General features: G+C 64.5%; 46 protein-coding genes and 1 pseudogene. 31 read left to right on the forward strand and 16 right to left on the reverse strand.

Features of this window, described 5'->3' with window-relative positions:
• Positions 1–84: 84 nt before the first annotated feature.
• Positions 85–1026 carry a signal recognition particle-docking protein FtsY gene (gene ftsY / locus AAE027_RS36245; protein ID WP_370990627.1) on the reverse strand — a complete coding sequence of 314 codons (942 nt, stop codon included), beginning with the start codon at positions 1024–1026 and terminating at the stop codon, positions 85–87.
• A gap of 47 nt (positions 1027–1073) precedes the next feature.
• Between ftsY and AAE027_RS36250 the strand changes: the two genes are divergently transcribed.
• A complete protein-coding gene (locus AAE027_RS36250) occupies positions 1074–1775 on the forward strand; it encodes an RluA family pseudouridine synthase (RefSeq protein WP_370990656.1) in 702 nt (233 codons plus the stop codon).
• 217 nt (positions 1776–1992) lie between these two features.
• On the forward strand, positions 1993–3102 hold the full coding sequence (locus AAE027_RS36255) for a DUF2336 domain-containing protein (RefSeq protein ID WP_370990628.1): 1110 nt from the start codon (positions 1993–1995) through the stop codon (positions 3100–3102).
• Between the two features lie 164 nt (positions 3103–3266).
• On the opposite strand, the gene mtaB is transcribed toward AAE027_RS36255, so the two are convergent.
• Both mtaB and dapF read right to left on the reverse strand, forming a co-directional pair.
• On the reverse strand, positions 3267–4520 hold the full coding sequence (gene mtaB, locus AAE027_RS36260; protein ID WP_370990629.1) for a tRNA (N(6)-L-threonylcarbamoyladenosine(37)-C(2))-methylthiotransferase MtaB: 1254 nt from the start codon (positions 4518–4520) through the stop codon (positions 3267–3269).
• Positions 4520–5395: a diaminopimelate epimerase gene (gene dapF / locus AAE027_RS36265; protein WP_091893052.1), complete on the reverse strand. Its 876-nt coding sequence runs from the start codon at positions 5393–5395 to the stop codon at positions 4520–4522. The genes mtaB and dapF overlap by 1 nt, the downstream gene beginning before the upstream one ends.
• A 214-nt stretch (positions 5396–5609) precedes the next feature.
• On the opposite strand from dapF, the gene AAE027_RS36270 reads away from it, so the two are divergent.
• The gene (locus AAE027_RS36270; protein WP_370990630.1) at positions 5610–6371 is read left to right on the forward strand and encodes a GyrI-like domain-containing protein; all 762 of its coding nucleotides are present in this window, start codon (positions 5610–5612) and stop codon (positions 6369–6371) included.
• Between the two features lie 5 nt (positions 6372–6376).
• Positions 6377–7090, forward strand: coding sequence for an SIMPL domain-containing protein (locus AAE027_RS36275; protein WP_370990657.1), 714 nt, complete (start codon positions 6377–6379; stop codon positions 7088–7090).
• A gap of 198 nt (positions 7091–7288) precedes the next feature.
• On the opposite strand, the gene AAE027_RS36280 is transcribed toward AAE027_RS36275, so the two are convergent.
• On the reverse strand, positions 7289–8353 hold the full coding sequence (locus AAE027_RS36280) for an MBL fold metallo-hydrolase (protein ID WP_370990631.1): 1065 nt from the start codon (positions 8351–8353) through the stop codon (positions 7289–7291).
• Positions 8354–8789: 436 nt separating this feature from the next.
• On the opposite strand from AAE027_RS36280, the gene ffh reads away from it, so the two are divergent.
• The 7 genes from ffh (at position 8790) to AAE027_RS36315 (ending at position 14840) form a co-directional block, all read left to right on the forward strand.
• Complete coding sequence (gene ffh, locus AAE027_RS36285) at positions 8790–10337, forward strand: signal recognition particle protein (protein WP_128942198.1); 1548 nt, start codon at positions 8790–8792, stop codon at positions 10335–10337.
• Between the two features lie 85 nt (positions 10338–10422).
• Positions 10423–10755: a 30S ribosomal protein S16 gene (rpsP, locus tag AAE027_RS36290; RefSeq protein ID WP_035702960.1), complete on the forward strand. Its 333-nt coding sequence runs from the start codon at positions 10423–10425 to the stop codon at positions 10753–10755.
• A gap of 9 nt (positions 10756–10764) precedes the next feature.
• Positions 10765–11340, forward strand: a complete 576-nt coding sequence (gene rimM, locus AAE027_RS36295) for a ribosome maturation factor RimM (protein ID WP_370990632.1) — start codon at positions 10765–10767, stop codon at positions 11338–11340.
• 107 nt (positions 11341–11447) lie between these two features.
• Entirely contained in the window at positions 11448–12197 is a 750-nt protein-coding gene (gene trmD, locus AAE027_RS36300; protein ID WP_370990658.1) for a tRNA (guanosine(37)-N1)-methyltransferase TrmD, read from the forward strand.
• A gap of 109 nt (positions 12198–12306) precedes the next feature.
• Positions 12307–12687 carry a 50S ribosomal protein L19 gene (rplS, locus tag AAE027_RS36305; protein WP_091893038.1) on the forward strand — a complete coding sequence of 127 codons (381 nt, stop codon included), beginning with the start codon at positions 12307–12309 and terminating at the stop codon, positions 12685–12687.
• Positions 12688–13128: 441 nt separating this feature from the next.
• The gene (gene leuC, locus AAE027_RS36310; RefSeq protein ID WP_370990633.1) at positions 13129–14535 is read left to right on the forward strand and encodes a 3-isopropylmalate dehydratase large subunit; all 1407 of its coding nucleotides are present in this window, start codon (positions 13129–13131) and stop codon (positions 14533–14535) included.
• Between the two features lie 95 nt (positions 14536–14630).
• The gene (locus AAE027_RS36315; RefSeq protein ID WP_091893034.1) at positions 14631–14840 is read left to right on the forward strand and encodes a hypothetical protein; all 210 of its coding nucleotides are present in this window, start codon (positions 14631–14633) and stop codon (positions 14838–14840) included.
• A 38-nt stretch (positions 14841–14878) separates the two neighbouring features.
• Here AAE027_RS36315 and AAE027_RS36320 read toward each other — a convergent pair whose 3' ends face one another.
• Positions 14879–15400 (reverse strand): hypothetical protein, encoded by a 522-nt coding sequence (locus AAE027_RS36320; protein WP_370990634.1) that lies wholly within the window; start codon positions 15398–15400, stop codon positions 14879–14881.
• A 179-nt stretch (positions 15401–15579) separates the two neighbouring features.
• On the opposite strand from AAE027_RS36320, the gene AAE027_RS36325 reads away from it, so the two are divergent.
• On the forward strand, positions 15580–15879 hold the full coding sequence (locus AAE027_RS36325) for a DUF1330 domain-containing protein (RefSeq protein WP_091893030.1): 300 nt from the start codon (positions 15580–15582) through the stop codon (positions 15877–15879).
• A 10-nt stretch (positions 15880–15889) separates the two neighbouring features.
• Here AAE027_RS36325 and AAE027_RS36330 read toward each other — a convergent pair whose 3' ends face one another.
• Together AAE027_RS36330 and AAE027_RS36335 are read right to left on the reverse strand one after the other, a co-directional pair.
• Positions 15890–16150, reverse strand: coding sequence for a hypothetical protein (locus AAE027_RS36330; RefSeq protein ID WP_370990635.1), 261 nt, complete (start codon positions 16148–16150; stop codon positions 15890–15892).
• A gap of 41 nt (positions 16151–16191) precedes the next feature.
• Positions 16192–16485: a hypothetical protein gene (locus AAE027_RS36335; RefSeq protein WP_370990659.1), complete on the reverse strand. Its 294-nt coding sequence runs from the start codon at positions 16483–16485 to the stop codon at positions 16192–16194.
• 198 nt (positions 16486–16683) lie between these two features.
• Between AAE027_RS36335 and AAE027_RS36340 the strand changes: the two genes are divergently transcribed.
• The 4 genes from AAE027_RS36340 (at position 16684) to AAE027_RS36355 (ending at position 19547) form a co-directional block, all read left to right on the forward strand.
• A complete protein-coding gene (locus tag AAE027_RS36340; protein WP_370990636.1) occupies positions 16684–17082 on the forward strand; it encodes a metallopeptidase family protein in 399 nt (132 codons plus the stop codon).
• Between the two features lie 313 nt (positions 17083–17395).
• On the forward strand, positions 17396–18001 hold the full coding sequence (leuD, locus tag AAE027_RS36345; protein ID WP_370990637.1) for a 3-isopropylmalate dehydratase small subunit: 606 nt from the start codon (positions 17396–17398) through the stop codon (positions 17999–18001).
• 79 nt (positions 18002–18080) lie between these two features.
• Positions 18081–18866, forward strand: a complete 786-nt coding sequence (locus AAE027_RS36350; protein ID WP_370990638.1) for a glycosyltransferase family 32 protein — start codon at positions 18081–18083, stop codon at positions 18864–18866.
• A gap of 261 nt (positions 18867–19127) precedes the next feature.
• Positions 19128–19547 carry a DUF6455 family protein gene (locus tag AAE027_RS36355; RefSeq protein ID WP_370990639.1) on the forward strand — a complete coding sequence of 140 codons (420 nt, stop codon included), beginning with the start codon at positions 19128–19130 and terminating at the stop codon, positions 19545–19547.
• A 191-nt stretch (positions 19548–19738) separates the two neighbouring features.
• Here the strand turns inward: AAE027_RS36355 and AAE027_RS36360 are convergent, their stop codons facing one another.
• Both AAE027_RS36360 and AAE027_RS36365 read right to left on the reverse strand, forming a co-directional pair.
• Positions 19739–22531 carry a UPF0182 family membrane protein gene (locus AAE027_RS36360; protein ID WP_370990640.1) on the reverse strand — a complete coding sequence of 931 codons (2793 nt, stop codon included), beginning with the start codon at positions 22529–22531 and terminating at the stop codon, positions 19739–19741.
• 398 nt (positions 22532–22929) lie between these two features.
• On the reverse strand, positions 22930–23811 hold the full coding sequence (locus tag AAE027_RS36365; protein ID WP_370990641.1) for an HpcH/HpaI aldolase/citrate lyase family protein: 882 nt from the start codon (positions 23809–23811) through the stop codon (positions 22930–22932).
• A 103-nt stretch (positions 23812–23914) separates the two neighbouring features.
• Here AAE027_RS36365 and AAE027_RS36370 point away from each other — a divergent pair, with 103 nt between their 5' ends.
• Positions 23915–24559 (forward strand): carbonic anhydrase, encoded by a 645-nt coding sequence (locus AAE027_RS36370; protein WP_370990660.1) that lies wholly within the window; start codon positions 23915–23917, stop codon positions 24557–24559.
• A gap of 118 nt (positions 24560–24677) precedes the next feature.
• On the opposite strand, the gene AAE027_RS36375 is transcribed toward AAE027_RS36370, so the two are convergent.
• A complete protein-coding gene (locus AAE027_RS36375) occupies positions 24678–25712 on the reverse strand; it encodes an aspartate-semialdehyde dehydrogenase (RefSeq protein WP_091882972.1) in 1035 nt (344 codons plus the stop codon).
• 116 nt (positions 25713–25828) lie between these two features.
• Here AAE027_RS36375 and AAE027_RS36380 point away from each other — a divergent pair, with 116 nt between their 5' ends.
• Together AAE027_RS36380 and AAE027_RS36385 are read left to right on the forward strand one after the other, a co-directional pair.
• Positions 25829–26617 (forward strand): hypothetical protein, encoded by a 789-nt coding sequence (locus AAE027_RS36380; RefSeq protein WP_370990642.1) that lies wholly within the window; start codon positions 25829–25831, stop codon positions 26615–26617.
• Positions 26618–26773: 156 nt separating this feature from the next.
• Positions 26774–27157 carry a hypothetical protein gene (locus AAE027_RS36385; RefSeq protein WP_370990643.1) on the forward strand — a complete coding sequence of 128 codons (384 nt, stop codon included), beginning with the start codon at positions 26774–26776 and terminating at the stop codon, positions 27155–27157.
• A gap of 173 nt (positions 27158–27330) precedes the next feature.
• Here AAE027_RS36385 and leuB read toward each other — a convergent pair whose 3' ends face one another.
• Positions 27331–28443, reverse strand: coding sequence for a 3-isopropylmalate dehydrogenase (leuB, locus tag AAE027_RS36390; RefSeq protein WP_370990644.1), 1113 nt, complete (start codon positions 28441–28443; stop codon positions 27331–27333).
• A 131-nt stretch (positions 28444–28574) separates the two neighbouring features.
• On the opposite strand from leuB, the gene AAE027_RS36395 reads away from it, so the two are divergent.
• Entirely contained in the window at positions 28575–29774 is a 1200-nt protein-coding gene (locus AAE027_RS36395; RefSeq protein ID WP_370990645.1) for a YbfB/YjiJ family MFS transporter, read from the forward strand.
• 98 nt (positions 29775–29872) lie between these two features.
• Here the strand turns inward: AAE027_RS36395 and AAE027_RS36400 are convergent, their stop codons facing one another.
• The 4 genes from AAE027_RS36400 to AAE027_RS36415 form a co-directional block, all read right to left on the reverse strand.
• Positions 29873–30655 (reverse strand): molybdopterin-binding protein, encoded by a 783-nt coding sequence (locus AAE027_RS36400; RefSeq protein WP_370990646.1) that lies wholly within the window; start codon positions 30653–30655, stop codon positions 29873–29875.
• 10 nt (positions 30656–30665) lie between these two features.
• On the reverse strand, positions 30666–31295 hold the full coding sequence (locus tag AAE027_RS36405) for a cytochrome b/b6 domain-containing protein (RefSeq protein ID WP_370990647.1): 630 nt from the start codon (positions 31293–31295) through the stop codon (positions 30666–30668).
• Positions 31296–31478: 183 nt separating this feature from the next.
• Positions 31479–32033 (reverse strand): fasciclin domain-containing protein, encoded by a 555-nt coding sequence (locus AAE027_RS36410; protein ID WP_091882949.1) that lies wholly within the window; start codon positions 32031–32033, stop codon positions 31479–31481.
• Between the two features lie 444 nt (positions 32034–32477).
• Positions 32478–33239 (reverse strand): SDR family oxidoreductase, encoded by a 762-nt coding sequence (locus AAE027_RS36415; protein WP_370990648.1) that lies wholly within the window; start codon positions 33237–33239, stop codon positions 32478–32480.
• Between the two features lie 86 nt (positions 33240–33325).
• On the opposite strand from AAE027_RS36415, the gene AAE027_RS36420 reads away from it, so the two are divergent.
• Positions 33326–34855, forward strand: coding sequence for a malonate--CoA ligase (locus AAE027_RS36420; protein ID WP_370990649.1), 1530 nt, complete (start codon positions 33326–33328; stop codon positions 34853–34855).
• A 339-nt stretch (positions 34856–35194) separates the two neighbouring features.
• On the opposite strand, the gene AAE027_RS36425 is transcribed toward AAE027_RS36420, so the two are convergent.
• Complete coding sequence (locus AAE027_RS36425; RefSeq protein ID WP_370990650.1) at positions 35195–36055, reverse strand: sulfite exporter TauE/SafE family protein; 861 nt, start codon at positions 36053–36055, stop codon at positions 35195–35197.
• A gap of 508 nt (positions 36056–36563) precedes the next feature.
• Here AAE027_RS36425 and sdhC point away from each other — a divergent pair.
• The 10 genes and pseudogenes from sdhC to AAE027_RS36475 all read left to right on the forward strand — a co-directional run.
• Positions 36564–36962 carry a succinate dehydrogenase, cytochrome b556 subunit gene (sdhC, locus tag AAE027_RS36430; protein ID WP_128930604.1) on the forward strand — a complete coding sequence of 133 codons (399 nt, stop codon included), beginning with the start codon at positions 36564–36566 and terminating at the stop codon, positions 36960–36962.
• Complete coding sequence (gene sdhD, locus AAE027_RS36435; RefSeq protein WP_128930603.1) at positions 36959–37363, forward strand: succinate dehydrogenase, hydrophobic membrane anchor protein; 405 nt, start codon at positions 36959–36961, stop codon at positions 37361–37363. Before sdhC ends, sdhD begins: the two co-directional genes overlap by 4 nt.
• A gap of 3 nt (positions 37364–37366) precedes the next feature.
• Complete coding sequence (gene sdhA / locus AAE027_RS36440) at positions 37367–39202, forward strand: succinate dehydrogenase flavoprotein subunit (RefSeq protein WP_091882929.1); 1836 nt, start codon at positions 37367–37369, stop codon at positions 39200–39202.
• A 23-nt stretch (positions 39203–39225) separates the two neighbouring features.
• Positions 39226–40008: a succinate dehydrogenase iron-sulfur subunit gene (locus tag AAE027_RS36445; protein ID WP_091882926.1), complete on the forward strand. Its 783-nt coding sequence runs from the start codon at positions 39226–39228 to the stop codon at positions 40006–40008.
• A 181-nt stretch (positions 40009–40189) separates the two neighbouring features.
• Positions 40190–42328 (forward strand): hybrid sensor histidine kinase/response regulator, encoded by a 2139-nt coding sequence (locus tag AAE027_RS36450; protein WP_370990651.1) that lies wholly within the window; start codon positions 40190–40192, stop codon positions 42326–42328.
• Positions 42329–42379: 51 nt separating this feature from the next.
• On the forward strand, positions 42380–44341 hold the full coding sequence (locus AAE027_RS36455; protein ID WP_370990652.1) for an ABC transporter ATP-binding protein/permease: 1962 nt from the start codon (positions 42380–42382) through the stop codon (positions 44339–44341).
• 157 nt (positions 44342–44498) lie between these two features.
• Positions 44499–45320: an FkbM family methyltransferase gene (locus AAE027_RS36460; RefSeq protein WP_370990653.1), complete on the forward strand. Its 822-nt coding sequence runs from the start codon at positions 44499–44501 to the stop codon at positions 45318–45320.
• A 24-nt stretch (positions 45321–45344) separates the two neighbouring features.
• Complete coding sequence (locus tag AAE027_RS36465; protein ID WP_370990654.1) at positions 45345–45731, forward strand: VOC family protein; 387 nt, start codon at positions 45345–45347, stop codon at positions 45729–45731.
• 85 nt (positions 45732–45816) lie between these two features.
• Positions 45817–46059, forward strand: coding sequence for a hypothetical protein (locus AAE027_RS36470; protein WP_370990655.1), 243 nt, complete (start codon positions 45817–45819; stop codon positions 46057–46059).
• A gap of 187 nt (positions 46060–46246) precedes the next feature.
• Positions 46247–46473, forward strand: a pseudogene (locus AAE027_RS36475) (OmpA family protein); the annotation flags it as partial.

Here is a 46473-nt window from a genome sequence, read left to right on the forward strand (position 1 = left end):
CGCCTCGCTGCACCCTAAAAAGCTCGCCGCCCTTTTTGAGTCAGGCTCTGAGGAGCCGCGCAAGCGGCGTCTCGAAGGATGACGCTATTCGATTCCGGCGATCGCGCGGGCGAAATCGCGCGCGGTGAAGGGCGCCAGATCGTCGACGCCTTCGCCGACGCCGATGAAATGCACCGGCAGTTTGAATTTTTCCGCCAGCGCCACCAGGATGCCGCCGCGCGCGGTGCCGTCGAGCTTGGTCATCACGAGGCCGGTGACCCCGGCGGTGCGATGAAAGGCCTCGACCTGCGACAGCGCGTTCTGGCCGACGGTGGCATCCAGCACCAGCAGCACCGCATGCGGCGCGGTGGCATCCACCTTGCGAATGACGCGCACGACCTTCTCGAGCTCGTTCATCAGCTCGGCCTTGTTCTGAAGCCGGCCGGCGGTGTCGATCAGGAGCACGTCGATGCTCTGCTCCTTCGCTGCCGTCAGTGCGTTGAAGGCGAGGCTGGCCGAATCCGAGCCTTGCGCGCCGGCGATGACGGGCGTCTTGGTGCGCTCGCCCCAGACCTTGAGCTGCTCGATGGCTGCTGCGCGAAACGTATCGCCGGCCGCGAGCATCACCTTGCGGCCTTCGGACGCGAACTTTTGCGACAGTTTGCCGATGGTGGTGGTCTTGCCGGAGCCGTTGACGCCGACCACGAGGACGACGAACGGCGTCTTGCCGGCGTCGATCTCGAGCGGCTTCGCCACCGGCGCCAAGACCTTCTCGACTTCGGTCGCGACCACGTCCTTGACCTCATCCGCCGAGATCGCCTTGTCGTAGCGCCCCGCGCCGACGGCATCGGCGATCCGTACCGCGACTTGCGTGCCGAGATCGGCGCGCAGCAGCACGTCCTCGATGTCGTCGAGCATGGCGCGGTCGAGCTTGCGCTTGGTGACGAGGTCGGCGACCGCGGTCCCGAGCGAGGACGACGTGCGCTTCAGCCCGTTGGACAGGCGGCGCCACCAGCTCAGCTTGGGGGTCTCGGAGGTATCGTTCATGGCGGGGGTGTGTTAGCCGTTCCGGCGATTAAACGAAAGTCTTGCAATTGCTCGATGTTCCCGAATTGACCGCCGATGAAATCTTAGGCCGCGTGCTCCATCGCGACGGCCTGATGCTGGTCATCGACAAGCCGGCCGGCCTGCCGGTGCATCGCGGCCCCAAGGGCGGGGCGAACCTCGAAGCCTCCTTCGACGCGCTCCGCTTCGGCCTGCCGCGGCCGCCGGTGTTGGCCCACCGGCTCGACAAGGATACCTCCGGTTGCCTCGTGCTTGGCCGCCACCGCAAGGCGACAGCCTCGCTTGGCCTCCTGTTCAAGCACGGCAAGATCGGCAAGACCTACTGGACCGTGGTCGAGGGCGGCCCTGCTGAAGACGAAGGCAGCATCGACATGCCCCTTGGGCGCCTCAATGCCGAGCGCGGCTGGTGGCAGAAGCCGGATCCGGAAGGGCAGAAGGCGATCACCAACTGGAAAGTGATGGGCCGGGGCGCGGGCCTCGCCTGGCTCGCCATGGAACCGGTGACCGGACGGACCCATCAATTGCGGGTGCATTCGGCCGCGACCGGCTGGCCGATCGTCGGCGATAACATTTACGGCAACGGCCCGCGCTTCGGCGAGCCGCGCCTGCACCTGCATTCCCGCGAGATCGTAGTGCCGATCTCCCGGAACAAAGAGCCGATCCGCGTCGTGGCGCCGGCTCCGCCCCACATGCACGAGCGCCTCCGCGCCTGCGGATGGAACGGGGACTGAACCTCTCCCGCTTGCGGGAGAGGTCGGCGCGTAGCGCCGGGTGAGGGTTCTCTCCTCTTGGGGAGTCCCTCTGGAGGGAGCGCACTGACGCTGCGGCGGCATCTCGCTAAAACTAGTCGGCCTCAGGCCATGGTTTACGAAACGTTCAGCGCTCGGCTCTAATGATAGCTGTTGCTTAGAACAAGCTTCCGTAACCGCTCAGGACGAGCAGCGCGTGATGTCCAAGGCCGAGCTATCGATCGTCGACGAGGTCGAATCCGCGATACGGATGGGCTCGCCGGAAAAAGGGCTGGAGACGGCCCGTCGCGTCACCGACCTGTTCCTGGCTTCCGCCGGCAGTTTTGACGACGAGCAGATCGCGCTGTTCGACGATGTGCTCGAGCGCCTGATCGGCACCATCGAGCTGCGCGCCATCGCCGACATCGGCGCCCGCGTTGCGCTCGCCGAGATCAGCGCGCAGCTCGCGCCGATCGCGCAGGCGCCGCCATCCGTGATCCGCCGCCTCGCCAACAATGACGAGATCCGTATCGCCGGACCCGTGCTCCAGGAATCCGCGCGTCTCGACGATGGCGAGCTGATGAAGATCGCCTCCAGCAAGGGCGAGCCGCATCTGCTCGCGGTCGCCGGCCGCTGGTGGCTGAAGGAGATCGTCACCGATGCACTGCTGGCGCGGCGCTATCCCAGCGTCAGCCGGCGGCTCGCGGCCAATCCCGGCGCGCGTGTCTCCGGCAGCGGATTTGCCATCATCGTCGGACAGGCCGAAAGCGATCCGGAGCTTGCAATCAGCATCGGCGTCCGCGTCGATTTGCCGTCGGAGCTGCGCCGGCAATTGCTGCGCTCGGCGAGCGATGCCGTGCGCACCCGCCTGTTGTCACGCGCGCCACCGCATCTGTTCGAGGAAATCCAGAGCGCGATTGCCGCCGTCACCGTCGGCGTCGAGCGCGAGATGTCTGGCGTTCGCGATTTCGAAGGCGCCAAGCGGGCCATCGCAAATCTGAAAGCGCACGGCCGGCTCAACGAAGCGACGCTGCTCGGCTTCGCCACACAGCGGCGCTACGAGGAGACCGTGGCGGCGCTTGCAGCGCTGTCCGAATCAACCGTCGAGGTGATTCGCCCGCTGATGCAGAGCCTGCGCGACGACGGGCTGCTGGTGCCGTGCAAGGCCGCGCAACTCGGCTGGGACACCACCGCCGCCGTGCTCGAAAGCCGTTACGCGACGGGCGCGATGAAGCCGGCAGATCTCGCGCAGGCGCAGGGCCATTTTGCGAGAATGACGCCGGAGAACGCGCGGCGCACGCTTCGGTTCTGGCAGGTGCGGGCGTTGTAGACTCTTCCCCTCTCCCCTTGCGGGAGAGGGTGCCTCGCGAAGCGAGGCGGGTGAGGGGTCTCTCTCCGCGCATGACTCTCTCAATGCGAGTGCGCTGAAGCAACCCCTCATCCGGCGCTTCGCGCCACCTTCTCCCGCAAGGGGAGAAGGAAGAAAGCAGCGGACTATATGGTCAGCCGCTCGCCATCGCTGCCGGCGATCCTGAGTGGCACGATGCTGCCCACACGTTCGCGTGCAATCGCCACCGGCAGATAATGCTCCGTGCGTCCCTGCCCTTCGCTCTCGATCAGCACCTCGCGCGTTGCGCCGATCTCGGCTTGCAGGCGCTGCCGCAACGCCGCCTCGCCAGCTGCACGCAGCCGCCGCGCGCGCTCCTTGATCGCGCCGCCCGCAACCTGCGGCATCCGCGCGGCCGGCGTGCCGGGGCGTGGCGAGTAGGGGAAGACGTGCAGGAAGGTGAGGCCGCATTCCTCGACGAGATCAAGCGAGCGCGAGAACATCTCCTCGGTCTCGGTCGGGAAGCCCGCGATGATGTCGGCGCCGAAAATGACGTCCGGGCGCAGGCGGCGCACCTGGTCGCAGAACGCGATCGCATCCCGTCGCGAATGCCGCCGCTTCATCCGCTTCAAAATCATGTCGTCACCGGATTGCAGCGATAGGTGCAGATGCGGCATCAGCCGCGCATCGTCGGCGATGGCATCCAACAGATCGTCATCTGCCTCGATCGAATCGATCGAGGAGATGCGCAGGCGCTTCAATTCCGGCACGTGCCGCAGGATCTGCTTGGTCAGCATGCCGAGCTTGGGCGCGCCCGGCAGGTCAGCGCCGTAACTGGTGAGGTCGACGCCGGTGAGCACGATCTCGGCGTGACCGCGCAGGGCCAGCGCCCGCACCTGTTCGACCACCGCGCCCATCGGCACCGAGCGTGAGTTGCCGCGGCCGAACGGTATGATGCAGAAGGTGCAGCGATGGTCGCAGCCGTTCTGCACCTGCACGAAGACGCGCGGCAGGCCGGTTGCAAAGCCGTCAACGAGATGCGGCGCCATCGCCCTCACGGCCATGATGTCGCTGACGGCGACCTTCTCGCTGGCGTCGAGATCGAACGCCACGCGCGCATCGCGCCATGCGGACGAGCGCATCTTGTCGTCGTTGCCGACGACGCGATCGACTTCGGCCATAGCGGCGAACATCGCGGCTTGCGTCTGCGCCGCGCAACCGGTGACGACGATGCGGGCACCGGGCCGCTCGCGCTTCAATTTGCGGATCGACTGGCGCGCCTGCGCCACCGCCTCATTGGTGACGGCGCAGCTATTGATGACGATGGTGTCGGAAAGGCCGGCGCTCTCCGCCTCGCGGTGGATCACCTCAGCCTCGAAGGCGTTGAGGCGGCAGCCGAAAGTGACGACGTCGACGGCCATCAGCCGACCGGCGCGAACAGCGCCGGATCGAAATTGCCTTCATATTCGAAGGTCGCGGTGCCCGTCATCAACACATGGTCGTCGCGCTCGCGCCATTCGATGCCGAGCTTGCCGCCGGGCAGCGTGATCTCGACGTTGCGATTGGCGCGCTTCAGCCGCGCCGCAGCGACGGCCGTGGCGCAGGCCGCCGAACCGCACGCCTTGGTCAGGCCGGCGCCACGCTCCCAGGTGCGGATCGTGACGTGGTCGCGATCGACGATATGGGCGAGCGTGATGTTGGCGCGCTCGGGGAAGATCGGATGGTTTTCGAGCAGCGGACCGAAACGCTCGAGATCATAGGCGTTGACGTCTTCGACCCAGAAGACCGCGTGCGGATTGCCCATGCTCACCACGGACGGCGAGTGCAGGATCGGATTGTCGATCGGCCCGATCTGCAACTCGATGTAGCGGGTGTCGCGAAACTCTTCCGCCAGCGGAATGTCCTGCCAGCCGAACTTCGGCACACCCATGTCGACGGTGTAGAGGTCGGGCGCGGGGCCCTGCCAGCAATTGAGCAAGCCCGCTGCCGTCTCGAACGTCGCGGTGGTCTGTCCGCTCTTCTCGAAGATGCGGCGCACCACGCAGCGCATGCCGTTGCCACAGGCGCCGGCCTCGGAGCCGTCATTGTTGTAGATGCGGATGAAGGCTTCGGTGCCGGCCAGCCGCGGCTTCTGCAGCACCATGAGCTGGTCGTAAGCCACGCCGCCGTTGGCGGACGCCACCGCCCGCGCGTCGTCCGGCGTCACCCGGCTTGCGGAATCGCGCATGTCGACAACGACGATCTCGTTGCCGATGCCGTTCATCTTGGCAAATGCGTGGTTGGCCAGCGCGCTCATGAAAATTCCCGAATTTCGCCCGTCTTATATGGCGATCCTTGCCGGCTTGGCCAGCGGTTTGCTGCGAAGCGCCCTGGAGGCCGCCCATGACGCATCTGTCATGGGACGAATTTGGCGCTCGCGTGTTAGAACTGCGCCGTTCGCGCGACCGGGAGGCGCGGCCGGGTGCAGGACGGATTTAGGCCTTGGGACACAAGGTCTTGGGGAGAACAAAATGATCAGGTTTCGTCGTCTCGCTTTGGCCGCGCTGATCCCGGCGGCGGCCTTGTCGTTTGGCCTGTCCGGAGTTCTGGCGCAAACACCGAGCCCGGCGCCGGCCGCGTCGGCAAGTCCCTCGCCGGCGCCATCGGCTTCGCCATCTCCTGCCGCGAGTGCTTCGCCTGCGCCGGTGGCAACGCCCGCGCCGGCGGTCAGCGCCTCACCCGCTGCGACGCCCTCGCCCGCAGCCAGCGCCTCACCCAGCCCGGCGGCGCCCCCGCCCGCGGCAGCCGCCACCCCCGCCCCAGTGCAGACCGCCGATCCCTTTGGCCTCGAGACCATGCTCGAGCCCAAAAAGGTCGTGATGGTCAAGGGCACTGCCAATTGGGACTCGGCCTTCGACACGCTGATCGACGCCTTCAAGGCGCTGAACGCCCTGCTGGACAAGCAGGGCATCAAGCCATCAGGCAATTCGATGATCGTCTACACCTCCACCGACGACACCGGCTTCACCTTCCTCGCGCAGATCCCGGTCGAGCAGGATCCGAAGAACCTGCCGAAGGACATGAGCATCGGCAAATCGCCGGAGGGCAAGGCGTTGAAATTCGTCCATCGCGGCTCCTACGACAACATGGACAACACCTATGAGGCGATCACCAACCACCTCGACGACAAGAGGCTGGAAGCCAAGGACACCTTCATCGAGGAGTACCTCACCGATCCGCTGAAGACGGCCGAGGACAAGCTCGTGATCAATGTTTTCGTGCCGCTGAAGTGAGAATGATGAAAAAGCCTGCCGTCCTTTTGACGCCCCTTGTCGCCGTCTTCACCACCACGCTGCTTTTGGCCCCCGCACGCGCCGACGATTTTCCGTCCGTCATTTCGGTGAGCGGCGAAGCCAGGATTTCCGCGGCGCCCGATCTCGCGCAGATCGATGCCGGCGTCGCCAACGACGCCAAGTCAGCGAAGGAGGCTTCCGACGCCAACAACGCGGCGATGGGCAAGGTGCTGCTGGCGCTGAAGGGCGCCGGCATCGCCGAGAAGGATTACCAGACCTCGCGCCTGTCGCTGCAGCCGCAATACGGCCAGAACAAATCCACCGGCGCTTCACCCGTGGTCGGCTTCCGCGCCTCCAACCGCGTCACCGTGAAAATTCGCGATGTGACCAAAGTCGCCGGCATTATCGATACGCTGGTCAGCGCCGGCGCCAACGACATCGGAAATATCTCGTTCGAGGTGACGCAAGCCTCAAAACTGCTCGATGATGCGCGCGAGCAGGCGGTCGCCGATGCCCGCCGCAAGGCGGAGATCTACGCCAAGGCTGCCGGCGTGACGCTGGGCGCGCCGCTCAGCGTCACCGAGGGCGGCGGCCCGGTGCCGCTGTTCAAGGGCCGCATGGCGGCGGCTCCGATGGCTGCACCCGCAGCCGTCGCGCCCGGCGAGGAGACGCTGTCGGTGACGGTGAATGTGAGCTGGGCGATCAAGCCGGGGCAGTAAGCGCCGCAAGAGGCAGGCTGCCAACACAATCTCAGCCGTCGTCCTGGCGAAAGCCAGGACCCATTACCCCAGTGCGTAGTTGCAGCGCGAGCTGGCAACAACGTGTCTTCGTCAAACCACTCTCTGTGGTAATGGGTCCTGGATCAGCGCTCGCTCCGCTCGCTTGTCCAGGACGACGATTTTTATGCTTGGAGAGAGTTAAATCTCCACCACCTGCCCCGGCATCATCGCCACGAACCGCTGTTGCGGGATCTTCGCGGCATCGAGCGCTTCGACCAGCGCCTTTGCCGGCGCATCGATCGCCTCATCCGTCAGCTGGAACGTGCCGTGATGATGCCCGAGCGCTTCCTGCGCGCCGCAATCCGCGAGCGCCTTCACGGCATCTTCCGGATTCATGTGCTGGTCACGCATGAACCAGCGCGGCTCGTAGGCGCCGATGGGAAGGATCGCGAGCCGCAACGGCCCATGCTTCTCCGCGACGCGTCGAAAATGCCTGCCATCGCCATAGCCGGAATCGCAGACGACGTAGATCTTGCCGGCCGGCGTCTCCAGCACGAAGCTCGCCCATAGGGCCTTGTTGCGATCGAACACGCCGCGCGCGGTCCAGTGCCGGGTCGGGACCAGATGCACGGCGATGCCGCCACCGAGCTCGACGCGGTCGTGCCAGTCGAACCCTTCCACCTTGATCGCAGGATCGGAGCTGCGCATCGTGACGTCGTTGCCGAGCGGGGTAACGACGCGCGGGGCAAAATTCTTGGCGAGCCGCGACAGCGTCGCGATGTCCAGATGATCGTAGTGCCCGTGCGAGACCAGCACGACATCGATCTTCGGCAAATGATCGAAAGAAATGCCGGGATCGTTGTGCCGCTTCGGCCCGGCCCAGGCGACGGGCGAGGCCCGCACCGACCAGACGGGATCGACCAGGATGTTGAGGCCGCCGGTCTGGATCAGCCAGCTGGCATGGCCGACGAAAGAGAGCCGCACCTTGTCGCCGTCGACACGCGCCGGCGGGGTGTCGGCGTGCGGACTGGGGACCCAATCCGGCCATTTCGCGCGCTGCCGCTTGCCGCCGAATTGCCAGCGCAGCACCTCTCGAAGTGATTTCGGCGGTGCGCCGTCGGGATCGAAAAAGTGCAGACCGTTGAAATGGTCGGAGGCGGGACCATCGTAGGTTTTCATGCGGGACATCCAAAGGGACGGAACACCGACCAGCGCGCCGGCACCGGCAAGCAGTCCGAACACGCGGCGGCGGGTGATCGGCACGGCGGGCTTTTAGGGATGGTAGCGGAGAGAGGTCATCACCTTCTATATGGGCGAAGCCCTGGGAAAAGGAACCGGCAGCCGAAAGGGCTCTATTTTCAGGACCTTGCCCTCGCAGGAGTGCCCCGGCACCCTAACTTTCCTTGACTTTTGGGCGTGAGCGGCGTTTAACCCCGCCACTTTCTCGGAAAGGCTTTCTTTTCGACCCGCCGACTGGCCCTGGAGGCCGGAGGTCAACGCCCGACAGCGCTGTGCGCCCTCGGGCGCAAAGGTGTTTGGACTTTCTTCTCCCTCGCCCCGCTCTTGCGGGGAGAGGGTCGGGGTGAGGGGCTCCCTGCGCGTGTGATGCGCGTAGATGGTCCCGTACCCCCTCACCCGCCGCGCAAGTGCGCGGCGACCTCTCCCCGCAGGCGGGGAGAGGTAAAAAAGGACAAAGGCATTGTTCGACAATCTGTCGGAACGGCTTGGCGGAATTCTCGATCGTCTGACGGGGCGCGGTGCGCTGACCGAAAAGGACGTCGATGCCGCGATGCGCGAGGTGCGCCGCGCGCTGCTGGAGGCCGACGTCGCGTTGGAGGTGGTGCGCAGCTTCACCGAGCGCGTGCGCGAGCAGGCGATCGGCGCCACCGTCGTCAAGTCGGTCACCCCCGGCCAGATGGTGGTCAAGATCGTCCATGACGAGCTGATCAACACGCTCGGCGCCGAAGGCCAGACCATCGACGTCAATTCCGTGCCGCCGGTGCCGATCATGATGGTCGGCCTGCAAGGCTCGGGTAAGACCACCACCACCGCAAAGCTCGCCCGCCGCCTGGTCCAGCGTGACAAGCGCAAGGTGCTGATGGCCTCGCTCGACGTCTACCGCCCGGCGGCGATGGAGCAGCTGGCCGTGCTCGGCCGCGATCTCGACATTCCGACCCTGCCGATCGTGACGGGCCAGCAGCCGCCGCAGATCGCGAAGCGCGCGCTGGAAGCCGGCAAGCTCGGCGGCTACGACATCGTGCTGCTCGATACCGCCGGCCGCACCACGCTCGACGAAGAGATGATGGCGGAGGCAGCCGCGATCAAAGCCGCGGCCAACCCGCATGAAGTGCTGCTGGTCGCCGACAGCCTCACCGGCCAGGACGCCGTGAATCTCGCGCGCTCGTTCGATCAGCGCGTCGGCCTCACCGGCATCGTGCTGACCCGCGTCGACGGCGACGGCCGCGGCGGCGCCGCGCTGTCGATGCGCGCGGTCACCGGCAAGCCGATCAAGCTGATCGGCACCGGTGAAAAGACCGACGCGCTGGAGGACTTCCATCCCGATCGTATCGCCGGCCGTATCCTCGGCATGGGCGACGTGGTCTCGCTGGTCGAACGCGCCGCCGCCAACATCGACGCCGAGAAGGCCGCGCGCACCGCCGAACGCATGCGCAAGGGTCAGTTCGACCTCAACGACATGCGCGAGCAGCTGTTGCAGATGTCGAACATGGGCGGCATCAGCGGGCTGATGGGCATGATGCCCGGCATCTCCAAGATGAAGAACCAGATCGCGGCCGCTGGGATCGACGACAAGATCCTGAAGCGCCAGGTCGCGATCATCGATTCCATGACGCGCGACGAGCGTCGTCATCCCGACTTGCTGAAAGCAAGCCGCAAGAAGCGCATCGCCGCGGGTTCTGGCCAGAGCGTCGAGCACGTCAACAAGCTCCTGAAGATGCACCGGAACATGGCCGACGTCATGAAGGCCATGGGCTCGGGCAAGCGCGGTCCGCTCGCCGGCATCGCGCAGGCGATGGGTTTTGGCGGCGGCATGAAGATGCCGTCTCCCGAAGAGATGAAGGCTCTTCAGGAAAAGATGCAGAGCGGCGGCGGACAGGGTCTGCCCAATCTGCCGAAGGATCTCCCTGCGGGCTTGCGCCAGGGCCTACCGAACCTTCCTGGTCTGACCGGACTGAGCGGCAAGCCGACACTGCCGGGCCTCGGCGGTTTCCCGGGCAAAAAGAAATGAGGAATTCGTCGCGGGGGACCGCATCGGTCCCACGCAACGCGGAATACCAATCAACCGAACAAACCGTACTTTGAAGGAGAACTGAATGTCCGTCGTTATCCGCCTCGCCCGCGCAGGCACCAAGAAGCGCCCCGTCTACCACGTCGTCGTCGCCGACTCGCGCTTTCCACGCGATGGCCGCTTCATCGAGCGTCTCGGCTATTTCAACCCGCTGCTGCCGAAGGACAACGAGGCGCGCCTCAAGCTCGACATGGAGAAGGTGAAGGCCTGGGTCGCCAAGGGCGCGCAGCCGTCGGACCGCGTGGCGCGTTTCCTCGACGCCGCCGGCGTCAAGAAGCGCGAAGCGCGCAACAACCCGCAGAAGGCCGTGCCGCGCAAGGAGCGCAAGGCGCAGGCCGAAGCCGCCGCGAAGGCGTAAGGCCAGACCATGTCGGCGCTGGTCTGCGTCGCGCGGATCGGCGCCGCGCATGGGGTGCGCGGTGCGGTCAAATTGTGGACCTTCACCGAAGATCCCTTTGCCATCAGACGCTACGGTCCGCTGCTGTCCAAGGACGGCAAACGCCAGTTCGAGGTAGCATCAGCGCGCGAGGCCAAAGATCATCTGGTCGCAACGTTCAAGGGCGTCACGACCCGCGATGAGGCCGAGCGCCTCAACGGCATCGAACTCTACGTTCCGCGCGACAAGCTGCCGGCGACCGACGAGGGCGAATATTACCACACCGACCTGATCGGGCTCGCCGCCGTCACCACGGACGGCGAGCCGCTCGGCCGCGTCGTCGCGATCCAGAATTTCGGCGCCGGCGACATCATCGAGATCGCCCCGCCCAAAGGCCCGACGCTGCTGCTGCCGTTCTCCAACGCGGTGGTGCCGGAGGTCGATATCGCCGGCGGCCGTGTCGTGATCGCGCTGCCGCAGGAGATCGAGGGCGAGGACGAAGGCGACCTCCCTTCTCCGGGTCGTCCCGGCCTAGTGCGCAAAGCGCACGGGGGCCGGGACCCATAACCACAAATCATGGTTTTGGGTAAGCTGATCGCTCCAGCCCTCGCAAAACTGAGTACGGTGGCTATGGGTCCCGGCCTTCGCCGGGACGACGAGACTTTTTGGATACGATGACAAATCCCTGGCGCGCGACGGTCCTGACGTTGTTTCCGGACATGTTTCCGGGGCCGCTCGGCGTGAGCCTGGCTGGCCGGGCGCTGGCTGGCGGGCTGTGGCAGCTCGAGGCGCGGGACATCCGGGCCTCCGCCACCGACCGGCATCGGAGCGTGGACGACACCCCGGCCGGCGGCGGGCCGGGCATGGTGCTGCGGGCGGACGTCCTGGCCGCGGCCATCGATGCCGCCAAAATCGATCCGGAGCGGCCGCGCTTGCTGATGAGCCCGCGCGGTCGGCCATTGACCCAGGCCCGGATTGTGGAGCTGGCCAGGGGCCCCGGCCCCCTGATCGTCTGCGGGCGGTTCGAGGGGGTGGACCAGCGGGTGATCGACGGGCGCGGCCTGGAGGAGGTCTCGATCGGCGATTACGTGCTGTCCGGGGGCGAAATCGCAGCCATGGCCCTGATCGACTCCTGCGTCCGGCTGCTGCCGGGGGTGATGGGCAAGGAGGCCTCTGGAACCGAGGAAAGTTTTTCGGACGGCCTGCTCGAATACCCCCAATACACCCGCCCGCAGCTGTTCGAGGGGGCTCCGATCCCTGATATCCTGACCTCCGGCGACCACGCCAAGGTCGCCAGCTGGCGGCGCGCGCAATCCGAGGCCCTGACGGCGGCCCGGCGGCCCGATTTGTGGGCCCAGATCCCGAGCAAGGCCCCGAATCGGGCCGGCCGCCAAAAAACGCCAAAAAACAAGACAGACGGGTGACAAACGCTCCGGCTTGCCTTATAGGAGCGGCCACATCCGCAATGGCTGGATAGACGAATTTCGCGCAGCCCCCGTTTCGAAGGCTGGGCGCGCCGATGGAGATTTACCCATGAACCTGATCAAGCAGCTCGAGCAGGAGCAATTCGACAAGCTGTCCGCCAGCAAGGACATCCCGGAATTCGCCCCCGGCGACACCGTGATCGTCAACGTGAAGGTCGTCGAAGGCGACCGCACCCGCGTGCAGGCCTATGAGGGCGTCTGCATCGGCCGTTCCGGCGGTGGCCTCAACGAGAGCTTCACCGTGCGCAAGATCTCCTATGGCGAGGGCGTCGAGCGCGTGTTCCCGCTGCTCTCCCCGATGATCGACTCGATCAAGGTGGTGCGCCGCGGCAAGGTGCGTCGCGCCAAGCTCTATTACCTCCGCAACCTTCGCGGCAAGTCGGCCCGCATCGTCGAGAAGCAGGACCGCCAGGCTGCCGTCGGCGAGTAAGCATCGCCACCAGGCAAGTTCTAGAAAGCGCGGGGCTCGGCTCCGCGCTTTTTTGTTTTGCCCCACCGTCGTTGCGAGCCACCGGGTCCGCGCAAAGCGCGGCCCGATGACAGGCTCCGCGAAGCAATCCAGAATCTTTCCGCGGAGAGACTCTGGATTGCTTCGTCGCAAGAGCTCCTCGCAATGACGAATTCGAAACTCTCGCGCTTTTACCGCTGCATGCTATATAGCTTCTAGAATGTTTCCAGATCTGACCAGCCTCGCCCCCGTCAAGCGCATCGTCATCGACGATCGCTCGCGGCTGCCTGGCCGGTTCTTCGGACGCTTCACGACCTCGGCAACGTCAGAGCTTACGCGCGCAGCCTAAAAGCTGCGCTGACGATTTGTTGCCCGCGCGCCAGGCGCGCACATCCGCTTACACATTCTTCGGAGCTTAAGCTCATGTCCAAGCCGACCACGTTGTATGACAAGATCTGGAACGACCATCTGGTGCACGAAGCCGAGGACGGCACCTGCCTGCTCTACATCGATCGCCACCTGGTGCACGAGGTGACCTCGCCGCAGGCTTTCGAAGGCCTGCGCGCGACGGGTCGCAAGGTGCACGCGCCCGAGAAGACGCTCGCCGTCGTCGACCACAACGTGCCGACCACCGACCGCACCAAGCCGAATCCTGATCCTGAAAGCATCGAGCAGATCAAGGCGCTGGCCGAGAACGCCAAGGAATTCGGCATCGAATATTATAACGAGTTCGACAAGCGCCAGGGCATCGTCCACGTCATCGGCCCCGAGCAGGGTTTTACGCTGCCCGGCACCACCATCGTCTGCGGTGACAGCCACACCTCGACGCATGGCGCGTTCGGCGCGCTCGCGCACGGCATCGGCACCAGCGAGGTCGAGCACGTGCTGGCGACGCAGACGCTGATCCAGAAGAAGGCCAAGAACATGCGCGTCACCGTCGATGGCAAACTGCCTGACGGCGTGACGGGCAAGGACATCATCCTGGCCATCATCGGCGAGATCGGCACCGCGGGCGGCACCGGCTACGTGCTGGAATATGCGGGCGACGCGATCCGTGCGCTCAGTATGGAAGGCCGCATGACGGTCTGCAACATGTCGATCGAAGGCGGCGCGCGGGCCGGTCTCGTCGCACCCGACCAGAAGGCCTACGACTTCCTGCGCGAGCGCCCGAAGGCGCCAAAGGGCGCGGCCTGGGACGAGGCGATGCGCTACTGGGAGAAACTGCGCTCCGACGAGGGCGCGCATTTCGACCACGAGCTGCGCCTCGACGCCGCAAAGCTGCCGCCGATCGTGACCTGGGGCACCAGCCCCGAGGACGTCATCTCCGTGACCGGCATCGTGCCCGACCCCGACAAGATCGCGGACGAAGCCAAGCGCATCTCCAAGCATCGCGCCCTGAAGTATATGGGCCTGACGGCGGGCACGAAGATCACCGACATCAAGCTCGATCGCGTCTTCATCGGCTCCTGCACCAACGGCCGCATCGAGGATTTGCGCGCGGCAGCGAAGATTGCTGAAGGCAAGACCGTTTCAGCGAACGTCAATGCCATGGTGGTGCCGGGCTCCGGCATCGTGAAGGAGCAGGCCGAAGCTGAGGGTCTCGACAAGATCTTCATCAAGGCCGGCTTCGAATGGCGCGAGCCGGGCTGCTCGATGTGCCTTGCCATGAACCCGGACAAGCTGAAGCCGGAAGAGCGCTGCGCCTCGACCTCGAACCGCAATTTCGAGGGCCGCCAGGGTTTCAAGGGCCGCACGCATCTGGTGTCGCCAGCAATGGCGGCGGCGGCCGCGATCGCCGGTCACTTCGTCGACGTCAGGGACTGGCGGTAAGCTGCTCCCTGCAATTGTAGCGATTACGGCAAGCCGCCGTTAATCCGCGTCGCCCACATTCTCGTCCTCGCGACGGTTTCGCGAGGACGCAAGCCATGGCCAACAAGCCGGAATATGTCGATCTGATCAGCGAGGCCACGCGCCAGCATCGGCGGCGCGTGACGCCGCTGCGCGTCGTCACCAAGCCCGAGGTTGAGGAAGCCTCAAAGCTCAGCCGCTGGCCGCCGGCGATGTTCAGGCAATGGAAGCTCGAGAATTTGATGCGGTGGAAATCCGCGTCGTGGAAGCTGAAGGATTGGCTTTAAAGGGCGCCGCTGAGGCGCCCTTTGCATTTCGACCGTGCTCACCAATAGCGGTACGGATAGTGCCAGCGGGGCCAGCGGCAGACGCGGCGCGGACCGTAATAGGTCCAGATGATCCGGCAGCGGCGCGGATAGTGATAGTAGGGATAATAGCCGCCGTAATAATAGCGCCGGTGGAAGTGACGATAGCCGTAATGGGGGCGATAGATCCCGTAGCGATGATAGCCGCCATAGTGACGAAATCCGCCGTAACGATAGCCACCGCCGTGAAAGGCCGGCGCGGCGCGGAAGCCGCCGCCATGGAAGCCACCAAAATGTCCGCCGCCACCGCGGAAACCTCCGCCGTGAAAACCGCCACCATGTCCGCCGTGCCCGCCGCCGCCATGGCGAACCTGCGTGACGAGATCGCTGGCCGCAGCCTTCGTCGCGGGCGACGTCGCCGGATTGATCAAGGTGAGTGCTTCAGCACGGCGCGCCGTGCCGGCCGACAGCATCAGCGTCGTGGCGGCCGCGATCCCGAGCAAGCGCATCGGGCTTGCCTTGAGACCCAATATCCTCAGCATGGAATCCTCCCTGAATCTGGACAGCGCAGTTGCGACGCGACGTCTCGGCCGCGCTAAACGCTGTTCAATTGCGGTCGCTCCCTGGATTAAACTGAGGAGACCGATGTGAACGCCTCATGAATGAACGACGCTGGGCTCCGCGATGCGACGCAGTGCCGCGAGGTCAGGAGTTTTTGGAAATGACTGTCTATGCGATTGCGCAATTGAAGATGACGGACCGCGCGGCCTATGACCGCTATCAGGCGCGGTTCTTCGACGTGTTCAAGAAGTATGGCGGAAAGCTGCTCGCCGCCGACGAACATCCGCGCGTGCTCGAAGGCGCATGGCCGCATGACAAGCTTGTCATGATGTCGTTCCCCGATGAGGCTGCATTCCTCGCCTTCTCGAACGCGCCGGACTACGAGGACATCTCGCGCGATCGCAAAGCGGGTGCGCAGGCGACCGTGCTGCTGGTCAGGGGATTTGCGCCCGCCGGCTAATCCGCCGGCGTCACCAAAAGGGTCCGTAGCCGAACACGAACGGTGCAGGCACGCCGTAGGGATAGGGACGGTAATAGATCGGCCGCGCGTAATAGCGTGGATCATGGCGCGCAGCAGGCCCCACCATGCCACGGGCGCGCGCGTGTCGTCGCACATCGAAAACTGCGATCCCCGCCGACGCCTCCGGCACCGTCACCCTTGGCGCCGCGGAAGCGCGAGGCACGCCGGCGGCAAGCGCAACGGCAACAACGAATATGATCCATCTCGCCATGACGATCCTACAAGGCACCGCGTTGTTCGCCGGCGCGGGCCTCAGCCGCGGCGCCAGTAGCAGCTCACACGCGGCACGATCACCGTACCGCTCGGCCGGTACTCCTGCACATAGGTGGCGTTGCACACGCGGACTGCGTCGGGACCGGGATTGTAGCGCGGATAGACGCCGTCCGGGCTGTAATAGGGGGTGACGCGCAAGCGCGCCGGGGGCCGCTTGCGTGGCGGGGGAACGTCGTCCGGCGAGACCGCCTGGGCGAGGCGGATCTCGGGGCCAGCGGTCTGGACTTGAGTTTGGGCTTGGGCGCCAACACAAAACTGCAAAAACAACCCCATGCACAGTAGCGTCAGCGCTGTTTTCGCTCGCATTTTTCCGCCCACCCGAAACATTCCCATTCGAGGCCCCACGCTCCCCGTTTTGGCGGCGCTCGTCAACCTCACCGCGCTTATAAAGCGGGATGCATCGCCGCGGAACCCACGCTAGTTTACGCGAACCGGTACCCACGTCGCTCGAAAACGCTTTAGAAGAGGCCCATGTGGACGGAATTGAAAGCGCCCTCGCTGGCCGAGATGGAAGCGACGGCGCATGACATCTTCGAACGCCTGCCGGCGGAGTTTCGCAGGCTCTGCGAGGGCATCATCATTCGCGTCGACGACTTCCCGACCGAGGAGGTCCTCGACGAGATGGAGTGCGAGAGCGAGTTCGACCTGCTCGGCCTGTTCCAGGGCATCGGCCTGCCGCAGCAGAGCCTTGGCGACGTGGCGCGGCTGCCCAACATGGTCTGGCTCTACCGCCGGCCGATCCTGGACTATTGGGCCGAGCACGACGAGACCCTCGGCCACATCGTCCGCCATGTCCTGATCCACGAGATCGGCCACCATTTCGGTCTGTCGGACGACGATATGGCCGCGATTGAGGCTCGAGCGGATTGACAGCGACGCCGCGAAGACGGTGCGCTCCCTCCCCCGCATGCGGGGGAGGGTTGGGGAGAGGGTGCTTCCGCAATGGGGCACTCCCCGCATGGAGAAAACCCTCACCCGGCGCGCGCGGGACGATGCTTCGCATCGCCCGGGGCGCGCCGACCTCTCCCGCAAGCGGGAGAGGTGAAGTCCCGACGCCGCACCAGTCCAGCCTCAACCCCCGCAAGCCGGAGAGGTAAGGCAGCCCTGCCGAATTCGGCCTAGGATTCCCGCCCCGATCGCGATAAACACCTGTTCCCCTAGACCCATCCGGGAAAGCGCAACCATGGACAAGTTCACCACGCTGGAAGGCGTCGCGGCGCCGCTGAAGATCATCAATGTCGACACCGACATGATCATTCCGAAGCAGTACCTGAAGACCATCAAGCGCACCGGCCTTGGCAAGGGGCTCTTCTCCGAGCAGCGCTACAAGGACGACGGCAGCGAGAATCCGGATTTCGTCCTCAACCAGCCGGCCTATCGCAACGCGAAGGTGCTGGTCGCCGGCGACAATTTCGGCTGCGGCTCGAGCCGCGAGCACGCGCCCTGGGCGCTGCTCGACTTCGGCATCCGCTGCGTGATCTCGACCTCGTTCGGCGACATCTTCTACAACAACTGCTTCAAGAACGGCATTCTGCCGATCCGCGTCAGCCAGGAAGACCTCAACAAGCTGTTCGACGACGCCGAGCGCGGCGCCAATGCGACGCTGACGATCGACCTGCCCAACCAGGAGATCCGCGGCCCCGACGGCGGCAAGGTCAAGTTCGAGATCGACCCGTTCCGCAAGCACTGCCTGATCAACGGCCTCGACGACATCGGCCTCACCATGGAGAAGAAGGCCTCGATCGACACCTATGAGGACAAGCTCAAGCGCGAACGCGCCTGGGCCTGAGATCGCGTTTCTGGTTCGAGCCCCGGTGCTGACGGCGCCGGGGCTTTTTCTTTGCTCTGACTATCCTTATAGCTCGCGCATGCTGCCCGACATCGTCACCTTCTGGCATGGCCCGATGGACGCCCTGCGCCAGACCTGTCTGCGCTCGCAGTTGGCTGCCGGCCACAAGGTCACGGTCTACAGCTTCGACACCATTCCCGGCCTGCCCGCGGGCATCGCGAACGCGGATGCCGAGGCGATCTTGCCGCACGCGTTCTCCGAAAGGCTGCGGCCGCCGCAGCCGGACGGCAGCTGGCGCGACTGGACCACGCTGCAGTTCAGCGATTTCTTCCGGATGAAGCTGATGGCGAAAGGCCTCGGCCTCTGGCTCGACGCCGACGTGCTGCTGCTGAGGCCGGTCGAGATCGATCCGGCAAAGCCCTATTTCGCCTGGGAGCGGCCGCGCCAGCTTGGCAATTCCGTGATCTACCTTCCGCCGGAGCACGGCATCGTCGCCGCCTTCGAGGAGCTGATGGAGCAGGAGGAGCTGACGCCGAACTGGCTGTCCGTGCGCCATCGCATCACCTTCATGATGCGCCGTCTGCGCGGCGGCTCGAACCGCCTCTCCGACATCCGCGTTGCGATCTACGGGCCGGCGGCGCTCACCGCGCTCGCGCGCCGCACTGGCGAACTCGCTTGCGCGTTGCCGAAGCAGTCGTTCTACGCCGTGCATGCCGAGCCAAAACTGTTCTTCGATCCCTCGAGCTATCTCGGCCTCGTCACCAACCCCGAGATCATCGGCCTGCACATCTCGCCCAAGGGTCGCGGTGGCGAAAAGCCGATTCCGGGCAGCCTGTATGCGTGGGCGACGGAGAGGTTTGGGTAGTTGCCGCGGAGGCAGTGCTCTCCCTCTCCCGCTTGCGGGAGAGGGTTGGGGAGAGGGTGTCTCCACAATAAGAATCCCCAAGAGGATAAAGCCCTCACCCGGCGCGCCGGACGATGCTTTCGCATCGCCCGGGACGCGCCGACCTCTCCCGCAAGCGGGAGAGGTTAAGCACCCCGAGCATCCAGTTTGATCCAGCGCAACTTGCCCCTGCACCATTGTGCCTAGTCTCGCTCCAACTCCACGACCCCAACGGAGCTTTCCATGAGCACCGCAAGCAGGCCCTACCCCATCGTCCAGGATCTCATCGAATCCTTTGCCGGCTGGCTGAAGCATCGCCGCGAGATGAACGAGATGCGGCAGCTCGATCGCGCCGATTTCGACCGGATCGCCAGCGATCTCAGGATCGCGCCTGACGATCTGGAGGAGCTCGTTCGCCACGGCAAGCACGCCGCCGACGAATTGCCGAAGATGCTGGAGCAGCTCGGCATCAACGCCGAAGGGCTCGGCCGCGCACAGCCGCTGCTGCTGCGCGACATGGAGCGGGTCTGCTCGCTCTGCAACCAGAAGGGTCAGTGCGACCGCGATCTCGCTGAAGGTACTGCCGCGGAGAATTATCACGGCTACTGCGCCAACGCCGCGACGCTGGAGTCGCTCGACCGCGCCGACGTCACGCCACACTGACGCCAGCGCGGGAGATCTCACTGGGGTGTGTACTTACGAGATCGAGGGCGTGGAGGTCTGCTGCAGCCTATAGCAGACCTCGTTCAGAGGTCCGAGCTGGGGCTCAAGGCCGACATCGCTATCCTATTCGATGGCCTCGTCGGGGCAGGCAGTTGCACCGGCAAGTCAGAAAATAGCGTTTCTCGCGAACCTCAGCGGCTACCCGATTGCCGGCGGATATCTTCCAAAATACCGCGCATCGCATCGATCTCTTTGCCGAAGCCTGCCCAATCACCGGATTTCAACCGCTCCATGGCCTGGTCGTAGTGCGTGAGCGCCTCCTGCGCGCGCGCTGCCGCGGAGGCTTCGGCGGGTGTTTCCGCGGTCACAGCCGACGTTGCCGGGGAAGGGCCGCTGTCCACGAAGAGTGCCGACAGGGCCTCGGCAAGCGTTTCCTTCATGACGACATGCTCACCATAGGCGGCAATCACTCGCTTGAGCTCCGGCAAATGTCCTTGCTCGGCCCGCAAATACAGCGGCGAGACGTAGAGAATCGAATTCTCGATCGGGATCACGAGCAGATTTCCCCGGATCACCCGCGACCCCATCTGGTTCCACAGCGATATCTGCTGGGAGATCTCCGTGTTCTGATGAATTCGCGCCTCGATCTGGAACGGCCCGTAGACCAGCTTCTCTTTGGGAAATTCGTACACGATCAGCTTGCCATAGCCGGGCTCGTCGCAGCGCGCGGCAAGCCAAGCGATCATGTTGTCGCGACGGCTCGGCACCATCGGGATCATGATGAAGAACTCGGCTTGCGCCTCTCCGGGCAGCCGCATGATGATGTAATAGGGGGCCATGGTGGTGATGCCGTCCATTGAAGAGACGCCATCACCGGCCGGTTGACGCGGAAATTGCCAGAGGTCCTCCCGGTTATAGAAAACATCGGCAGCTTCCATGTGGTAGGTCTGGAAAAGTCGCGCCTGGATCAGGAAGAGGTCTTCGGGATAACGAATGTGCTTCTGAAGATCGGACGGCATGGCCGCGAACGGCTTGAACAGGTCCGGGAAGATTCGCTGATAGGTCGCGGCGACCGGGTCGGCTGGGTCCATCAGGTAAAAATCGACGGTGCCGTTATAAGCGTCGATCACGACCTTCACTGAATTGCGGATATAATTGAGGTTGTAGCCGGGCGCAGGCTGTGCGTAGGGAAAATAATCGCTGGTCGTGTAGGCGTCCTGCATCCAGAACATCCTGCCCTCGCTGACGACCAGATAGGGATCGCGATCGAGAGAGAGGAACGGGGCGATCGTGCCCACCCGCTTCTGGATGTTGCGCCGGATCATGATCCGGCTGTCATCGCCGATGTAGTCTGACAGCAGCAGGTTCACATCGTTGAAATGGTGGGCGAAGATCAGTCTCCGCACCATGCCCGACAGCGGCACGCCGCCGGAGCCGTCATAGGACGCGTAGGCATTGTCCTTTCCCCTGGGATAATCGAATTCCGGCACGGTTCCCTTGACGATGACGTAGTCCTCGGTCTGCAGTCCGTAATAGATGCGCGGCTCGCGAATCGCGGGACCTCCATGTGCGACCGGAGGAATGTCGTCCAAATAGAGAAGCGGAAGTCCTTCGCCGCTCTTCTGGGTGACCGGACTCATCACCGCACCATTGCCGTGGGTGAACAGGATGTGGCGGTTGACCCAGGTCTGCGCGTTGGGTGGCAGCAGCGCGGAATTCAACTCGCGGCCTGAGATCATCACGCTTTGGTAGGTATCGCCGAACCAGTAACGATCGACATCGAGGTCGCGCAGTTTGTAATAGGTGCGAATCTCCTGCAGTTGAGCGTAAGTGTCGGCCAATGGTTGCCAATCCCACAGCCTTATATTTTCAATGGTAGCCTTGTTGGCCTCGAGCGCCCTCAAGGTCAGGTTCTGTTCTGCAGGGAACGGCTTCGGCACGATCCGATTGAGATTGTAGGCCTCTCGCGTCAGGGCAATGTTGCGTTCCATGTAAGGCCGCTCCCATGCCAGCTCGTTCGGCCCGACGTAGAAGCGCTGAAACACTGCGGGGATGATGCCCGATAGCAGGAAAGCGCCGCCGAACAGCAGCACAATCGCGGCGGTGGGGAGGCGGTAGGTACGCACCCACAGGTTCGCGCATGCCGCCACAGCGGCGACGATCGAAAGTGCGATCAGCAGCCACAGGACCGGCAGTTCCACATTGACGTCGGTGAAGCCTGCGCCGACCACCACGCCGTTGTCGCCGTACAGCAGGAGATAGCGGTCGAGACTGTAGGACCACGCCTTCACGCCAAAGAAGAGGCCGAGAAGCGCCGAACCGTGCGAGATCGCCGCTGGTGATACTCGCTGCGCCCGGTCCTCGATGTCGCCGTGCACCCAGTAGATAAGCCCGGCGAGCAGCGCGCTCATGACGAGTGTCAGCAACGCCCAATTCTTAATGGCCACAAAGACGGGCAGGGAAAACAGGTAGAATCCGATATCCTTATCGTACAAGGGATCATTGGTGCCGTAGGGCACTTGATAGATGAAGCGCAGAAAAGTGCTCCAGTTGCCGGCTTCTCCCCAGCCGACAAGCAGAGCGACGAGGCCGCTACTAGCGGCGATCATGCTGCGCCACCGCAGCCGCTCGCGCAGGAATTCAAGCGGATCGGGCAGCGCCGCAGCGGCCACAAGCCTCGGGTCGAAGGCCGCGGGCAACCGGGTTCGGCGCCCGGCAAGGCCAAGTGCAAGGCGCGCGTTCGCCCACAAGATGGCGGCGGTCGCCGCGAAAACGACGAGGAAGACGGCGGCTTTCGCGCCGATTGTGGTCCAGAAGACCTGTTCGTAGCCGATCGACGAGAACCACATCCAGTCGACCAGAAAGTCGCCGACGAGAGCGAGCAGGATCAGGCCGATTGCGGCGATGATGGCCGCGATGATGAATCCCACCACGGCGCTTCGCCCTGGTGCCTTCCGTTCGGGTCCGGAAATCCCGATCGTCATAGTAACATTATAGCAGAACGACAGACGTGGCGCGCCTGTCACGTGGCGCCCGCACCTGCTTTTTGCTCCGCAGTCCTAAAGCGGAATGGCTTTAGATTGAATCGATTGCCGCGGGTGGTTCACCTCTCCCGCTTGCGGGAGAGGTCGGCGCGAAGCGCCGGGTGAGGGCTTTCTCCTCTTGGGGATTGTCCCATCGCGGAGACACCCTCTCCCCAACCCTCTCCCGCAAGCGAGAGAGGGAGTGCACCTCGCTCGTTGCAGCGATCAAGCCTCATCCCATCAAGCTTTTACACGCGGATACCCGCAACAGGCTGCGCGCCGACCTCGGGAGGACGCGCGAGGTCTTGCAGAGCTGCGTGTTGTCCCCTGAAGCAACGCCGCTTTTTTGAGCGTGCGCCCTAGCCTTTCCCCATCACCGCGATCGCGTCTGCGATCTCGATCGTGCGCCGGGCCATGTCGGCGTGCAGGCGTTCGACCATGGCGCCGTCGAGCCGGATCGCGCCACGGGAGACGTTTTCCGGCAATTCGAACGCTGCGATGATTTTTCGCGCGCGCGCGACTTCCTCTTCGGGTGGGGTGAAGATCGCGTTGCAGGCATCGATCTGCGAGGGATGGATCAGCGTCTTGCCGTCGAAGCCGAGATCGCGCCCTTGCGCGCATTCGGTGGCAAAGCCGTCGGAATTGGCGATGTCGCTATAGGGCCCGTCGAGGATTTCGAGGCCGTGGGCGCGCGTTGCCAGGATGCAATGGGTGATCATCGGGATCATCGCGGCGCGGCCCGGCAGCATCTTGATGCGGGTCTCGCGCGAAATATCGTTCGGGCCGAACACGAAGCCTGAAAGGCGGCTCGATGGATCGCGGCCGGCGGCGGCCAGCTCCTCGGCATGGAGCACGGCGCGCGCGGTCTCGATCATGGCCCAGACTTTCACGGTCGGCGCGGCGCCAAGCTCGGCCAGCTTCCGGTCGATCGCGCCGAGATCTTCGATGCTTGAAACTTTTGGAACCAGGATGCCGTCCGGCGAGGCCTTGGCGGCCATCGCGACGTCGTCGGCCCACCAGGACGTGTCGAGGCCGTTGGTCCGGATCAGGATCTCGCGTTTGCCAAAACCCTTGGCCGCGATCGCGGCGGCAATGCCGTCGCGCGCCACCGCTTTGGCATCAGGAGCGACGGAGTCCTCGAGATCGAGGATCAGGCCGTCGGCGGCGAGATTGCGCGCCTTTTCCAGCGCGCGGGGATTGGAGCCGGGCATGAACAGGTGGCTGCGGCGCGGGCGGGTCATGCAAGCGTTCCTTCCTCGTCAGTCTTCTGACCGAAGCCGATAGCATTTGGCCTGCCTATTCGAAAGGCTTGTTCGCCCCTGCGGTCTATGATTAGGCATGGGTATGGTGACATTCCCGAAGCATTTGCTGGAAGGCTACGAGGCGTTCGCCACCCAGCGGCTGCCGGCCGAGCAGACCCGCTACCGCGAGCTGTCGGTGAAGGGGCAGTCGCCGGAAGTGATGGTAATCGGTTGCTGCGACAGCCGCGTCTCGCCCGAGGTGATCTTCGACGTCGGCCCCGGTGAATTGTTCGTCGTTCGTAACATCGCCAATCTGGTGCCGACCTACCAGCCCGACGAGAACGCACATGGCGTCTCGGCGGCGCTGGAATATGCGGTGACGGTGCTGAAGGTGAAGCACATCGTGGTGCTCGGCCATGCGCAATGCGGCGGCATCCGCGCCTTCGTCGACAAGATCGAGCCGCTGACGCCGGGCGACTTCATCGGCAAATGGATGCAGATGTTCATCAAGCCGGGCGAGGTGGTCGAGCAGCGCAACCACGAGACCATGGCGCAGTTCGTCGAGCGCATCGAGAAGGCCGCGGTGTTCCGCAGCCTGGAGAACCTGATGACGTTCCCGTTCGTGCACAAGGCGGTGGAGAGCGGCCAGATGCAGACCCACGGCGCCTATTTCGGCGTCGCCGAGGGATCGCTGTTCGTGCTGGACAAGATCGCGAAGGAATTCAAGAACGCGCGAAGCGTGGCGTAAGCCACCGCTCTCGTAGGGTGGGCAAAGCGAAGCGTGCCCACCACCTGTCGGAATCGGAAAGAATGGTGGGCACGGCGCGCGAAGAGCGCGCCTTTGCCCACCCTACGGCAGCTCGACGTTACGCCGCCTTCTTCTTCGCGCTGATCAGCTTGCGGTTGATCAGGACCTCCGCGATCTGGATCGCGTTCAGCGCGGCGCCCTTGCGCAAATTGTCGGACACGCACCACAACACGAGGCCGTTCTCGACGGTCGCGTCCTCGCGGATGCGGCTGATATAGGTGGCGTCCTCGCCGGCGGCTTCGTAAGGCGTGGCGTAGCCGCCGGGCTCCTGCTTGTCGATAACGAGGCAGCCGGGCGCCTTGCGCAGGATTTCGCGAGCTTCGTCCGCACTGATCGGGTTCTCGAACTCGATGTTGACGGCCTCGGAATGGCCGACGAAGACAGGCACGCGCACGCAGGTGGCGGAGAGCTTGATCTTGGGATCAAGGATCTTCTTGGTCTCCGCCATCATCTTCCACTCTTCCTTGGTGTAGCCGTCCTCCATGAAGACGTCGATGTGGGGGATGACGTTGAAGGCGATGCGCTTGGGGAATTTCTTCGCGACCAGCTCGTCATTGGTGTAGACGGCCTTGGTCTGCGAGAACAATTCGTCCATCGCGTCCTTGCCTGCACCCGACACCGATTGATAGGTCGAGACCACGACGCGCTTGATGGTCGCCTTGTCGTGCAGCGGCTTGAGCGCGACCACGAGCTGCGCGGTCGAGCAGTTCGGGTTGGCGATGATGTTCTTCTTCTTGAAGCCTTCTGTCGCGCCCGCGTTCACTTCCGGCACGATCAGCGGCACGTCCGGATCCATGCGCCACGCCGAGGAATTGTCGATCACGACCGCGCCGGCGGCGCCGATCTGCGGCGACCATTCCTTCGACACCGAGCCGCCCGCCGACATCAGGCAGATGTCGACGTCGGAGAAGTCGTAATGCTCGAGCGCTTTGACCTTCAGGGTGCGGTCGCCATAGGAGACCTCGACGCCGACGCTGCGGCGTGACGCCAGGGCCACGACCTCGTCCGCGGGGAATTTGCGCTCATCCAGGATGTTGAGCATTTCCCGTCCGACATTGCCGGTCGCGCCGACGACTGCGACTTTGTAACCCATCGTTCACTCTCCGATGAAAAAGCCCGTTCCCGAAGCTGACGCTTAAACAGGAAGAGCAGCGCTTCTATGCGAGAACCGGCCTCAAGACAACGTTGGACCATGCCTGAAGGCCATGGATGCAGTCGCCTGAGGCCAGCACGGCCGTTAGCCCTACCCAGATCCATCTGGCGCTTGCAGCCTTTGCCGACGAGGTCATCGGCACGCTGGCGCACCTGATCGCCTATGTGGGGGCGCTCGCCCTGTTTGCCATCCTCGCGCTCGCGGCGCTCGGCCAACTGCCTGACTTGCGCGACGATGAACCGGCGGACAAGCCGGGCTGGAGCGCGGCCGACCGCTCGCACCCGGCCTTCGCCGTCAGCCGGCTCGATTCATCAGAGAAAACAGCCTCTTACACCATCATGAGGCATCCCGAAGGGGGCCGCAGGGACGTGCTGAGCTGGGCGAGCGAGGCCGGCCAGCCGGTGGCCGAGCTCGAAATCTACCGGGAAGGCGGCGAGTTCGACGTGGCCCGTCCGGCGACTGCGGATCTGGCCATCCAGATGGGATTGAGCGCGGCGACCACGCTCGAGCAGGCCGGCCTGATCGACACCAAATTCGGCCCGGTCGCCCTGTTTCGGCCGGTCGGCGCGGCGCAGGGGACGCGGGCTTGCCTCGGCTATCTCAAACGCAGTGAGGAGCCGGCACTGCAGATCTCCGGCTTCTCCTGCCAGGGCGACACCCTGCCCGCCCGGCGCGCGGCGATCGCCTGCACGCTGAACCGGCTGACGCTGCTGACCTCGGGCAACGAGCCCAGACTGGCGGAATTGTTCGCCCATGCCGAGCTGAAGCGCCGCGCCTGCGATTCCCAGGGATCGTCGGACTGGCTACTGGGCGCCGCGAACGCGCAATTGCGCGGGGCGCTTTGAGCCGCATCAAGCTCAAGTGGCTGGTATTGATGCAACTTTTGCCGGCGCGCTCGATTATTCCGAGCTGGTGTGACCCAATTGACCTAGTTGCATCCGCCCCGGCCGGGCTAGTATGGGGTGAAATCGACTGGCGGCCTGCCGCCTGAAGGGGACGTGATGAGCTTGAAATTCTCTGCCGCGAACACATTGGCGACCTGGCTTGCGGCGGGCGCCGTCATTGCCATGTCCCTCGCGTCGCCAGCTTCGGCCGACACCAAGACCAAGCGCTATGACGAGCGCGGCCGGCCCTATTACGGACCGAGCGGCCCCAACGCGGTCTATCAGCAGGGCCGCACCCGCATCTATGTGAGCAAGCGCTCCTGGCTCGACGGCGGCACCGAGGTCAATCCGGGCGACCGCAAGTTCAGCGACTACGCCTTTCCGCCGGCGGTGGGCTATCCGTCCTTCGCCCGCGAGAATCTGAACCGCCCGATCGACCGCCAGCCGCTGTCGCCGCCGGCCGATGTCGGCGGCTACCCGCAGAATTTCCCGCTGTACTGAGGCGGGCGCAGGCATCGAATCAAAATGGCCGGGCTCACGCCCGGCCATTTTTGTTGAAGGTGCCGTAGGGTGGGCAAAGGCGCCTTGCGCCGTGCCCACCATCCGTCGGCAATCGCGATAGAAGTGGTGGGCACGCTTGCGCTTTGCCCACCCTACGATTGCGGCGCTTGCGGCTACCCGTGCAGCTTCTGCAATTCCTTCAGAATCGCTTCGCCCATCTGCGCGGTCGAGGCGGCGGTGGTGCCTTCCGACTTGATGTCGGCGGTGCGCAGGCCGCTGGCGAGCACGGCGGCGATGGCGGCATCGACCTTGTCGGCGAGATCGCCCATGTCGAAGGAGTAGCGCAGCGCCATGCCGAAGGACGAGATCATCGCGATCGGATTGGCAAGGCCCTTGCCGGCGATATCAGGGGCCGAACCGTGCACCGGCTCGTACAGCGCCTTGCGCTTCTTGCTCTTGACGTCGACCTCGCCGAGCGAGGCCGAGGGCAGCATGCCGAGCGACCCCGTCAGCATCGCCGCGATGTCGGACAGCATGTCGCCGAACAGATTGTCGGTGACGATGACGTCGAACTGCTTCGGCCACTTCACCAGCATCATGCCGCCGGAATCGGCGAGCTGATGCTCGAGCGTGACGTCGGGGTATTCGCGCTTGTGGACCTGCGTGACGACCTCGTTCCAAAGCACGCCCGACTTCATGACGTTGCGCTTCTCCATCGACGTCACCTTGTTCTTGCGCTTCTTGGCAAGCTCGAAGGCGACGCGGGCGATGCGCTCGATCTCATAGGTGTCGTAGATCTGGGTATCGATGGCGCGCTTCTGGCCGTTGCCGAGATCGGTGATGGTCTTGGGCTCGCCGAAATAGACGCCGCCGGTGAGCTCGCGCACGATGACGATGTCGAGGCCTTCGACCGCTTCGCGCTTCAGGCTCGAAGCATCCGCCAGTGCCGGGTAGCACACGGCAGGACGCAAGTTCGCGAACAGAGCGAGATCCTTGCGCAGGCGAAGCAGGCCGGCTTCGGGGCGCACCTCGTAGGGCACGGCATCCCACTTGGGGCCACCGACCGCGCCGAAGATCACGGCGTCGGCGTCCTTGGCTTTGGCCATGTCGCCCTCGGAGATCGACACTTTGTGCGCGTCATAGGCCGCGCCGCCGACGAGGCCGGTGTCGGTCTCGAACTTGGCGATCCCGGCCGAATTGAGCCAATCGATCAGCCGCTTCACCTCGCCCATCACCTCGGGGCCGATACCGTCGCCGGGAAGCAGCAGCAGTTTGTGGGTCGCCATGGTCGTTCCTCTCAGGTCGAATTCGGCCGGAGTGCTAGAGCGGCGTTGCGCGCTTGGCAAGACACCATTGCCGGGGAGCCGGCTGTGCAAAGCGGATGGAGCCTGCCACACTCCCACAGCCGGAGTACCCCTTGCACGCCCCTGACCGTCCCCCGAACCCGCATCCCGCGCGGCTGATCCTGACCTTGTCGCTGGCGGCGACGGTCGGGCTCGGCATCGGCCGCTTTGCCTATGCGCTGGTGCTGCCGGATATGCGGGAGACCCTCGGCTGGTCCTACTCGGCGGCCGGTTTCATGAACACCATCAACGCCGTCGGCTACCTCGTGGGCGCGCTGATGGCGTCCCGCCTGATCCAGCGTATCGGCTGGGCGGCGGCGATCCGCCTGGGAACTCTGGCCTGCGTCGCCGCGCTCGCCACCTGCGCGCTGACAGGCAATTTCATCGCGCTGAGCCTGGCCCGCCTCGTGCTGGGCTTGGGGGCTGCAGCCGGCTTCGTCGCCGGCGGCGCGCTGGCTGCGACCATCGCGCAGTTGCGTCCCGAGCGGGCCAATTTCCTGCTGAGCCTGTTCTATGCCGGGCCCGGCATCGGCATTCTCGCCTCGGGGCTGATCGCCCCGTTCACGCTGCAATATTTCGGACCGGGCTCGTGGTGGATCGTATGGTGGGCGCTGACGCTGCTGTCCGTCGCGATGACGATTCCGCTGTTCCTAATCCGCATCGAGAGCAGCGTCCGCTTCTCGGAAGGCAGCCACACGTCGTTCGCGATTCTGCCCGTGCTGATCTATCTCGCCGGCTACTTCCTGTTCGGCGCCGGCTACATCGCCTACATGACCTTCATGATCGCCTATGTGCGCGACGGCGGCGGCGGGGCCGCAGCGCAGGCCGCGTTCTGGAGCCTGATCGGGCTGAGCGCCTTCGTGACGCCCTGGGCCTGGCGCGGCGTGCTGGCGCTCGATCGCGGCGGGCTTGCGACCGCCATCATCCTCGGCACCAACGCCCTCGGTGCCGCCTTGCCGATGCTCGGACATTCGCCGGCGTGGCTTGCGGTCTCTGCGGTGGTGTTCGGCGTCGCCTTCTTCGCGGTGGTCGGCTCGACCACCGCCTTCGTCCGCTTCAACTATCCGCCCGAGGTGTGGCCGACCGCGATCGCGGCGATGACGATCTCGTTCGGCGTCGGCCAGACGCTCGGCCCGATCGTGGTCGGTGCGATCACGGATGCGCTGGGCAGCTTGAGCTACGCGCTGAATGTGTCGGCGGCGCTGCTGGCGCTCGGGGCGGTGGCGGCGCTGTGCCAGCGCAAGGTGGGGACGGCCAAACAATCGGTGCCGTAGGGTGGGCAAAGCGAAGCGTGCCCACCAACGCTTTATCCGCCGTGACAATTATGGTGGGCACGGCGCTACGCGCCTTTGCCCACCCTACGGCAGCGGGCCTAGCTCCCGCTAAACGAATTATACCCCTGGTCTTCCCAATAGCCGCCCTTGTAGTCGTTGGTGACTTCCATCGAGACCACGTATTTCGGGTTCTTGAAGCCGAGTTTTGTCGGCACGCGGATCTTCATCGGAAAACCGTAGGCGCGCGGCAAGATCTCGTTCGCGTATTTGAACGTCATCTGGGTCTGCGGATGCAGCGCGCTGCGCATGTCGAGCGGCGAGTTGTAGCCGTCCCTGTCGGCGCACTGGAACCAGACATATTTCGCACGCGTGTCGGCGCCGATCAGCTTGAGGAAGTCGCGTAAAGGCGTGCCGGTCCAGCTGCCGATCGCGCTCCAGCCCTCGACGCAGATGAGGCGGGTGATCTGCGTGACCTGAGGAAGTTTGTACAGCTCCGGAAGGCTCCACGATTTCTTGTTGTCGACGAGGCCGCGGACCTCGAGCTTCCAGTCGTTGCCATCGACATCGGGCGCGTCGTCGAGATCGTAATAGGCATTGAACGGGAACGGTTTTGTGATCGCGCTCTCGGCGAAGGTCGGCGCCAGCGCATCGGGATTGAAGATGAAGGCCTGCACCGCATCGTTGAATTTCGAGACCTGTTTCAGCATCTCCTCGGCCGATGACGAGTCGACGACGTCGCAGCCGGTGAGCAGCGTCAGCGCACCGAAGCTGGCGCCGCCCGCGATGAAGCGGCGGCGGGTGACGTCAGGCATCGCCTTGATGGAGTCCTTGATCAAGAGCCGCTTGTCGACGCCGGGGATCAGGAATGAACGTTTCGCCATGTTCTCCTCCTCAGCGACCGATGATCATCGCGCGCAGGCTTTTCGGCACCAGCAGCGCGAGCAGAACATGAATGACCAGGAACGCGCAGATCGCGGCCATGCAGAAGAAGTGCACGTAGCGCGCAGTCGGATAATCGCCGAACAGCATCACCAGGTAATAGAGCTGCACCGGCTTCCACATCGCAAGGCCCGACAGCACGATCAGCACGCCGACCACGATGATGCCGGCATAGAGCAGGCGCTGCACGTAATTGTAGACGGTGAGATCGTCATGGCCGAGCTTGAAGGTCAGCGCCGCCCTGACGTCGTGAAGCACGCCGGACGCGGTGATCGGCAGCAGCTTCTTGCGAAAACGGCCGGTGGCGAAACCGGTGACGAGATAAGCGAGGCCGTTGATCATCAACAGCCACATCGCCGCAAAATGCCAGAGCAAGCCGCCGGCGAGCCAGCCGCCGAGCGTGTATTCGCGCGGGAAGCTGAAGCCGAACAGCGGCGAGGCGTTGTAGATCTGCCAGCCCGACAGAATCATCAGGATCATGGCGAGGGCGTTGACCCAATGCATGACCCGGACCCAGACCGGCTGGATCACTTTGGCCGGAGTGGCCCTGACCTGCTCTTCGGTGACTGTGAGGCTCGCCATGATGGTTCCGTCCTGAACGTCGTTTGACAGCAATTATACGCCGATGCTTCCGCTTTCGTTACGCCCCGTCCGGCATCAAATCGATACCGACGGGCTATCACGGTCACAAGAAAGCGAGCCGGGCACCCCCGGCTCGCCGTCTCGAGGCCTCCTGTTCGGGGGATGAAACAGGGGTGGGCGGTGTTACGTCGCCGGCATCAGCACGGTGTCGACCACATGAATGACGCCGTTCGACTGATTGACGTTGGAGATCGTCACCATCGAGGTGCCGCCCTTGGCATCGACGATCCAGGTCTTGCCGTCCATCTTCTTCACCGTCAGTTCCTCGCCCTCGGCGGTCTTCATCTTCTTGCCGTCGGTGAGGTCGGAGGCCGCGAGCTTGCCGGGCACGACGTGATAGGTGAGGATCTTGGTCAGCGTCGCCTTGTTCTCGGGCTTGACCAGGTTGTCGACGGTGCCGGCCGGCAGCTTGCCGAAGGCGGCATTGGTCGGCGCGAACACGGTGAACGGGCCCTTGCTTTCCAGCGTCGGCACCAGGCCCGCCGCCTTCACCGCCGCGACCAGCGTGGTGTGGTCCTTGGAGTTGACCGCGTTCTGGACGATGTTCTTGGACGGGAACATCGCGGCGCCGCCGACCATGACGGTCTTCTCCTCGGCGCTGACGGGCGCGACGACGGTCGCGGTGATAGCCAGGGCGCTGAAGGCGGCAGCAGCGAGATAGGCAATGCGCTTCGACATGGAGAATCTCCCGATTGAATTGAGACCGGCGATGGCCGGCGTTGAGTTGGGGCAACAACGGCGACTGCGACAGTGTGGGCTGATGCAGCAGAGCCGTCGTTGGACCGAACTACGGGAGGGGTTGCGATGCGGTTTCGGAGAAAAATTCTTTGTGATGCGTGAAACTATGGGGGAGGGATTTCGTGTGGTCGATCCACCGTCATTGCGAGGAGCCCTTGCGACGAAATTGCGTAGCAATTTTGCGCTGGCGACGAAGCAATCCAGACTGTCTTCGCGGAAGCATTCCTGGATTGCTTCGCGAAGCTGTCATCGGGCCGCGCTTCGCGGACCCGTTGGCTCGCAATGACTGGGTGTAGCCCGGATGGAGCGAAGCGTAATCCGGGGCCGCCATCCCTTGTGGAACGATACCCGGATTGCGCTTCGCTCCATCCGGGCTACGAACTCTCAATCCCTGCTCTGCGGCGTCTGAATAAAACCGCGGTTATACGTCGGGCTGATCAGCACCTCGTTGATGCACACGCGCGCCGGCATCGACGCGATAAACGCGATGGTGCGGCCGAGATCTTCGGATTGCAGCATCCTGGCCTGCTCCTCCTCGCTCGGCACCGCCGGGCGCAGCTTCAGGATCGGCGTCGCCACCTCGCCCGGCATCAGGCAGCAGGCGCGCAGGCCGTTGACGCATTCGTCCATGTTGAAGGAATGGGTCAGCGCCAGCACCGCGTGCTTGGTCGTGGTGTAGGCCGGGCCCGGCATCTTCGAGACATGGCGGCCGGCCCAGGACGAGACGTTGATGATCGCGCCGTCCTGCTGCTTGCGCATCGTCGGCAGCACCGCGCGCATGCAATAGAGCACGCCGTTGAGATTGACCTGGACGAGCTTATCCCAGCCTTCCAGTTCCATGTCCTTCCAGCTGCGCTTGGGAACATTGATGCCGGCATTGTTCACCAGCAGATCGATCCGGCCGTGCCTGGCGACGATTCGATCGGCCGCCTTCTGGGCTTCATTGGCGTTGGACACGTCAAGCACAATGGCCTCGGCCGCCCCGCCTGCGCCGTTGATCTTCGCAACCACGGCATCGAGGGCTGACTGGCGCCGGCCCGAGACCACTACCGTCCAGCCGTCGGCAGCTAATGCCTCAGCTCCGGCCTCGCCGATCCCGCTGCCGCCGCCCGTAACCCAGGCCACGCGTTTCCCGTTTTTGGTCATGCAAACTGTCTCCGTTGCTTCTGCGGGGCGGTTTTTGCTAATCCAGCCCTCGGTTTTGACCGGCCTTCGCCGGCGAGGAATGTTGCATGAACCAAGCTGCCAACGCCAATCTGTTTTCCCGCCTGTTCGACGGCCTGGACGATCCCAAGCGCCTCGCGATCGAGACGCATGACGGCGCCCGTATCAGCTATGGCGATCTGATCGCGCGCGCGGGGCAGATGGCGAATGTGCTGGTCGCACGCGGCGTGAAGCCCGGCGATCGCGTCGCGGTGCAGGTGGAGAAGTCGGTCGCCAACATCGTGCTGTATCTGGCCACCGTGCGGGCCGGCGCGGTCTATCTGCCGCTGAACACCGCCTATACGCTGAATGAGCTCGACTACTTCATCGGCGATGCCGAGCCGTCGCTGGTGGTTTGCGATCCCTCCAAGGCGGAAGGCCTCGCCCCGATCGCCGCCAAGGTAAAAGCCAAGGTCGAGACGCTCGGGCCTGACGGCAAGGGCTCGCTGACGGACGCCGCCGACAAGGCAAGCGGCGAGTTCGCGACGGTGTCGCGCACAAGCGACGACCTCGCCGCGATCCTCTACACATCCGGCACCACGGGCCGCTCCAAGGGCGCGATGCTCACCCACGACAATCTGGCGTCGAACTCGCTCAGCCTTGTCGGCTACTGGCGTTTCACCGACAAGGACGTCTTGATCCACGCGCTGCCGATCTACCACACCCACGGCCTGTTCGTTGCGACCAACGTGACGCTGTTCGCGCGCGCGTCGATGATCTTCCTGCCGAAGCTCGATCCGGATTTGATCATCAAGCTGATGGCGCGGGCCACCGTGCTGATGGGCGTTCCGACCTTCTACACACGGCTGCTGCAGAACCCCGCGCTGTCGCGCGAGACAGCGAAGCACATGCGACTGTTCATCTCGGGCTCGGCCCCGCTGCTGGCGGAGACCCACCGTGAATGGTCGGCGCGCACGGGCCATGCGGTGCTCGAGCGCTATGGCATGACCGAGACCAACATGAACACGTCGAACCCCTATGACGGCGAGCGCGTGCCCGGCGCAGTCGGCTTCCCGCTGCCGGGCGTCTCGTTGCGCGTCACCGACCCCGAGACGGCGAAGGAACTGCCGCGCGAAGAAATCGGCATGATCGAGGTGAAGGGCCCGAACGTATTTAGGGGTTACTGGCGCATGCCGGAGAAGACCAAGGCTGAATTCCGGCCCGACGGCTTCTTCATCACCGGCGATCTCGGCAAGATCGACAGCAAGGGCTACGTCCACATTCTCGGCCGCGGCAAGGACCTCGTGATCTCCGGCGGCTTCAACGTCTATCCGAAGGAAATCGAGAGCGAGATCGACGCCATGCCGGGCGTGGTCGAATCCGCCGTGATCGGCGTGCCCCACGCCGATTTCGGCGAAGGCGTCACGGCCGTCCTCGTCTGCAACAAGGGCGCCGAGGTCAGCGAAGCCTCGGTGCTGAAGGCGCTCGACGGGCGGCTCGCAAAATTCAAGATGCCCAAGCGCGTCTTCGTCGTCGACGAGCTGCCGCGCAACACCATGGGCAAGGTGCAGAAGAACATTTTGCGCGAGACGTATAAAGATATCTACGCGAAGAAATAGACATGTTGCGGCTTCGCGATCGCCGTCAGCTTCCCGCTGTCGTCCTGGCGAAAGCCAGGACCCATTACCCCAGGGAGAAGTTTGGCGCGAAGCTGGTGACCACGAGTCATCGCAAAACCACCCCCTGGGGTAATGGGTCCTGGATCGGCGCTCGCTGCGCGAGCTTGTCCAGGACGACGATGGAGTTGGCATTGCGAGCACTCTCAACGCCGTCATTGCGAGGAGCCCTTGCGACGAAGCAATCCAGACTGCCGCTGCGGAAAGATCCTGGATTGCTTCCGCCTTCGCCAAAGGCTTCGGCGGACAAGTCGCTGCGCTCGCAATGACGGAGTGTGCGGCTTACTGCCCGCCCAGCAAGCTCATCACAAACCTGCTGCCGACAATAAACAGATAGCACCCGAACGCCACCTCCAGCGTCCGCTTCGACATCGCGTGCGCGGCTCTTACGCCGAGCGGCGCGGTAACGAGGCTCATCGGCATCACCAGCACGGCGCCGATCAACGAGACGTAGCCGAGCGCGAATGGGATTTGCAGTGCCGTGACGGCCGGATAGTTCGCCGCCGCCGGCCAGCCGGCATAGATGTAGCCGAGCGCGCCGGGGATCGAGATCAAGACCGCGAGCGCCGACGAGGTCGCGACCGCCTGATGAATGGGACGGCTGTAGAAGGTCATCAGCAGGTTCGAGAACAGGCCGCCGCCGATGCCCATCAGGGTCGAGAGGATGCCGACACAGAAGCCGTAGGCGCGCATCAAGGCGCCCTTCGGCAGATCATCGCCGAGCTTCCAGGTCTCGCGCGCGAAGATGAGCCGGACCGCGGCTGACCAGGCGACGGCGACGAACACGATCTTGAACAGCCGTTCCGGCGCGTAGCGCGCGACCACGCTGCCGGCGACGACGCCGATCACGATCGGCAGCCACCAGACGCGCAGGATCGCCATATCGACGGCGCCGCGTTTGTAATGCGCCTGAAACGAGCGGATCGAGGTCGGGATGATCACCGCGAGCGAGGTGCCGACGCAGAGCGGCATGCGCACCTCCAGCGGCACGCCGGCGATGCGAAAGCATTCGTAGAACACTGGCACGAGAATCGCGCCGCCACCAATGCCGAACACCCCGGCCAAAAATCCCGAGAGCGCGCCGGTTGCGATCAGCAACAGCGCAAGCTCCACGATCTCCTTGATGTCGAGCCCTGCAATCACCTCTGACCTGCCCCGGCGACTGGTCGCTGCGGCGCCGAGATGTCGCTTCGGAACGCCGCGTAAGGAGCATTAGGCGATCTGATTCGCGCGGTCGACACACCGAACCTCCCGGCTGGGGTGGAATGCAGAGTGCGCATATCCGATGGGGGTCGAACGGAAGCGGAATGGGAAGGCCCGTTCGCGTGTGCGGACGAGTTTTGCGCGACGACTGGGCCACCTCTGGCCGATTTGGACGGGATGGTCCGTTTAGAGGCGTTCCAATAGCAATTTCAACGCACCTCGGGCCCCTCAGAAGAAATGAATAATCATTCTTTACTTGGTTGGCGGACCGACGCTCTGGTATACCAAGCCACTGATTGGCCTTGTTTCATCAACGCTCTAGAGCTGAACCGTCGTTCGATTTATGGCGATTTGGTGATTGCGCCAGTGAAATCGACTCCGTAAATAGAGCCGACCTTTCCGATCCCCGCGCGCCCTTCTGTTGGGCCGCAATACAACATCAAAGCCCATGACCGCACGGATCGAACGACCGCTCTCACCACACATGCAAGTGTACCGTTGGACGTTGACGATGGCGCTGTCCATCATCCACCGCGCCACCGGTATCGCCCTCTATGTCGGAACCCTGCTGCTGGTCTGGTGGCTGATCGCGGCGGCCTCCGGCCCCGCCGCCTACGCCCACGTCCAGGCCTTCGCCGGCAGCATCATCGGACGGCTGATCGTGTTCGGCTACACTTGGGCGCTGATGCACCATATGCTCAGCGGCATCCGGCATTTCGTCTGGGATCTCGGCTACGGCTTCAAGGCCAATGAGCGGGAAGCGCTGACCTGGGGTGCCCTGATCGGGGGCATCGCGCTGACGGTGCTGATCTGGATCATCGCCTATGCGATCGGAGGTGGACGATGAGCGCAACCGATACGCCGAAGCGCAGCATGCGCACCCCGCTTGGCCGCGTCCGCAATCTCGGCGCCGCGCATTCGGGCACGTCCGATTTCTGGCGCCAGCGCATCACCGGCGTCGCCATGACGCTGCTGATGATCCCGGTGCTGGTGATCATCATGATGCTGCTCGGCCGCAATCAGATCGGCGCTGCGCAGATTCTCAGCTCCATTCCCGTCGCGGTGATCCTGCTCCTCTTCATCTTCGCCAGCGCCTGGCACATGAAAATCGGCATGCAGGTGGTGATCGAGGACTACGTCCATAACGAGAAGCTGAAGCTCATCTCCATCATGCTCAACAACTTCTTCTCGGTCGCCGTGGCGCTCGCCTCGACCTACGCGATCCTGAAACTGTCATCCGGAGTGTAACCCATGGCCACCACAACGAATGGCTCGGGCAACGGCGCTCCCGCCACCAACGGCAAAGCCTATCCGATCGAAGACCACACCTATGACGTCGTCGTGGTCGGTGCCGGCGGCGCGGGCCTGCGCGCCGTGGTCGGCTGCAGCGAAGCCGGCCTCCGCACCGCCTGCATTACAAAAGTGTTCCCGACCCGCTCGCACACGGTTGCAGCGCAGGGCGGCATCTCGGCCGCGCTCGGCAACATGCACCGGGACGACTGGCGCTGGCACATGTACGACACCGTGAAGGGGTCGGACTGGCTCGGCGACCAGGACGCGATCGAATACATGGTGCGGAACGCGCCGGAAGCCGTCTATGAGCTCGAGCATTGGGGCGTGCCGTTCTCGCGCACCGAGGACGGCAAGATCTACCAGCGCCCGTTCGGCGGCATGACCATGGACTTCGGCAAGGGCCAGGCGCAGCGCACCTGCGCCGCCGCCGACCGCACCGGTCACGCCATGCTGCACACGATGTACGGCCAGTCGCTGCGCCATGCGGCCGAGTTCTTCATCGAGTTCTTCGCCATCGACCTGATCATGGACGACCAGGGCGCCTGCCGCGGCGTGATCGCACTGAAGCTCGACGACGGCACGCTGCACCGCTTCCGCGCCCAGACCACGATCCTGGCCACCGGCGGCTATGGCCGCGCCTATGCCTCCTGCACCTCCGCGCACACCTGCACCGGCGACGGCGGCGGCATGGTGCTGCGTGCCGGCCTGCCGCTGCAGGACATGGAGTTCGTCCAATTCCACCCGACCGGCATCTATGGCGCGGGCTGCCTCGTCACCGAAGGCGCGCGCGGCGAAGGCGGCTATCTCGTCAACTCCGAGGGCGAGCGCTTCATGGAGCGCTATGCGCCGTCGGCGAAGGACCTCGCCTCGCGCGACGTCGTCTCGCGCGCGATGACGATCGAGATCCGCGAGGGCCGCGGCGTCGGCAAGAAGAAGGACCACATCTTCCTGCATCTCGACCACCTCGATCCCGCGGTGCTAGCCGAGCGGCTGCCCGGTATCTCCGAATCCGCAAAGATCTTCGCCAATGTCGACGTGACGCGGGAGCCGATCCCGATCGTGCCGACCACGCACTACAACATGGGCGGCATTCCCACCAATTATCACGGCGAAGTGCTGACCAAGAAGGACGGCGACGACAATGCTGTGGTCCCCGGCCTGATGGCGCTCGGCGAAGCCGCCTGCGTTTCTGTGCACGGCGCCAACCGCCTCGGCTCCAACTCGCTGATCGACCTCGTCGTGTTCGGCCGCGCTGCGGCGCTGCGCTGCGCCGAGAAGCTGACGCCCAACGCCGAGCAGCCGGAGCTGCCGGCGAACTCGGCCGAGATGGCGCTCGGCCGCCTCGACCATTACCGCTACGCTTCCGGCGGCACGCCGACGGCGAAGCTGCGCGAGGGCATGCAGCACGTGATGCAGAACAACTGCGCGGTGTTCCGCACCGGTGAGGTTTTGAGCGAAGGCCAGAACCTGATCGCGAAGGTCCACAGCGGCATCACCGACATCGCGGTGTCCGACCGCTCGCTGGTGTGGAATTCGGATCTCGTCGAGACGCTCGAATTCGACAATCTGATCTCGCAGGCGGTGGTGACGATGAACTCGGCCGCCAACCGCACCGAGAGCCGCGGCGCCCATGCGCGCGAGGATTTCTCCGAGCGCGACGACAAGAACTGGATGAAGCACACGCTGGCCTGGCTGGACGATTCCGGCAAGGTCAAGATCGACTACCGCCCGGTTCACGACTACACCATGACCAACGACGTGCAGTACATTCCGCCGAAGGCGCGGGTGTATTGATCGAACAGCGAAGGCCTATCGAAATGGTTGAATTCGCACTTCCGAAGAACTCCAAGATCACTGGCGGCAAGACCTGGCCGAAGCCTGCGGGCGCGACCGAGCTCCGCGAGTTCAAGGTCTATCGCTGGAATCCGGACGACGGCAAGAATCCGAGCGTCGATACCTATTACGTCGACACCAATGATTGCGGTCCGATGGTGCTGGACGGCCTGATCTGGATCAAGAACCACATCGACCCGTCGCTGACCTTCCGCCGCTCCTGCCGCGAAGGCGTCTGCGGCTCCTGCGCCATGAACATCGATGGCCAGAACACGCTGGCCTGCACCCGCTCGATGCACGACGTGAAGGACGGCGCGGTCAAGATCAATCCGCTGCCGCATCAGCCGGTGGTGAAGGACCTCGTTCCCGACCTCACCAATTTCTACGCGCAGTACGCCTCGATCGAGCCGTGGCTGAAGACGACCTCGCCGACGCCGCAGAAGGAATGGCGCCAGAGCCACGAGGATCGCGAGAAGCTGGACGGCCTCTACGAATGCATCCTGTGTGCCTGCTGCTCGACCTCCTGCCCGAGCTATTGGTGGAACAGCGAGCGCTATCTCGGCCCCGCCGCGCTGCTCCAGGCCAACCGCTGGGTGTCCGATTCGCGGGATGAAGCGACCGGCGAGCGGCTCGACGATCTCGAGGACCCCTTCCGCCTCTACCGCTGCCACACCATCATGAACTGCGCCAAGGCCTGCCCGAAGGGCCTCAACCCGGCCGAAGCCATCGCCGAGCTCAAGCTCAAGATGGTCGAGCGCCAGATCTGAGACGAATGTTGCCGCCCCGGCCGGGCCGGCCGGGGTATTCTGCGATCGCAGTCAATTTGAGCAGAATTTTCTCCAACCCTTGCGCGCGCAAGTTTTAGATCCACAACCAGCGGTTTTCGCATAAGCTGCTTCCTTCCCTGCGTGAGATTCAGTTAAGCTCGCGCCAGGGACCGGAGCGACTGTGCAGAGGGCGCAACGCAACTCGCTGAGGCTGTTGCAGTGGATGATGGCGGCATCCCTGGCGCTGCCGATTGCGCTGTTCGCGATCGCCGCCACGATCTCCTACACATCGACGAAAGACATTGCCGACCGCGAGATCGCGCGCACCCTCGACGTCGCGCATGAGCACGCGCTGAAGGTATTCGAGACCATCGACCGCAGCCTTGCCGAGCTCAACGAGGTCGTGCGCAGCCTTTCCGACGATACCATCCGCGCGCGCGAGCCGGCTTTGCACCGTCGCCTGAAGCGGCTGACCGATTCGCTGCCGCAGCTCAAATCGGCCTGGATCTTCGGTGCGGACGGAAAAGCGCTGGTCAACAGCCTCGCTTCGCCGCCGCCGGCGCTGAGCTTTACGGACCGCGATTACTTCTATGCCCACATCGACCAGAGCATCGGCACGTTCATCGGCATGCCTCTGACACCACGTCCACCCTACCAGGGCGCACGCTTCTTCGGGATGAGCCGCCGCCGCGATTCCGACGACGGCAACTTCATCGGCGTGCTCCAGGCCTCCGTCCTGCCGGAATATTTCGAGAGCTTCTATGCCAGGATCGGCTCCGATCCCGGCAGCTTCTTCGCGATGGGGCGCGCCGACGGCACCGTGCTCGCGCATTTCCCGCGGCTCGACCACGACCTGCGGCTCGATCCGGGCGGCCCAGTCGGCCAGCAGATTGCCGCCCAGCCCGAGCGTGGCCTGATGACCGTCGCCTGGCCATCGGACGGGATCGAGCGGCGCATCGGCTACCGGCGCATCGCCGAATATCCGATCTATGTCAGCGCCGGGCTCGAAACCTCGGCGATCCGGGCGCGCTGGTTCGCCACCATGGGCCAGCATCTGGTGTTCGGCATTCCCGCCACCGCGCTGCTGTTCCTGCTCCTCGCCTTCGCCTTCCGCCGCACCCAGCATCTTCAGGCCGAGGCCGCAGCGCGGCGCGAAGCCGAGGACGCGCTCAAGCACAGCCAGCGCCTCGAGGCGCTCGGGCAGCTCACCGGCGGCGTCGCGCACGACTTCAACAATCTGCTGACGGTGATCCGCGCCTCGGTCGACCTGCTGAATCGCCCGCACCTGACGGAGGAGCGGCGGCAGCGCTACATCATGGCCATCGCGGACGCAGTCGCACGCGCCGCCAAGCTGACCTCGCAGCTGCTCGCCTTTGCGCGGCGCCAGACCCTGAAGCCAGAGGTGTTCGACGTCGGCCAGCGCATGCAGTCGCTGCACGACATGCTGGCAACGCTGCTCGGGCCCGCCATCGAGATCGTCACACGGCTGCCGGCCGAGCCCTGTCTCGTCAATGCCGATGCCGGCCAGTTCGAGACCGCACTGATCAACATGGCGACCAACGCGCGCGATGCCATGCAGGGCAAGGGCAGGATCATCTTCGAGGTCGAGGCCGCGACGGCCATTCCGGACACGCCGGCTCCTGTCTCCGGCAACCATGGCTTCGTCCGCGTCACCGTCAGCGACACCGGGATCGGCATTCCTGCGGCGCGACTCGGGCGCATCTTCGAGCCGTTCTTCACCACCAAGCAAGTCGGCCACGGCACCGGTCTCGGTCTGTCCCAGGTGTTCGGCTTCGCTCGGCAATCCGGCGGCGAGGTGACGGTCACGAGCGAGGTGGGGCAAGGCAGCACCTTCTCGCTCTATCTACCGCGCGTGCCGCCGGACCTGCGGTCGCAGCGGCTGGCGCCGAACACGGCGCCGGCGGTGGCCGGCAGTGGCATGTCGGTGCTGGTGGTCGAGGACAACATCGAGCTCGCCAATTTTGCCGCCGACGGCCTCACCGAGATCGGCTACAGCATCACGCTGGTCGACAATGCGACCGATGCACTTGCCGAGCTCATCGTGGACGCCAATCGTTTCGACGTCGTGTTCTCGGACGTGGTGATGCCCGGGATGACCGGGCTCGATCTGGCGCAGGCGGTCCGCGACCGCGGCATCGGCGTGCCTGTCGTGCTGACCACGGGCTACAGCCAGGCCCTGTCGCAGGATGGCGCTGCCGGCTTCGATCTCGTGCAGAAGCCCTATTCGATCGAAGAGCTGTCGCGCGTTCTGCACCGGGCCGCACGGCTGCGGCGTGTGCGGGATGGCGCCGCCGAATGATTCGGCTGGGAACCGAAGGGAACCGGTTGATTTCCTTCGCGTTGTCCGCCCATGCACAAGCCCGCCGTGAAGCGCGAACAGGGCGAGAAGCCGCCCATTGTCGAGATCAAAGGCGAGAACGGCGATGAAGTGGCCCCGCCGCCGCCTCCCGAGCTGCTCGAACCCGACCCCGAACTATCACCCGAGGAAGCCGAACAGGTCCGCAAAGATTATCTGCTGACGCGCTTCTGGATCAGCGCGCGCGGCTTCTGGGGCCGTAACGGCGATCGTCTCGCCTGGCCGTTCTCGATCGGCCTCGGCGTGCTGATCATCCTGACCGTCGGCTTCCAGTACGGCATCAACGTCTGGAATCGCGCCATCTTCGACGCCATCGAGCAGCGCGATGCGACGAGTGTCTTCCATCTCAGCGCAATGTTCTTCCCGCTCGCGATCGGCAGCATCGTGCTCGGCGTCGCCCAGGTGTTCGCGCGCATGAGCATTCAGCGGCGCTGGCGCGCTTGGCTCACGGCAAGCGTGCTGACACGCTGGCTCGCCAACGGCCGCTATTATCAGCTCAACCTCGTCGGCGGCGACCACAATAATCCCGAATACCGCATCGCCGAGGACTTACGCATTGCGACCGACTCGCCGGTCGATTTCCTCGCCGGCGTGACGTCGGCGCTGTTATCGGCCGTGACCTTCATCATCGTGCTCTGGACCATCGGCGGCGCGCTCACCGTCACGCTCGGCGGCTCAAGCATCACCATTCCCGGATTCCTGGTGATCGCCGCGATCCTCTACGCCGCGATCGCGTCCAGCTCGATCGTGGTGATCGGCCGCCGCTTCGTGCAGATCTCCGAAGACAAGAACCAGGCCGAAGCCGATTTCCGCTACACGCTGACGCGCGTGCGCGAGCACGGCGAGAGCATCGCGCTGCTCGGCGGCGAAGAGGAGGAACGCGATGGCATCGACCGCAATTTCACCAGCGTGCTTCGGCAATGGGCGCGCCTGGCCGGACAACACATGCGCACGACGCTTGTCTCGCAGGGCTCCAGCCTCGTTGCGCCCGTGGTCCCTCTCCTGCTCTGTGCGCCAAAATTCCTCGACGGCAGCATGACGCTGGGTCAGGTGATGCAGGCGGCCTCCGCCTTCACCATCGTGCAGAGCGCGTTCGGCTGGCTGGTCGACAATTATCCGCGGCTTGCCGACTGGAACGCCTGCGCGCGCCGCATCGCCTCGTTGATGATGTCGCTCGACGGCCTCGAGCGCGCCGAGCAGGGCGATGGCCTTGGCCGCATCCAGCGCGGCGAGACCGGCAATGACGCCATGCTGGAGTTGAAAGACCTTTCCGTCACGCTCGACGACGGCACCGCGGTGGTCGGCGAGACCGAAGTGGTGATCGAACCGGGCGAGCGGCTTCTGGTCGCGGGCGAATCCGGCACCGGCAAGAGCACGCTGGTGCGCGCCATCGCCGGCCTCTGGCCGTGGGGCGGCGGCAGCGTCAATTTCCATCCCGACCGGCGGCTGTTCATGCTGCCGCAGCGGCCCTACGTGCCCTCGGGATCGCTGCGCCGCGCGGTCGCCTATCCCGGCGCCGCCGACGACTGGACGATCGAGGAGATCGGCCAGGTCCTGCGCAAGGTCGGTCTCGCTCACCTCAAGGAGAAGATCGAGGAGGAGGCGCCGTGGGACCAGACCCTATCAGGCGGCGAGAAGCAGCGCCTCGCCTTTGCGCGGCTGTTGCTGCACAGCCCCGACATCGTCGTGCTCGACGAGGCCACATCCGCGCTCGACGAGAAGAGCCAGGACAAGATGATGAAGATGGTCACCGACGAGCTGCCGAAGGCGACCATCGTCAGCGTCGCGCATCGCGCCGAGCTCGAGGCCTTCCACAGCCGCAAGATCGTGCTGGAGCGCCGCAAGAGCGGCGCCAAGCTCGTCAGCGACGTCGACCTGATCCCGCGCAAAGGCAAGCGCAAGCTGCTCGGCCGCATCCTGCGCCAGCGCATGGCCTCGCCGAAGAAGGCGGCGTGAGGGCCGTAGCCCGGATGGAGCGCAGCGCAATCCGGGACAGGTCCCCCAGACGCGAGAATCCTGGATTACGCTACGCTCCATCCAGGCTACAACCCGCCGTTGGAGTCCTCATCAAAACCGGCTATGCATGCGCCGCCTGCAACGAGGACCTTCTGGCTTGACCGACAACGCCCCTTCGTCCGCGCCGTTCGGCGCGTTTGCGCCGAATGCGGCGCAGGCCGCGCTCATTCGCCTCGCCCAACAGTCTGGGCTGAAGCGCGGCGCCTTCCGGCCCTGGATGTCGCGACTGGTCAACCTGCTGCGCGGCGGTCCGGTCGACGTGCAGTATCAGGGCGCCTCGTTCCGATTCTATCACCAGGGCAGTGCGACCGAGCGCGGCGCACTGTTCAATCCCGACTACAATCTCGACGAGCTCGATTTCCTGCGTCAGCACACCCCGGCGGGCGGCACGTTCGTCGACGTCGGCGCCAATGTCGGCACGTTTGCGCTGGTGATGGCGCGGCAGGTCGGCACCAAAGGCAAGGTCGTTGCGATCGAACCGCATCCGACGACATTTGCGCGACTCGCGTTCAATCACGCCGCATCGAAAGCGACGCAGGTGCGCCTGGTGCAGGCCGCGGCAGGCGACAGCGACGGCGAGTTGATGATCGAAAGCGGCGGCGGCAATCTCGGTGCTACCCACGTCGTCACCGGCGCCGTGAGCGCCGAGGCCATCAAGGTCCCGTCACTGCGGCTGACGCGCATTCTCGACGAGGCCGGCGTTACGCAAGTCGATTCGCTCAAGATCGACGTCGAGGGCTTTGAGGACCGCGTGCTGATCGGCTTCTTCCGCGACGCGCCGAAATCACTGTGGCCGCGCGCGGTCGTCATCGAGCACCTGTCACAAAACGAATGGCAGCAGGATTGTATTGCCGACATGGTCGCGCGCGGCTTTGCCATCGCGCGCAAGACGCGGAGCAATACGTTCCTGTCGCGCTGACAGGGACGAACAGCGGAGGTTGCGATGATTGATCACATGGGTTTCTCCGTCTCCGACTATGAGCGCGCCAAGGCGTTCTACGCCAAGGCGCTGGCGCCGCTCGGCTACGGCCTGATCATGGAAGTGACGGCAGAGCAGACCGGGCACGCCGCGGCCGCAGGCTTTGGCGCCGACGGCAAGCCCGATTTCTGGATCGGCGGCGAAGGCGCGATGAATAAGCCGGTGCACGTCGCCATTCACGCCAAGGACCGTGCCACGGTGGACGCGTTCTACAAGGCGGCAATCGCGGCGGGCGGACGCGACAACGGCCCGCCCGGCATCCGCCCGCATTATCATGCGAACTATTACGGAGCGTTCGTGCTCGACCCCGACGGGCACAACATCGAGGCCGTCTGTCACGCACCGGAATAAGCCGCGTTCCACACCACGCGAAAAGGGAACATCGGCACGGCATCATCGTTATTGTCCTCTGGACAATTGACTCACGAAGATGCCGATGCCAATCGAGCCGCCCGAGATTCCGCCGACAACACCGGGGACTCCGACCGAGCCGCCTCCTGGAATTCCGCCGGGCAATCCGCAACCCGACATCACGCCGCCGATGCACGAGCCTGGCGAAACACCGCGACCGGATGAATTGCCGCCGCACGTTCCTGAAGAGATTCCACGACGCGGACCGAACGGACCGCTCACACCCAATCCTGCGACGGACGTACCTTCGCCGCGGGACCCCACATGAGGCGAGCGATCACATGTGGGGCGATTGCAACCTGCGTCTGAATGCGCAATGAACGTCACCATAGTGAGGTGATTTGCGTGCAGAAATAAATTGGGCCGCGACTGCTTGGCCCGCCACATTCCGGCCTAACGCGTAGCTGTTCATCCCAACACTTCGTCAAAGAACCTTCCCGGGGAAGTTCACCACCATGACCAACCTTCGTTTCGTGCTGCTTGCAACGACGGCTCTGACCGCGATGCAATTCGCAAGCTCCGCATCGCATGCGCAAGGTGCGCCGCCGCTCGTCGTCGCACAGGCCCAGCCACAAGAGACGGGCCCTGACGGAAAACCGAAGCAGCCGCCGAAGGGACCGCCTGCGGCCGCGCCGCCCGCGCGCCCGGCCACACCGCCGCCTGCGGCTGCACCGCCCCATCC

It is taken from the genome of Bradyrhizobium sp. DN3, assembly GCF_041357655.1.
Lineage (GTDB): Bacteria > Pseudomonadota > Alphaproteobacteria > Rhizobiales > Xanthobacteraceae > Bradyrhizobium.

Bases quoted from the DNA above. Each gene is read 5' to 3' on its own strand.
- sdhA (WP_091882929.1), top strand. From the start codon at position 37,367: ATGGCCACCACAACGAATGGCTCGGGCAACGGCGCTCCCGCCACCAAC.
- trmD (WP_370990658.1), top strand. From the start codon at position 11,448: ATGACAAATCCCTGGCGCGCGACGGTCCTGACGTTGTTTCCGGACATG.
- rpsP (WP_035702960.1), top strand. From the start codon at position 10,423: ATGTCCGTCGTTATCCGCCTCGCCCGCGCAGGCACCAAGAAGCGCCCC.
- AAE027_RS36330 (WP_370990635.1), bottom strand. From the start codon at position 16,150: ATGGCGAGATGGATCATATTCGTTGTTGCCGTTGCGCTTGCCGCCGGC.
- AAE027_RS36470 (WP_370990655.1), top strand. From the start codon at position 45,817: ATGCCAATCGAGCCGCCCGAGATTCCGCCGACAACACCGGGGACTCCG.
- mtaB (WP_370990629.1), bottom strand. From the start codon at position 4,520: ATGGCCGTCGACGTCGTCACTTTCGGCTGCCGCCTCAACGCCTTCGAG.
- AAE027_RS36320 (WP_370990634.1), bottom strand. From the start codon at position 15,400: ATGCTGAGGATATTGGGTCTCAAGGCAAGCCCGATGCGCTTGCTCGGG.
- AAE027_RS36455 (WP_370990652.1), top strand. From the start codon at position 42,380: ATGCACAAGCCCGCCGTGAAGCGCGAACAGGGCGAGAAGCCGCCCATT.
- AAE027_RS36415 (WP_370990648.1), bottom strand. From the start codon at position 33,239: ATGACCAAAAACGGGAAACGCGTGGCCTGGGTTACGGGCGGCGGCAGC.
- sdhC (WP_128930604.1), top strand. From the start codon at position 36,564: ATGACCGCACGGATCGAACGACCGCTCTCACCACACATGCAAGTGTAC.
- AAE027_RS36340 (WP_370990636.1), top strand. From the start codon at position 16,684: ATGTGGACGGAATTGAAAGCGCCCTCGCTGGCCGAGATGGAAGCGACG.
- AAE027_RS36445 (WP_091882926.1), top strand. From the start codon at position 39,226: ATGGTTGAATTCGCACTTCCGAAGAACTCCAAGATCACTGGCGGCAAG.
- AAE027_RS36370 (WP_370990660.1), top strand. From the start codon at position 23,915: ATGGTGACATTCCCGAAGCATTTGCTGGAAGGCTACGAGGCGTTCGCC.
- sdhD (WP_128930603.1), top strand. From the start codon at position 36,959: ATGAGCGCAACCGATACGCCGAAGCGCAGCATGCGCACCCCGCTTGGC.
- AAE027_RS36365 (WP_370990641.1), bottom strand. From the start codon at position 23,811: ATGACCCGCCCGCGCCGCAGCCACCTGTTCATGCCCGGCTCCAATCCC.
- AAE027_RS36400 (WP_370990646.1), bottom strand. From the start codon at position 30,655: ATGGCGAAACGTTCATTCCTGATCCCCGGCGTCGACAAGCGGCTCTTG.
- AAE027_RS36270 (WP_370990630.1), top strand. From the start codon at position 5,610: ATGATCAGGTTTCGTCGTCTCGCTTTGGCCGCGCTGATCCCGGCGGCG.
- AAE027_RS36385 (WP_370990643.1), top strand. From the start codon at position 26,774: ATGAGCTTGAAATTCTCTGCCGCGAACACATTGGCGACCTGGCTTGCG.
- AAE027_RS36335 (WP_370990659.1), bottom strand. From the start codon at position 16,485: ATGGGGTTGTTTTTGCAGTTTTGTGTTGGCGCCCAAGCCCAAACTCAA.
- AAE027_RS36420 (WP_370990649.1), top strand. From the start codon at position 33,326: ATGAACCAAGCTGCCAACGCCAATCTGTTTTCCCGCCTGTTCGACGGC.
- AAE027_RS36315 (WP_091893034.1), top strand. From the start codon at position 14,631: ATGGCCAACAAGCCGGAATATGTCGATCTGATCAGCGAGGCCACGCGC.
- AAE027_RS36405 (WP_370990647.1), bottom strand. From the start codon at position 31,295: ATGGCGAGCCTCACAGTCACCGAAGAGCAGGTCAGGGCCACTCCGGCC.
- rplS (WP_091893038.1), top strand. From the start codon at position 12,307: ATGAACCTGATCAAGCAGCTCGAGCAGGAGCAATTCGACAAGCTGTCC.
- dapF (WP_091893052.1), bottom strand. From the start codon at position 5,395: ATGAGCGCGCTGGCCAACCACGCATTTGCCAAGATGAACGGCATCGGC.
- AAE027_RS36350 (WP_370990638.1), top strand. From the start codon at position 18,081: ATGCTGCCCGACATCGTCACCTTCTGGCATGGCCCGATGGACGCCCTG.
- AAE027_RS36325 (WP_091893030.1), top strand. From the start codon at position 15,580: ATGACTGTCTATGCGATTGCGCAATTGAAGATGACGGACCGCGCGGCC.
- AAE027_RS36360 (WP_370990640.1), bottom strand. From the start codon at position 22,531: ATGACGATCGGGATTTCCGGACCCGAACGGAAGGCACCAGGGCGAAGC.
- leuD (WP_370990637.1), top strand. From the start codon at position 17,396: ATGGACAAGTTCACCACGCTGGAAGGCGTCGCGGCGCCGCTGAAGATC.
- AAE027_RS36275 (WP_370990657.1), top strand. From the start codon at position 6,377: ATGAAAAAGCCTGCCGTCCTTTTGACGCCCCTTGTCGCCGTCTTCACC.
- AAE027_RS36255 (WP_370990628.1), top strand. From the start codon at position 1,993: ATGTCCAAGGCCGAGCTATCGATCGTCGACGAGGTCGAATCCGCGATA.
- ftsY (WP_370990627.1), bottom strand. From the start codon at position 1,026: ATGAACGATACCTCCGAGACCCCCAAGCTGAGCTGGTGGCGCCGCCTG.
- leuC (WP_370990633.1), top strand. From the start codon at position 13,129: ATGTCCAAGCCGACCACGTTGTATGACAAGATCTGGAACGACCATCTG.
- AAE027_RS36410 (WP_091882949.1), bottom strand. From the start codon at position 32,033: ATGTCGAAGCGCATTGCCTATCTCGCTGCTGCCGCCTTCAGCGCCCTG.
- AAE027_RS36380 (WP_370990642.1), top strand. From the start codon at position 25,829: ATGCAGTCGCCTGAGGCCAGCACGGCCGTTAGCCCTACCCAGATCCAT.
- leuB (WP_370990644.1), bottom strand. From the start codon at position 28,443: ATGGCGACCCACAAACTGCTGCTGCTTCCCGGCGACGGTATCGGCCCC.
- AAE027_RS36355 (WP_370990639.1), top strand. From the start codon at position 19,128: ATGAGCACCGCAAGCAGGCCCTACCCCATCGTCCAGGATCTCATCGAA.
- AAE027_RS36465 (WP_370990654.1), top strand. From the start codon at position 45,345: ATGATTGATCACATGGGTTTCTCCGTCTCCGACTATGAGCGCGCCAAG.
- AAE027_RS36375 (WP_091882972.1), bottom strand. From the start codon at position 25,712: ATGGGTTACAAAGTCGCAGTCGTCGGCGCGACCGGCAATGTCGGACGG.
- rimM (WP_370990632.1), top strand. From the start codon at position 10,765: ATGTCGGCGCTGGTCTGCGTCGCGCGGATCGGCGCCGCGCATGGGGTG.